This is a genomic window from Halomonas sp. PBN3 (assembly GCF_000475415.1).
GTDB classification, from domain to species: Bacteria; Pseudomonadota; Gammaproteobacteria; order Pseudomonadales; family Halomonadaceae; genus Halomonas; species Halomonas shengliensis.
The window spans coordinates 170,006-219,326 of record NZ_AXCA01000157.1 but is presented as its reverse complement, the minus strand read 5'-3'; the positions used below and the strand labels follow the sequence as shown (position 1 = coordinate 219,326).

The following is a 49,321-nucleotide window of genomic DNA, read 5'->3' as shown; positions in this document are numbered from 1 at the left end:
CCATGCCTGGCGCACAAGCAAACCGCCCCCGTGGCATGACCACGGGGGCGGCTCTCTTACAGCTTAGCTTATGGCTTACAGCTCCCGGCGCAGCCGGGGTCAGGCCATGGCGGGGGCGGCGTAGGAGATCGGGGCGGCCTGACCCTCGTCCTCGAAGGTGACCACCTCGAAGGCATCGGGCTGCGCCATCAGCGCACGGCAGAGCTGGTTGTTGAGGGCATGCCCGGACTTCACGCCGTGGAACTCGCCGATCAGGCTGTGGCCCAGCTGGTAGAGGTCGCCGATGGCGTCCAGCACCTTGTGCTTGACGAATTCGTCGTCGTAGCGCAGGCCGCCCTCGTTGACGATGCGGTAGTCGTCCACGACGATGGCGTTGTCGAGGCTGCCGCCCAGCGCCAGATTGTGGGAGCGCAGGTACTCCAGGTCACGCATGAAGCCGAAGGTACGCGCCCGCGAGACCTCCTTAACGAAGGAGGTGGTGGAGAAGTCCACCATGGCGGTCTGGGTTTGATCCTCGAACACCGGATGGTCGAAGTCGATGGAGAAACCCACCTTGAAGCCGCGATGCGGGCGGAAGGTGGCCTCCTTGTCGCCGTCGCGTACTGTGACCTCGCGCCGGATGCGAATGAACTTCTTGGCGGCGTTCTGTTCGCTGATGCCGGCGGACTGGATCAGGAACACGAAGGGCCCGGCGCTGCCATCCATGATCGGCACCTCGGCGGCGCTGAGGTCGACGTAGGCATTGTCGATCCCCAGGCCCGCCAGGGCGGACATCAGGTGCTCAACGGTGGCGACCTTGGCACCCTGATGGGTCAGGGCGGTGCACAGGGTGGTGTCGGTGACCAGCTCGGCCCGCGCCGGGATCTGCACCTCGGGATCGAGGTCGGTCCTCACGAAGACGATACCGGTGTCCACGGGCGCCGGCCGCAGGGTCATGTAGACCTTCTTGCCGGAGTGCAGGCCGACGCCGGTGGCGCGGATGACGTTCTTCAGGGTGCGTTGTCTGATCATGGGCTGTGGCCAGGCGGTTCTCGGATTATCAAACACCGTTCACTATAACACCGAACGAGCGTTTCAACAAAGAAAGCTCGTCCGGCACGGCCGATGACCCCGATAGTCGACCTCAATCGGCCTGGCGGCGCAGGAACGCCGGGATGTCGAGGTAGTCGTCGAGCTCCTGGGAGCGCCGCTTCTCGGCGCGGGGCTTGGGCGCCTCCTCGGGCTCGGGGCTGCGCGCCACGGCCGCGGAGGATTGGCGTGCCGCCACCCCGGACTGGGCGGAGCGGCGATAGTCGCCGCCCTCGCTGCGCTTGACGCTCTCGCGGCTCGCCGCCGCCCGCTGCTGCTGCCCCTCCAGGCCGGCGGCCACCACGGTGACCCGCAGCTCGTCGCTCATCTCCATGTCGATGGAGGTACCCACCACGATGGTGGCGTCCTGGGAGGCGAACTCCTGGACGGTGGCACCGACGTCGTTAAACTCGCCGATGGAGAGGTCGGGGCCGGCGGTGATGTTGACCAGGATGCCGCGGGCGCCGTGGAGGTCGATGTCCTCGAGCAGCGGGCTGCGGATCGCCTTCTCGGCAGCCTCGCGGGCACGGTTCTCGCCCACCGCCCCGCCGGTGCCCATCATCGCCATGCCCATCTCGGACATCACGGTGCGCACGTCGGCGAAGTCGACGTTGATGATGCCGGGGCTGGTGATCAGCTCGGCGATGCCCTGCACCGCGCCCAGCAGCACGTCGTTGGCGGCACTGAAGGCGGTGAGCAGGCTGGCGCTCTTGCCCAGCACCGAGAGCAACTTCTCGTTGGGAATGGTGATCAGCGAGTCGACGTGCTCGGAGAGCTCCTTCATGCCCTCCTCGGCGGCACGCATGCGCTTGGGCCCCTCGAAGGGGAAGGGACGGGTCACCACGGCCACGGTGAGGATGCCCAGCTCCTTGGCCACCTGGGCCACCACCGGGGCACCGCCGGTGCCGGTGCCGCCGCCCATGCCGGCGGTGATGAACACCATGTCGGCACCCTCGAGCAGCTCGGCGATGCGCTCGCGATCCTCCATGGCCGCCTGGCGGCCGACGTCGGGGTTGGCCCCGGCACCGAGGCCCTTGGTGATCTCGTTGCCGAGCTGGAGCACGGTCTTGGCCGCCACGCGCTTGAGCGCCTGGGCATCGGTGTTGGCGCAGATGAACTCCACGCCCTCGATGTTGCTCTCGACCATGTGGTTGACGGCGTTGCCACCGCCGCCACCCACGCCGATCACCTTGATGACCGCGCTGCTTGAGGGTGCACTATCTACCAGTTCGAACATTTGCCCCGTCTCCTGAACCGCCGCTGGCGATCCTGTCAGAAATTTCCTTTCAACCAGCCCTTCAGCCTCGCCAGCGCGGAGGATCCTTCCCTGTCGCCGCGTCGGGCGGCGTCCTCGCGCCGGGGCTGTGCGGACATCATGCTGCCCTGTGCCTGTCGACCGTGCCCCTGCCGTGTCTCCTGCAAAGCGTAATGTAACAAACCGACTCCGGTCGAATAAATCGGATTGCGTACCACATCGGCCAGGCCGCGCACGTTCTGCGGACAGGCGATGCGCACCGGCATATGGAAGATCTCCTCGGCCAGCTCCACCACCCCTTCCATGCGGGCGGTGCCGCCGGTCAGCACCACACCCGCGGCCACCAGGTCCTCGTAGCCGCTGCGGCGCAGCTCGTCGCGCACCAGGGTGAAGAGCTCCTCGTAGCGCGGCTCTACCACCTCGGCAAGCGCCTGGCGGGAGAGGTCGCGGGCGGGGCGGTCGCCCACGCTGGGCACCTTGATCATTTCGTCGCTGGCGGCGAGCTGGGTCAGGGCGCAGGCATACTTGACCTTGATCTCCTCGGCGTGCTGGGTCGGCGTGCGCAGCGCCATGGCGATGTCGTTGGTGACCTGGTCGCCGGCGATGGGGATCACCGCGGTGTAGCGGATGGCTCCCTCGGTGAACACCGCGATGTCGGTGGTGCCGCCACCGATGTCGACCATGCAGACCCCGAGCTCGCGCTCGTCCTCGGTGAGCACCGCCATGCTGGAAGCGAGCTGTTCGAGGATGATGCCGTCGACCTCCAGGCCGCAGCGGCGCACGCACTTCTCGATGTTCTGCACCGCATTGAGGGCCGCGGTGACCAGGTGGACCCGCACCTCCAGGCGCACGCCGGACATGCCCAGCGGCTCGCGGATACCGCCCTGGGCATCGATGGCGAACTCCTGGGGCAGCACGTGCAATACCCGCTGCCCCTCCGAGATGGCACGGGCGCGGGCGGAGTCGATGACGCGGTCGATGTCGGAGGGAGTGACCTCGCGCTCCTTGATGGCCACCACCCCGTCGGAATTCATGGAGCTGATATGGCTGCCGGCGACGCCCACGTAGACGGAGTGGATGTCGCAGCCGGCCATGAGCTCGGCCTCCTCCACGGCGCGCTGGATGGACTGCACCGTGGACTCGATGTTGATCACCACGCCCTTCTTCATTCCGCGGGAGGGGTGCGAGCCGATACCGGCGATCTCGATGCCACCGTCATCGGTGGGCTGCCCCACGATCGCCACCACCTTGGACGTTCCGATATCCAGCCCGACTACCATATTGGACACGTTGGATGGACCTGCCATGAGTCGGGAACTCTCCTCGATCCTGGCCCGTTTTCGAGCCTGCAACATGAAAATGAACCTGGGGCCAATTATAGGAACAACGGGGCGAGTTCCTCCACCCCGCAACCAAAAAGCCCCTCCACGATACGGCGATTTTGCTCCGAAAGAAACAGGCGAATGCCCTTCGACATGCGTGTTTCACAGAAAAAAGGCGATCACCCCTCGCGCCCGTCGTCGACCTCGAGGGGTTCGGTTTCACCATGCCAGGCCACCGCGACCCCGTTGGGGTATCGCAGGTCGATGTAGCGGATATGCGACGCCTGGCGCGCCAGCTGGCGCTGCCAGGCGGCGACCAGGCGCGCCAGGCGTCCCTCGCGGTCGCTGCGGCCGAGCATCACCCACACCCCCTCGTCGAGCTGGAAGCGCCAGGCGCCCCGCGGCTCCAGGCGCAGCTGGGTGAGCGGCAGGTCCAGTTCGGCGAAGCGCGTGGCGAGGCGCTCGTGGTAGGCGAGCACCTCGGCCCCGCTGCCCGGCGGCCCGGCGAGATCCGGCAGGTCGCCGGGCGGCGACACCGGCCCGATGGCGAAGGGCTCGCCCTGGGGGTTGAGCAGCTGGTCATCGTTCCAGCGCGCCACCGGCACCTCCTCCACCAGCTCGAAGGTCAGGGCGTTGGGCCACTCGCGGCTGACCCGCGCCTCGGCGATCCAGTCGATGGCGAGTGCCTCCTGGCGCAGTTCGGCGACGTCCACCGACAGCCAGGTGCGCCCGCGCAGCAAGGGCGTCAGCTCAGCACGCAGGTAGTCGGCGTTCACATGGGTCAGGTCACCGCCGATGGAGACCCGCTCAAGGGGCCGGTCGAGCCACAGCCACAGCGCCCGCCCGCCGGCACCGAACACCAGCAGCAGCAGCACGACCCCGAGCCATCCACCGCGCCGACTCATGCCGACCGGGGCGCCAGGGTGGTGGCCAGGATGCGCAGCACCAGTGTCTCGAAGTCGATGCCCACATGCGCCGCCGCCTGGGGCACCAGGCTGTGGTCGGTCATGCCCGGGGAGGTATTGACCTCGATCAGCCAGAAGCGCCCCTCGGCGTCGCGCATCACATCGACCCGTCCCCAGCCCTCGCCGCCCACCGCGGCGAAGGCCTGGCGACAGAGCTCACCAAGCTCGGCCTCCTCCGCCGCCGACAGGCCGCACGGGAGGTGGTAGCGGGTCTCGTCGGAGAGGTACTTGGCCTCGTAGTCGTAGAAGCCCCCGGCGGCCTCGACGCGAATCGCCGGCAGCACCTCATCGCCGAGCAGCGACACCGTGTACTCCTCCCCGGCGATGAAGCCCTCGGCCATCACCCTGGCGTCGTAGCGGGCCGCCGCATGGTAGGCCTCGGCCAGCGCCTCGGCGCTTCTCACCACGCTGATGCCCAGCGTCGAGCCCTCGTGCACCGGCTTGACGATCAGCGGCAGCCCCAGGCGCTCCACCACCGCCCGCCAGTCGGCGTCCGCGCCGAGCATCTCCGCCGCCGGGGTCGGCAAGTCGAGGGCCTGCCACACCAGCTTGGTGCGCTGCTTGTCCATGCCCAGCGCCGAGGCGAGCACGCCGCTGCCGGTATAGGGGATGCCGAGCAGCTCCAGCGCCCCCTGCAGGGTACCGTCCTCGCCGCCACGTCCGTGCAGGGCGATGAAGACGCGATCGGGGGCCAGCGCCTCGAGCCCCACCAGGCCGCCGTCGGCGGAGTCATAGCCGACCGCATCGACCCCGGCGCGCTTGAGCGCGGCGAGCACCGCCCGGCCGCTCTTCAGCGACACCTCGCGTTCGGCGGAGCTGCCGCCGAACAGCACCGCCACCCGCCCCAGTTCGCTCACCCGCTTCATAGGCTCACCTCGTCGAGCTCAAGGGCCGCCTCGGCCAGGGCCAGGGAGATGCCGCCGATGTCCCCTGCCCCCTGGGTGATCAGGATGTCGCCGGGACGCAGCACGCGCCCCAGCAGCGCGGGCAGCTCGGCCTTGTCCTGGACGAAGATCGGGTCGATGGCGCCACGCTGTCGGATCGAGCCCGCCAGGGTGCGACCCTCGGCGCCGGGGATCGGCGCCTCGCCGGCGCCGTAGACGTCGAGCAGCAGCAGGGTGTCGACACCGGAGAGCACCCGCACGAAGTCCTCGAAGAGATCCCGGGTGCGCGAGTAGCGGTGGGGCTGGTAGAGCATCACCAGGCGGCGCTCGGGCCAGCCGGCGCGCACCGCCCGGATCACCATCTCCACCTCGCGGGGATGGTGGCCGTAGTCGTCCACCAGCATCACCTCGCCCTCGCCACCCGGCGCCGGGAAGCGGCCATGCACCTGGAAGCGCCGCCCTACCCCCTGGAAGCCTGCCAGGCCGCGCAGGATGGCGGCATCCTCGACGCCGGCGTCGGTGGCCACGGCGATGGCGGCCAGGGCGTTCAGGGCGTTGTGGCGCCCGGGCATAGCCAGGCGCACCGGCAGGGGCGCCAGTCCACCGGGGCGCAGCGCGGTGAAGCGCACCTCGCCCTCGGCCTGGACGAAGTCCTCGATGCGGTAGTCGGCGTCCTCGCTGAAGCCGTAGGTGACGAACTGGCGGCTGACGGCGTCGAGCAGGCCGCGCACATGCTCGTCGTCGATGCACAGGACCGCCAGGCCATAGAAGGGCAGGTTGTGCAGGAACTCGACGAAGGTGCCCTTGAGGCGCTCGAAGTCGCCGCCGTAGGTGCTCATGTGGTCGGCATCGATGTTGGTGACGATGGACACCATGGGCTGCAGGTGGAGGAAGGAGGCGTCCGACTCGTCGGCCTCGGCCACCAGGTAGTCGCCCTCCCCCAGCCGTGCGTTCTTGCCGGCACTGGTCAGCCGGCCGCCGATCACGAAGGTGGGATCGAGGCCGCCCTCGCCGAGCAGCGTCGCGGTCAGGCTGGTGGTGGTGGTCTTGCCGTGGGTGCCGGCCACCGCGATGCCGTGGCGGAAGCGCATCAGCTCGGCAAGCATCTCGGCGCGGCGCACCACCGGCACGCGGTGGTCGTGGGCCCACTCGATCTCGGGATTGCCCTCGTCCACCGCGGTGGAGACCACCACCACGTCGGCGCCCGCCACGTGCTCGGCGGCGTGGCCGATCGCCACGCGGATGCCGGCATCGCGCAGCGAGGCGACCACCGCCGATTCGCGCAGGTCGGACCCGGTGACCCGGTACCCCTGGTTGGCGAGCACCTCGGCGATGCCGCACATGCCGGCGCCGCCGATGCCCACGAAGTGGATGGTGCGGATGCGGCGCATGCCGAGCCCGCGGCCATGACGCGCCGTCACGGGCGCCTCTGCGGTTATGCTATCGCTCAAAGCCTGTCTCCATGCAGCCGGCCACCAGGCGCTCGACGGCGTCAAGATGGGCGCAGGCACGGGCCCGCGACGCCATGGTGGCAAGAGTGTCGGGGTCGAGCAGCGCCGCCAGCCGCTCGGCCAGCGTCGCCGCGGAAAGTCGGGACTGGGGCAGCAGTTCCGCCGCGCCCTCCTCCACCAGCGCCCTGGCGTTGGCGGTCTGGTGGTCGTCCACGGCGTGGGGAAAGGGCACGAACAGCGCCGGCTTGGCGGCGGCGGCCAGCTCCGCCACCGTCAGGGCACCGGCGCGGCACACCACCAGGTCGGCCCAGGCGTAGGCCTCGGCCATGTCGTCGATAAAGGGCGACACCTCGGCGGCCACGCCATGCTCGGCGTAGGCGTCGCGGGTGGCGGCCTCCTTGTCGCGCCCGGCCTGGTGGCGCACCTCCGGCCGCCGCGCCGCGGGCAGGCGCGCCAGCGCCTCGGGCAGCCCCTGGTTGAGCGCCTGGGCACCCAGTGAACCGCCCACCACCAGCAGGCGCAGCGGGCGACCGGCCATCCCGGCGCTGTCGCGGGGGGTCTCCCCCAGGGCCGCGATCTCGGCGCGCACCGGGTTGCCGACCACCTCGGCGCGGCCGGGGAAGGCCTGCGGAAAGGCCGCATAGACCCGCCGCGCCAGGCGCGCCAGGGCCCGGTTGGTCAGCCCGGCCACGGCGTTCTGCTCGTGGATCACCAGCGGACGCCGCGAGAGCCAGGCGGCGAGACCACCGGGGCCGCTGGCGAAGCCACCCAGCCCCACCACCAGCTGGGGGTCGAACGCGCGGATCACCCGCCAGGCCTGCCAGACGGCACGGGTGAGGTGGATCGGCGCCAGCAACCAGCCGGCCAGGCCGTTGCCGCGCAGCCCGGCCACGCGAATGCGGTGCAGCACGATGTCCGCCTCGGGCACCAGACGATTCTCGATGCCACGCGGGCTGCCCAGCCAGGCCACCGCCACGCCCCGGGCCTGCAGGGCACGGGCCAGGGAGAGCGCGGGAATCACGTGGCCGCCGGTGCCGCCGGCCATGATCAGGACCCGGCGGCGTGGGGTGGTGTCGTTCATGGCGTCCCTCCTTGACCGAGCGGGACCTGTCGGGGCGCCGCCGACTGCCGGCGCCGCCAGGCCCGGCGGGTCTCGATGTCCACCCGCAGCAGCAGCGCCACCATGGCGGCGCTGACCACCAGGCTCGAGCCGCCGTAACTGAGCAGCGGCAGGGTGAGTCCCTTGGTGGGCAGCATGCCGCTGCTCACCGCGATATTGATGAAGGCCTGGGCACCCAGCACCAGGGCGATGCCGTAGCTGAGGTAGGCGGCGAAGGCCAGCCCGGCGAGCTCCGCGCGCCGCCCCACCGCCATGGCCCGCCATACCAGCAGGGCGAAGAGGCCGATGACGCCGACCGCGCCCAGAAGCCCCAGCTCCTCGGCGAGCACCGCGAAGACGAAGTCGGTGTGGGCCTCGGGCAGGTAGAAGAGTTTCTGCACGCTGTTGCCCAGCCCCATGCCCAGCCAGCCACCGCGGCCGAAGGCGATCAGCGCCTGGGTGAGCTGGTAGCCGCTGGCGAACTGGTCGGCCCAGGGGTCGATGAAGCTGGTCAGGCGTGCCATGCGGTAGGGCTCGGCGACGGCCAGGGCGGCACCGCCCGCCGCCACCAGCAGCGCCAGCAGCAGGAAGCGCCCCCAGGGGGCGCCGGCCATCAGCAGCATCCCCATCACGCAGCCGGTCATCACCACCACGGCACCGTAGTCCGGCTCGAGGATCAACAGCACGCCGAACACGCCGAGCACCACCAGCGGGCGCAGGAAGGCGCCCCAGTCGCGGCGCACCTGGGGCAGGAAGCGCTCCAGGTAGCCCGCCAGGTAGACGATCAGGAACAGCTTGGCGAGCTCCGAGGCCTGGAGGTTGAAGGGCACACCGGGCACCGAGAGCCAGCGCCGGCTGCCGTTGACCTCACGCCCCACCAGCAGCACCAGCACCAGCAGCAGGATGCCTACCAGCAGCAGCAGCGGCCCGTTGGCCTTCCACCAGCCCAGCGGTACCCGCAGCACCAGCGTGGCGATGACCAGGGCACCGACCAGGAAGGTCCCGTGGCGCAGCCCGAAGTACCAGGGGTTGCCGGTGAGGCTCGCCGCCACCCCGGTGGAGGCGGAGGTGACCATGACCAGCCCCACCAGCAGCAGCGACAGGGCCGCCACCAGCAGCCAGCCGTCGAAGGGGTGATCGCGGGTGGAGAGCGCCTCGCGCAGGCGTGCCAGCCGGCTCATGGGGAGACCTCCGCCAGGTGCCGCTCGACCCAGGCGCGGAAGGCGTCGCCGCGGGCCGCGTAGTTGGCGAACTGGTCGAGGCTGGCGCAGGCCGGCGACAGCAGCACGGCGTCGCCCGGCGCGGCGATCGTCGCCGCACGCGCCAGGGCGCTCGCGAGGTCCGCCACCCGGGTCACGTCCAGGTGCCCCGCGAGGGCCGCCTCGAGGCGCCCGGCATCGGCGCCGAACAGGATCGCCTCGCGGCCGAAGCGCGCCAACGGCTCGGCCAGGGGGGTGAAGTCGGCGCCCTTGCCTACCCCGCCGGCCAGCAGGATCAGGCGCCCGTCGAGGGTCGGCCCGAGGCCGGCGATGGCGGCCAGGGTGGCGCCCACGTTGGTGCCCTTGGAGTCGTTGATCCAGCGCACGCCGCCGGCCTGTGCCACCAGCTCGCTGCGGTGGGGCAGCCCCGGGAAGCGCGTCAGCACCGCGCGCATGGCGGCGAGCGGAAGGCCCAGGCGATGGCCCATGGCCAGCGCCGCCAGGGCGTTGGCCTGGTGGTGGCGCCCCGCCAGGCGCATGGCCGCCACCGGCATCAGCGGCGCCTCGCCATGCATCAGCCACTCGGCGCCCCGGTGGTGGCCGATGCCCCACTCCCCCGCCGCCGGGGCGCGGGTGGTGAAGCGCTCGAGGGCCGGCACCTCGGTTTCCGGCCAGGTGGCGGGGTCCTCGGCGTTGACCACGGCGTGGCGCGCGCCGCGGAAGACCCCCAGCTTGGCGGCCCGGTAGCCGGCCATGTCGCCGTGGCGGTCGAGGTGGTCCTCGGAGAGGTTGAGGAAGGCCGCGGTCTCGGCGCCGAGGCAGGGCGTGGTCTCGAGCTGGAAGCTGGAGAGCTCCAACACGAAGAGCTGGGCGTCGGGGCGCTCCGCCAGCAGGTCCAGGGCCGGGGTGCCCAGGTTGCCGCCCACCGCCACCCGCACCCCGGCCTCGCGGGCCATCTCGCCGACCAGGGTGGTCACGGTGGACTTGGCATTGGAGCCGGTGATGGCGGCGATGGGCGCACGCGCCTCGCGCACGAAGAGCGCGATCTCGCCGACCAGGCACGGCTCGCCGGTGGCGGGACGGATGCGCCCGGCCAAGGCCTCGAGCCCGGGGGCCTGGGGGTCGATACCGGGGCTCAGCACCACCTCCTCGGCCGCCTCGAGATCCAGAGCGTCGAGGGGGCCCAAGTGCACGGCGACCCCGGGGTGGGCGGCACGGAAGTCCTCGAGCCCCGGTGGCGCCTCGCGGGTGTCGGCCACCATGAAGGGCACGCCCCGGCGCGACAGGTGGCGGCAGATGGCGCGCCCCGAGAGCCCCAGCCCCACCACCAGGGTGGTACCCGGGGGGACCCGGCCGACGGCGGCATCACGGGCGATCTCGCTCATCAGCGCACCTTGAGGGTGGCCAGGCCGATCAGCACCAGCACCACGGTGATGATCCAGAAGCGCACGATCACCCGGGGCTCGGGCCAGCCCTTGAGCTCGTAGTGGTGGTGCAGCGGGGCCATGCGGAAGATGCGCCGCCCGGTGAGCTTGTAGGAGCCCACCTGCAGGATCACCGACACCGTCTCCATAACGAAGATGCCCCCCATGATGAACAGCACGATCTCCTGGCGCACGATCACCGCCACCACCCCTAGCGCCGCGCCCAGCGCCAGCGCCCCCACGTCACCCATGAAGACCTGGGCGGGGTAGGTGTTGAACCACAGGAAGCCGAGGCCGGCGCCGGCGATGGTGGCGCAGAACACCGCCAGCTCGCCGGCGCCGGGGATGGAGGGGATCTGCAGGTAGTCGGCGAACACCGCGTTGCCGCTGGCGTAGGCGAAGATCCCCAGCCCCATGGCCACCAGCACGGTGGGCATGATCGCCAAGCCATCGAGCCCGTCGGTGAGGTTGACCGCGTTGGAGCTGCCGACGATCACCAGGTAGGTGAGCACCACGTAGAAGAGCCCCAGGGGCAGCACGAACTCCTTGAAGAGCGGCACGATCAGGCTGGTCTCCACCGGCGAGGCGGCGGTGACATAGAGCAGCACCGCCGCCGCCAGGCCGATCACCGACTGCCAGAGGTACTTCCAGCGCGCCGGCAGGCCACGGGGGTTCTTCTCCACCACCTTGCGGTAGTCGTCGACCCAGCCGATGGCACCGAAGCCCAGGGTCACCGCCAGCACGATCCACACGTAGTGGTTGGTCAGATCGCCCCACAGCAGGGTGCTCACGGCGATGGCCATCAGGATCATGGCGCCGCCCATGGTAGGGGTGCCGGCCTTGGAGAGGTGCGACTGGGGGCCATCGTCACGCACCGCCTGGCCGATCTGCCCCTCGACCAGGCGGCGGATCACCACCGGCCCCAGCCACAGGCAGAGCACCAGCGCGGTGAGGGTGCCGAGGATCATCCGCAGCGTGAGGTAGTTGAACACATGGAAGGCGCTGAAGTACTGCGCCAGGAAATCGGCAAGATGCAGAAGCATGAATCGCGTTTACCCTGTGGTGTCATCGCGCAGCGCCGCCACCACGCGCTCCATGGCGGCACTGCGCGACCCCTTGACCAGCACGCTGGCCCCGGGGGGAAGATGGTCGAGCACGTGGCGTGTGAGCGCCTCGCGGTCGTCGAAATGGCACCCGGCGTCGCCGAAGGCGCGGCTGGCGGGACGCGCCGCCTCGCCGAGGGTGCCCAGGAAGTCGATCCCCAGTTCCCGCGCGTGGCGCCCGACTTCGGCATGCAGCCGTTCGGACGCCTCTCCCAACTCTCCCATGGCGCCCAGCAGGCACCAGCGCGGGGCGGGCAGCGCCGCCAGCAGCGCCAGCGCCGCCTTCACCGCCCCGGGGTTGGCGTTATAGGTATCGTCGATGAGGCGCGAGCCGCGCACCCCGGCCACCACCGCCTGGCGACCGGCCATGGGCGCCACCGCGCCGAGCCCCGCCACCACCGCCTCGCCCGCCAGGCCCATGGCCAGGGCGGCGGCGGCCGCCGCCAGGGCGTTGGCCACGTTGTGGCGCCCCATCAGCCGCAGGGCGACCCGGCCGAGCGGGCGGCCGTCGACGACAAGCGTGAAAGCATAGCGCCCGAGGGCGTCCGCGGCCAGGTCCCGGGCGGTGACCCGGGCGCCCTCCCCCAGCCCGAAGTCGAGCACCTCGCGGGGCGCGGCGAGGCGCGCCCAGGTGGCGAAGTAGGCATCGTCGCGGTTGAGCACCGCCACCCCGTCGGCGGGCAGGCCGGCGAGGATCTCCGCCTTGGCCTGGGCGATCCGGCCCATGCCGCCGAACTCGCCGACGTGGGCACCGGTGACGTTGGTGATCACCGCCACCCGGGGCCGTGCCAGGCCCACCGTCCAGGCGATCTCGCCCAGGTGGTTGGCGCCCAGTTCCACCACCGCCTGGCGGTGGGCCGGGGTGAGTGCCAGCAGGGTCAGCGGCGCGCCGATGTCGTTGTTGAGGTTGCCGCGGGTGGCCAGGGTCTCGCCGCGACGGCCGAGCAGCGCGGCGAGCAGCTCCTTGACGGTGGTCTTGCCGCTGTTGCCGGTCACCGCCACCAGCGGCCCGCCCCAGGCCTCTCGCCGCGCGCGACCCAGCAGGCCCAGGGCCAGGCGGCTGTCGGCCACCACCAGCTGCGGCAGGGGATCGTCCACCGCGCGCTCCACCACGGCGGCCGCGGCACCGGCCTCGCGGGCCCGGGCCAGGAAGTCGTGGGCATCGAAGCGCTCGCCGCGCAGGGCGACGAAGAGGTCCCCGGGGGCGAGCCGGCGCGTGTCGGTCTCGATGGCTCGCAGTGGCAGGTCATGCGCCGGGGCGGCAAGCCCCAGCGCGCGGGCCACCTCGGCCAGGCTGGCGAGTCCACAGCGGCTCATCGGCCCGCCTCCCCGCCGCGCGCGGCCAGCGCCTGGCGGGCGACCTCGCGGTCGTCGAAGGGGTGGCGCACCCCCGCCACCTCCTGGTAGGTCTCGTGCCCCTTGCCGGCGATCAGCACCACGTCCTCGGGGGCCGCCTCGGCCAGCGCCGCGGCGATGGCCGCGCCGCGCCCGGCGACCACCCGGGCGCGCTCGCGTCCGGCCGGGGTGAGCCCGGCCAGCACCTGCTCGCGGATCGCCGCGGGGTCCTCGCCACGCGGGTTGTCATCGGTGATCACCAGCCGCTCGGCGTGGCGTTCGGCGGCGGCGGCCATGGGAGCGCGCTTGCCGGGGTCGCGATCGCCGCCGCAGCCGAACAGGCACCACAGGCGCCCCTGCCCCGGCAGGTGGTCGCGCAGCGCCCCCAGGGCGTTGTCCAGGGCGTCGGGGGTATGGGCGTAGTCGACCACCACGGTGGGCGCGCCGGGCTGGGTCAGCACCTCCATGCGCCCGGGCACCGGGGTCAATCGGCGGGCCGCCTCGAACAGCGCCGCGAGGGGGTGGCCCAGGCCGTGCAGGGTAGCAATGGCCAGTAGCACGTTGTCGAGGTTGAAGCGTCCCACCAGTGGCAGGTCGAGCTCGCGCTCCCCCTCGGGGGTCGCCACCAGGGCACGCTGGCCGCCGGCATGGGGGAAGCGCTCCAGCACCCGCAGGGTCACCGCCTCGTCGCCGCCGGTGGCCAGCACCCGGACAGGCCCCTCCCGGCCCCCCGGCAGCCCGGCCAGCATCAGCCGCGCCAGGGGGTCGTCGCCGTTGACCACCGCCAGCCGCAGCTCCGGGCGACGGAAGAGCCGCGCCTTGGCGGCGGCATAGGCGGCCATGCTGCCGTGGTAGTCGAGGTGGTCGCGGCTGAGGTTGGTGAAGACCGCGGCGCTCACCCGGCAGCCGTCGAGGCGGCCCTGCTCCAGGGCATGGGAAGAGACCTCCATGGCCACCCGGCCGATGCCGTCGGCGGCGAGCCCCGCCAGGGTCGCCTGCAGGGACAGCGGCCCGGGCGTGGTCAGGCCACTCTCGACTAGCGCCCCGGGGCGGCCGCTGCCCAGGGTGCCGATGACCGCGGCCTCGACGCCCGTGGCCTGGCTCAGCTCGGCGAGGTAGTGGGTGACCGAGCTCTTGCCGTTGGTGCCGGTGACGGCGATCAGCTCCAGCGTCTCGGGCACCCTGTAGAGCTCGCGGCTAAGCTCACCCAGCCGCTCGCGCAGCCCCACCAGGGGCACCACGCGCACCTGCTCCGGGCAAGGCCGCCCATCGCCGGCGTGACACAGGACTGCGGCCGCCCCGGCGGCCAGCGTCGCGGCGATGAAGTCGCGGCCGTCGCCGGCCACCCCGGGCACCGCCACGAAGACGTCCCCCGGCGCCAGGCGACGGCTGTCGGTCTGCAGCCGGGTCATGTCGTCGCCGGCCAGCCCCGCGTCGCTACCGGGCCAGAGGCGCGCCAGGGTCTCGCCGAGGCGGGTCAAAGATACGGTCATGGGGTCGTGTGTCATGGGGAGGCCTCGACGTCGGTCTGGTCGGGGGGAACATCGAGCAGGCGCAGGGCGCTGCCGGCCAGGCGGGAGAACACCGGCGCGGCCACCGCACCGCCATAGTAGGAGTCGCCACGCGGGTGGTCGATCATCACCACCACCACGATGCGCGGGTCGGAGACCGGCGCGATGCCCACGAAGAAGCCGCGATAGGCGTCCTCCTGATAGCCACCGGTGCCGGTCTTGCGCACCGTACCCGTCTTGCCGGCGACCCGGTACCCCGGCACCTCGGCGCGCCGCGCCCCGGTGCCGGGCTCGACGACCTCATCCATCATGTCCAGCACCTGGCGGGCGACCTCGGGCGAGATCACCTGCTCCCCCTGGACGGGCGCGTCTTGGCGCAACAGGGAGGGCGGCAACAGGCGCCCCTGGTTGGCGATGGCGGTGAAGGCGCTGGCCAGCTGCAGCGGCGTGACCGAGAGGCCGTAGCCGTAGGAGAGCGCCGCCCACTGGCTGCTCGACCAGCGCACCGGCGCCGGCACCTCGCCAGTGGCCTCGCCGGGGAAGCCGGTGCCCGGGGCCTGGCCGAAGCCCAGGCGACGGTAGAGCTGGGGGACCACCGGCTCATCGAAGCGCAGCACCAGCTTGGACATGCCGATGTTGGAGGACTTCTCGAGGATCCCGGCCAGGTCCAGTTCGCCGTAGTTGCGCACGTCGCGGATGGTGAAGCGATCGATGCGCATCCAGCCCGGGGAGGTATCCACCCGGGTCTCGGGGGAGAGACCACCGGCATCGAGCATCGCCGCCATGGCCAGCGGCTTGACCACCGAGCCGGGCTCGTAGGCGTCGACGATGGCGCGGTTGCGCAGCCCCTGGGGGTCGAGGCCGGTGCGGTCGTTGGGGTTGTAGGAGGGCTGGTTGGCCATCGCCAGCACCTCGCCACTACGCGCGTCGAGCATCACCACCACGCCACCGTCGGCGTCGTGCTCGGCGACGCCCGCCTTGAGCTCGCGGTAGGCCATGTACTGCAGGCGCTGGTCGATGGAAAGCGTCAGCTCGCCGCCAGGCTTGGCCTCGCGTAGCACCTCGAGATCGCGCACCAGCCGGCCGCGGCGGTCCTTGAGCACGCGACGCAGTCCCGGGGTGCCCGAGAGCCAGGACTGGTAGGCGAGCTCCAGCCCCTCCTGGCCCACGTCGTCGACGTTGGTCACCCCCAGCAGCTGGGCGGCGACCTCGCCGGCCGGGTAGTAACGCTTGTACTCGTCCTGGCGGTAGACCCCGGGCACGCGCAGCGCCAGCACCCGCTGCGCCGCCTCGGGGGTCATTCGGCGCTGCAGGTACATGAACTCGCGGTCGGCATAGCGCGCCAGGCGCTCGTCGAGCGCCGAGGGCGCCATGCCCAGCGCCGTGGCGAGCCGGGCCCGCTGGATGGGATCCTCGGGCACATCCTGGGGGTTGGCCCACAGGGTCACCACCGGCGTGGAGATGGCCAGCGGCTCGCCATGGCGATCGGCGATCATGCCGCGGTGGGCGGGCAGCGGGTCGGTGCGCAGGGTGCGGGCATCCCCCTGCCCCTGCAGGAAGGGGCGGTCGACCACATGCAGGATCCCCACGCGTCCCACCAGCAGCGCCAGGCCCAGCAGGACCAGCGCCAGCATCACGCGGTAGCGCCAGTGCCCCATGGGGGCGGTGGGCGGGGGGCGGCGCGGCGAGACGCCGCTTCTGACCTCGCTGCTCATGGGCGGATCACCTCCACCTCGTCGACGCCGGGCAGCCGCATCTCCAGGCGCTCCACGGCCAGGCGCTCGATGCGCGCCGGCGACGACCAGGCGCTCTCCTCCAGCAGCAGCTGGCCCCACTCGGTCTGCAGCTGCTGCTGCTCGCGCTCGAGGCGCTGCAACTGCGCATACTGCTCACGGGTGAGGTGGCTGACGCCGATCACCGCGAGGGCGCTGCCCAGGCAGGCCAGCAGCAGCGCCAGCACCACCAGCGCCGACAGGTTCAGGCGCAGCGCCGAGGGCCAGGCGAGGCGAGCGGTGAACGACCTTCCCTGCGTCATGCCGTCTCCTTCTAGTCGCTAGTAGCGCTTGCGGGCCGCCCGCATCACGGCACTGCGGGCGCGGGGGTTCTCCCTGACCTCCACCTCCCCCGGGCGCCGCGCCTTGCCCAGCGCCTCCAGGCGCCGCTCGAGCTGCTCGTCGCGGATCGGCACGCCCCGGGGCAGATGGGTATCGCCGCGCACGTGGTGGCGAATGAAGCGCTTGACGCGGCGATCCTCCAGCGAGTGGAAGCTGATCACCACCAGGTGGCCGCCCGGGGCCAGCGCCTCCAGCGCCGCCTCGAGGGCCGCATCGAGCTGCTCGAGCTCGCCGTTGACCTGGATGCGCAGGGCCTGGAACACCCGGGTGGCGGGATGCTTGTGCTTCTCCCAGGCGGGGTGCGCGACCTTGACCACCTCGGCCAGGTCGGCGGTGCGCTCGAAGGGATGCTCGCCGCGTCGCGCCACGATCGCCCTGGCCAGGCGCCGCGCGTAGCGCTCCTCGCCGTACTCCTTGAACACCCGCGCAAGCTCCCCCTCGTCGGCGCGGGCGATGAAGGCCGCCGCGCTCTCGCCGCGGGTGGGGTCCATGCGCATGTCCAGCGGGCCGTCGCGCAGGAAGCTGAAGCCGCGCTCGGGGTCGTCGAGCTGGGGGGAGGAGACGCCGATATCGAGCAGGATGCCGGACAGGCGGCCATGCAGGCCGTGGGCGCGGGCGATCTCGCCGAGCCGGGCGAACTCGCCCTGCTCGATGGTGAACCGCGGGTCCTCGAGGCTTTCCGCCTCGGCGATGGCCTGGGGGTCACGGTCGATGGCCAGCAGGCGTCCCTGGGGCGTCAGGCGCTCGAGGATCGCCCGGGAGTGGCCGCCACGTCCGAAGGTGCCATCCAGGTAGGCACCGGCGGGGTCATGCACCAGGGCATCGACGGCACCATCGAGGAGCACGCTGGCATGACGGAAACCGCGCGGGGAAGATTCAGGGGCGGATGGCATGCGCTTCTCGATCCAGGGCGGGGGTGGCGGGAGTGACGCCACCGCAATGAAAACGGGGGAGCCGGCCGATAAGCCGGGTTCTGTCGTGGACAGTCATTCATCTAGGGGGCGCGTCACCGCGCCCCTCGAGCAACCTACCCGAACCCGGCGCGGGCCACGCCAGCGGGTTCCTATTTGGTCTTGCTCCGAGTGGGGTTTACCGTGCCACGCACTGTTACCAGGCGCGCGGTGCGCTCTTACCGCACCCTTTCACCCTTGCCGGCCTCCCGAGGGAGACGTAGGCGGTCTACTCTCTGCTGCACTTTCCGTCGGCTCGCGCCGCCCAGGGGTTACCTGGCACTCTGCCCTGTGGAGCCCGGACTTTCCTCCCCCGGATCGCTCCGGCGGCGACTGTCTGGCCGACTCCCGCGGCAAGGATACCAGCGCCCCGCACGCCCCTCAATGTCGAGCGGCGTCAGGTCGCCTCCTTGAGCGCCTGGGCACGGGCGTACCAGGCCTTCCGGGCGCCACCCAGCAGCCGGGCGGCGACCGAGGCGGCCTGCTTGACCCCGACGCCCTCGGCGAGCAGCGCGGCCAGCAGCGCCTCGCCCTCCACCTCGGCGCTGGTCTCCGCGGCACGCGGCGCGGCGCCGGCCAGCATCACCACGAACTCGCCGCGCGCCTGGTTGGGGTCGGCCTCGAGCTGCGCCAGCAGCTCGCCGGCGCTGCCGGCAAGGAAGGTCTCGAAGGCCTTGGTCAGCTCCCGGGCCAGCACCACGCGGCGCTCGCCGAGGGCCGCCCCGATATCCGCCAGGGTGTCTCGGATGCGGTGGGGCGACTCGTAGAAGACCAGGGTCTCCTCGCGCCCCGCCAGCGCCTCCAGCCGCGCACGCCGTGCGCCCCCCTTGGCCGGCAGGAAGCCCTGGAAGGCGAAGCGGTCGGTGGGCAGGCCCGCCGCGCTGAGCGCCGCCACCAGCGCACAGGCCCCCGGGATCGGCACCACGCGCCGCCCGCGGGCGCGCAGTTCGCGCACCAGCACGAAGCCGGGATCGCTGATCAGCGGCGTGCCGGCATCAGAGACCAGGGCGATGGACTCCCCCGCCGCCAGACGCGCGTCCAGCTGCTCCACGCGCGCCGCCTCGTTGTGCTCGTGCAGGGAGAGCATGGGCACCGAGAGGCCCAGGTGACGCATCAGCCGCGCGGTGTGGCGGGTATCCTCGGCGGCGACCAGCGCCACCTCCCCCAGCACCGCCGCGGCACGGGGGCTCAGGTCGGCCAGATTCCCAATCGGCGTGGCGACCACGTACAATGCAGCGGAGTTCGGTTCAGACACGTCGCCTCCTCGGCGGGCTCCCGATAGGACGGAAAAAGGAAGGATTCATGGGCAACCTGACACGCGGCCTCGTGGCCTACGCACTGCTCGCGCTGCTGCTGGCCGGCTGTGCCACCCGGCCGGGCATCGTCGAGCGCGTCATCGACGAAGACCCCGATCGCCTGTTGGCCCAGGCCGAGCAGCAGGCACCGGACCAGGCGGCCCGCACCCGGCTCGAGGCGGCCACCATCCTAGCACGCCAGGGCGACCGCACCCAGGCACTGGAGATCGCCATGGCGCTCGCGGACGACCGCCTCCCGGCCGAGCCACGTACCCGCTGGGCGCTGCTGCTGGCCGACCTCGGCGAGAGCGAGGGCAACCCCGCCGCGGTGATCCGCGCCACCGAGAACCTCGACGCCCTGGCGCTGAACCGGGAGCAGGCCCTGACCCTGCGCGAGCAGCGGGGGCTGGCCCTGCTCGAGGAGGAGCAGCCCGCGGCGGCGGCCGAGGCGCTGCTGCGAGTACAGGCCGTGACCGACGACGAGGCGCTCAATGACGCCATCTGGCGCGCCCTCGCGGGGCTCGATGGCCGTCGCCTGAGCCGTCTCGGCGAGAGCCGCGACGACGCCCTGACCCAGGGCTGGGTGACGCTGGCCGAGACGGTGCGCAGCGGTGGCGGGGACATCGAGCGCCTGTTCCGGCGCCTGGATGACTGGCGGGAGCGTCACCCTCGCCACCCGGCGGCCCGCCGGCTGCCCGCCGACCTCCTCGCCCTGCGTGAGCTGAGCGGCCAGGAGGTGCGCCACATCGCGGTGCTGCTGCCGGAGTCCGGCCCGCTCTCGCGCATCGCCGGCGCCATCGCCGCGGGCATCCGCACCCGCCATCGCCTGGCGCAGGATGCCGACGTACGCCTGAGCTTCCTCGACAGCGCCGCCGCCCCCCTCGAGGCGCTCTACCGCGAGGCCGAGAACCGCGGCGCCCAGGTGGTGCTCGGCCCCCTGGACAAGGGTAGCGTCAGCGCCCTGGAGCGCGGCGAACGGGTGCCCCTGCCCACCCTGGCGCTCAACTATGGCGAGGGCGAGCGCAACCGGGCCAATGGCCTCTTCCAGTACGGCCTCTCCGCCGAGGACGAGGCGCGCCAGGTGGCCCGGCGCGCCTGGGGCGACGGCCATCGCCGCGCCGCCCTGCTGGTGCCCGACAACGACTGGGGCCGCCGCGTCGGCGAGGCGTTCTGGGACGAGTGGCAGGCCCAGGGCGGCGAGGTGACCAACGCGGTGCGCTACAACCCCGAGGCCGCCGCCACCGAGAGCACCCGCCGCGCCATCGCCAACGCCAGGCCCGACCTGCTGTTCCTGCTCGCCCTGCCCGACTATGCCCGCCAGGTGCCGCCCACCCTGGACTACTATGGCGCCCCGGAGCTGCCGGTCTATGCCACCTCCCACCTTTTCAGCGGCCAGCTTGAGCCGCGCCTCGACGCCGACCTCGACGACGTGCTGTTCCTCGACATCCCCTGGCAGATCCCCGACGCCGCGGTGGGGGGCGAGGAGGCCCTGCCCTACGCCGAGAGCTACCGCCGCCTGCGCGAGGAGTCCGACCCCAACCTCTTCCGGCTGCACGCCATGGGCGTCGATGCCTTCGAGCTGGCCCGGCGCCTGCCGCAGCTCCAGGCGGTCGCGGGCAGCGAGCTGCATGGCGCCACCGGCACCCTGCGGCCGCGGCCCGACGGTCGGGTCGAGCGCCTGCTGCCCTGGGCTCGCTTCGTCAACGGTGTACCCCAGCCTGTGCTGATCCCGGGCCTGTTCGGCGATGACCGGGCCCCGTGACGCCCGCGCCCGCGGCGCGGCCATCGAGCGCCGTGTCGCGGCCTGGCTGGAAGCGCGCGGCCTGACCGCGGTGGCCGCCAACCAGCACGCCAAGGGTGGCGAGCTGGACCTGGTGATGCGCGACGGTGAGACCCTGGTGTTCGTCGAGGTGCGCCACCGCGCCGACAGCCGTCACGGCCATCCGCTGGAGACCGTGACCGCCACCAAGCAGCGCCGCCTGGTCCGGGCGGCGCGTTTTTATCTCCAGCGCAACCGGCTATCATGTCCCTGCCGGTTCGACGTGGTGGCGGTGACCGGCCTGCCGCCCGAACTCGACATCCAGTGGGTGGTCAACGCCTTCGAGGCCACCTGACTCCGCCAGAGGAACCCGACCCCGCATGGATTTCCAGCAGCGCATACTCGGCCACTTCAACGCCAGCATCGACACCAAGACCTACGCCAGCGAGGTGCTGCCGCCCTTCATCGAGGTGGCCAGCCAGATGATGGTCCAGTGCCTGGTCAACGAGGGCAAAATCCTGGCCTGCGGCAACGGCGGCAGCGCCGGCGACAGCCAGCACTTCTCCTCGGAACTGCTCAACCGCTTCGAGCGCGAACGGCCCAGCCTGCCCGCCATGGCGCTGACCACCGACACCTCGACACTCACCTCCATCGCCAACGACTACAGCTACAACGAGGTCTTCTCCAAGCAGGTGCGCGCCCTGGGCCAGCCCGGCGACATCCTGCTGGCCATCTCCACCAGCGGCAACTCGGCCAACGTCATCCAGGCGATCCAGGCCGCCCATGACCGCGACATGACGGTGGTGGCGCTGACCGGCCGCGACGGCGGCAACATGGCCTCGCTGCTGGGCCAGGACGACTGCGAGATCCGCGTCCCCGCCACCTCCACCGCGCGCATCCAGGAGGTTCACCTGCTGGTGATCCACTGCCTGTGCGACCTGATCGACGAACAGCTCTTCGGAACCAGCGAGTGATCCCCATGACCCGCATCCCCCTGCTCACCTCCCTCCTCCTGGCCACCCTGCTGGGACTGGCCGGCTGTACCACCGTCACCAGCGTGACCCACCAGGGCACCATCGACGAGAACTACGGCAAGCGCACCGCCGGCACCCAGGTCGAGGACCACAGCATCGAGACCAAGATCGGCCACAACCTCGGCCGCACCGATGCCCGCCTCGGCGACGCCCGCATCAACGTCGACAGCTACAACGGCGTGGTGCTGCTCACCGGCCAGGTGCCCAGCGAGGAGCTCAAGGCCAAGGCCAGCGAGGTGGCGCGCCAGGTGCGCAACGTGCGCACGGTGCACAACGAGCTCACCGTCGCCGGCAACCTGCCCGCCACCCAGAAGATCGCGGACACCTGGCTCAGCACCCGCATCCGTACCCACCTGGCGGCCAACGAGAGCATCGACACTAGCCGCATCCGGGTCATCACCGAGAACGCCAGCGTCTATCTGATGGGCATCGTGACCCGCGCCGAGGGCGAGCGCATCGCCTCTGCCGTCGCCGAGCTGGGCGGCATGCAGCGCATCGTCAAGGTGTTCGACTACCTCGACTGACCGGAACAGACATGATCGGGGGGCAGGTCCCACCGATCACCCTGTCTGAAACGCGAAACGGCAGGCCCGAGGGCCTGCCGTTTCGCGTTGTGGACTCGCCTGACGCGGGCTACTTGATCACCCGCAGCGACGGCTTGCCCCGGCGGGGGCGCGGCTCGTCGTCGCCCGTCTGCTCGTCCTCCGCGGAGGCCGGGGCATCGTCGCGCTCCACCTCGGTGAGGCTCGGCGCCGGACCCTCGGCCTCCTCGTCGACCGGCTCGGGCATCACCGGCTCATGGCCGAACACCATGCCGACACCGTTCTCGCGACCGTAGATCGCCACCAGGGCCGCGCTCGGCACCATCACCCGCATGGGCTGGCCGCCGAAGCGTGCCCCGAAGCTGATCGCCTCGTTCTCCATGGCGAGGTCCTTGACCGCCGTCGGCGAGAGGTTGAGCACGATCTGGCCGTTCTGGACGAACTGCCGCGGCACCTCCACCTCGGGATGTTCCGCATCCACCACGATATGGGGGGTGAGGTCATTGTCCAGCAGCCACTGGTACAGGGCCCTGGCCAGATAGGGACGACTGGAACGCATCGTCTGGCCCTCCTGGTTGGAGGCCGCCCGCTCGGGCGGCCGGGAATGGTTCAGCTACGCATCTCGCGCTCGCGCTCGCTCAGCGAGGCCTTGAAGCCGTCGCGCTCGAACACCCGCTCCATGTAGCCGATCAGCGGCGCCACCTGCTTTTCGGGCAGCTCGATGTTGAGTGCCGGCAGGCGCCACAGGATCGGGGCCAGGCAGCAGTCCACCAGGGTGAACTCCTCGCTCATGAAGAACGGCATGTCCTCGAAGATCGGCGAGATACCCACCAGGCTCTCGCGCAGCTCCTTGCGCGCCTTGTCCGCCTCCTTCTTCGGCCCCTGCTCGATCTGCGCCACCAGCGGGCACCACTCGCGCTCGATGCGATGCATCCACAGGCGGCTCTGGGCACGCGCCACGGGGTAGACCGGCAGCAGCGGCGGATGCGGGAAGCGCTCGTCCAGATACTCCATCATCACCTTGGACTCGTAGAGCACCAGGTCGCGGTCGAGCAGGGTCGGCACGCTGTTGTAGGGATTGAGGTCGGCGAGCTCCTCGGGACGCTGGTCATCGCTGACCTCGACGATGTCCACCGCCACGCCCTTCTCGGCGAGCACGATACGCACCCGATGGCTGAAGTGATCGGCACCACCGGAGTAGAAGATCATCGACGACCGCTTGGCCACTACACCCATGAAACAATCCTCGCATCAAATCGAACGGCCATGATAACACGGCAGGCAAGGGGGCTGCGGGCCTCGCCGCGCGCAAAGGCGCAAGCCCTGCCGGAAAGGCCCGCCCTGCCGGTAACGAAAGGGGGGCGCATGGCCCAAGGCCCTGCGCCCCCTCACCTCCACCCGCGGGTGGGTCAGTGGATGTCGCGCCAGTACTCGCGCTTCAGCAGGTAGGCGATCACGCCGAAGATGAAGATGAAGATCAGCACCTTGGGTGCGATGGCCTGGGCCTGGAGCTTGGAGGGCTCGCCGACGTAGGCGAGGAAGTTGGTCAGGTCATAGACCGCCGCCTCGAACTCCTCGGGCTCCAGCTGCCCCGGCTGGGTCACCTGCAGGGTCTCGCAGGACTGGTACTTGCCGGTCAGCGGATCCAGCTCGGCGCCCTCCACCGGGCGGTCGGTCTCGGCACAGACCATCTCCTGAACCCCCTGCAGCGGCTCCAGCACGTTGGGCATGGCCACCAGCGGGAAGACGGTGTTGTTCACCCCGGTGCCGGTGCTCGTGTCCTTGTAGAAGGAGAGCAGGTAGGAGTAGATCCAGTCGGTGCCGCGCAGGCGCGCCTCCAGGGTCAGGTCGGGCGGCGGTGCGCCGAACCAGGCCTCGGCATCACCACGGTCCATGGCGATGTGCATCTGGTCGTTGAAGGCCAGGTCGGAGGAGAAGATCAGGTTCTCCTCGACCAGATCCTGGGGCATGTTCAGGTCCTCGGCGGCCCGCGCATAGCGCTGGTGCTCGAGGGAGTGGCAGCCCATGCAGTAGTTGGTGAAGAGCTGCATGCCCCGCTGCAGCGACGCCTTGTCCTCGAGGTCCGGCGTCATGTGGTACGGGACGCTCGCGCCTCCTGCGGCCATCGCCGTGAGGGGCACCAGCGCGAAGAGCAGTGCGAACAGTTGCTTTTTCATTAGCCAGTCACCCTCTCCGGAACGGGTTTGGTCTTCTCCAGCCGGGTGTAGATCGGCATCAGCAGGAAGAAGGCGAAGTAGACGGCGGTGCAGATCTGGGCCAGCACGGTACGGCCGTCGGTGGCCGGCAGCACGCCCAGCACCCCGAGGATGATGAAGCTCACCACGAACAGCGCCAGCATCACCTTGGACATCCAGCCCTTGTAGCGGATCGAGCGCACCGGGCTGCGGTCGAGCCAGGGCAGCACGAAGAGCACCGCGATGGCCGCGCCCATGAAGATCACGCCGAGGAACTTGGCGTCGAGGCCGAACAGCGAGAAGGTGATGGCCCGCAGGATCGCGTAGAAGGGCGTGAAGTACCACACCGGCGCGATATGGTCCGGGGTCTTGAGCGGGTTGGCCGGCTCGAAGTTGGGCTTCTCGAGGAAGTAGCCGCCGCCCTCGGGGAAGTAGAAGATCACTACCGCGAAGACGAACAGGAACACCGCCACGCCGACGATATCCTTCACCGTGTAGTAGGGGTGGAAGGGGATGCCGTCGAGCGGCTTGCCGGTCTCGTCCTTCTTCTTCTTGATGTCGATGCCGTCGGGGTTGTTGGAGCCGACCTCGTGCAGGGCGATGATGTGCAGCACCACCAGTGCCAGGATCACGATGGGCAGCGCCACCACGTGCAGGGCGAAGAAGCGATTGAGGGTGATGCCGGAGATCAGGAAGTCACCGCGGATCCACTGGGTCAGGTCGGGACCGATGACCGGGATGGCGGAGAACAGCGAGATGATCACCTGGGCACCCCAGTAGGACATCTGGCCCCAGGGCAGCAAGTAGCCCATGAAGGCCTCGGCCATCAGCGCCAGGTAGATCGCCATGCCGAAGATCCACACCAGCTCGCGGGGCGCCTTGTAGGAGCCGTAGAGCAGGCCGCGGAACATGTGCAGGTAGACCACCACGAAGAAGGCCGTGGCCCCGGTGGAGTGCATGTAGCGGATCAACCAGCCCCACTCGACATCACGCATGATGTACTCGACCGAGGCGAAGGCGCCCTCGGCGGTGGGATTGTAGCTCATGGTCAGCCAGATGCCGGTGAGGATCTGGTTGACCAGCACCAGCAGCGCCAGGGAGCCGAAGAAGTACCAGAAGTTGAAGTTCTTGGGGGCGTAGTACTTGGACAGGTGTTCCTGCCACATCTGCGTCGCGGGAAAGCGCTCGTCGACCCAGCGCATGAAGCCCTTTTCCGCCATCGCCTTGTTCGGGTTACCCATCAGGCAGTCTCCTCATCTTCGCCGACGACGATGATCTCGTCGGTCTCGAAGCGGTACGGCGGCACCTCCAGGTTGGTGGGGGCCGGCACGTTGCGGAACACCCGACCCGCCAGGTCGAAGCGCGAACCGTGGCAAGGACAGAAGTAGCCACCCGGCCAGTTGTCGGTGCCCACACCCTCGGCATCGGGCTCCGGCTTGAACAGGGGCGAGCAGCCCAGGTGGGTGCAGATACCGATGAGGACGCCGATCTCGGGGCGGATCGAACGCAGGGGCCCCTGGATGTAGGCCGGCTGCTGCGGGACCTCGGAATTGGGGTCTGCCAGCCGCTCGACATCGAAGGACTCGGTGCGCTCGACCATCTCCGGGGTGCGGTTGACGATCCAGACGGGCTTGCCGCGCCACTCCACGGTCATCTGCTGCCCCGGCTCAAGCTTCGATACGTCTGCCTGAACCGGCGCGCCCGCCGCTCTCGCCCTGGCACTCGGCTGCCAGGAAGCCACAAAGGGGACCGCAACCCCGACGGCACCAACCCCACCCACGACGGTGGTAGCACCCACGAGGAAACGGCGCCGACCCTTGTTCACGCCGTTATCTGCCATTTCAAGGTTTCTCCCATCAGCTTACCCGTTGATCCATCACGGGTAACATTTCCCGCGACCACGGACACCAAATGCGGTACATGTTAAGAAATCGCGCCGCCCCGCACAAGGAAAAGGACCTTGACCAAGGTGGCATGGCGAACCCAAATCGTTGACCCAGAACAAGAAACGCCCGGGTTGAGTAACCCGGGCGTCGCGGCATCCAAGACGGCGTGGTATCAGCGCTTGGAGAACTGCGGACGGCGGCGCGCCTTGCGCAGGCCGACCTTCTTGCGCTCCACCTGGCGCGCGTCACGGGTCACGTAGCCCGCCTCGCGCAGCTGGCTGCGGAAGTCCTCGTTGTACTCCATCAGGGCGCGGGTGATGCCGTGACGGATGGCACCGGCCTGGGCCGAGCCGCCGCCGCCCTTGACGGTGACGTAGACATCGAACTGGCTGAGGGTGTCGGTCAGCTCGAGGGGCTGGCGCACCACCATGCGACCAGTGACGCGACCGAAGTAGTCGTTGAGATCACGGCTGTTGACGGTGATCTTGCCGGTGCCCGGCTTCAGGAAGACGCGGGCGGTAGAGGTCTTGCGGCGCCCGGTACCGTAATACTGCTGTGTCATGGCGAAGACTCCCTCAGATGTTCAGTTCTTGCGGCTGCTGGGCGGCGTGCGGGTGCTCGGCGCCGGCGTAGACCTTGAGCTTGGCGTACATGGCGCGGCCCAGGGGACCCTTGGGCAGCATGCCCTTGACGGCAGTCTCGATGATGCGCTCGGGTGCGTGCTCGACCAGCTTGTCGAAGCTCATGGAGCGCAGGCCACCCGGATAGCCGGTGTGACGGTAGTAGGTCTTGGCCTTGGCCTTGTTGCCGGTCACCTTCACCTTCTCGGCGTTGATCACGACGATGTAGTCGCCGGTATCCACGTGGGGGGTGAACTCGGGCTTGTGCTTGCCACGCAGGCGGCGAGCGATCTCGGTGGCCAGACGGCCGAGCGTCTTGTCCGCGGCGTCGACGACGTACCAGTCGCGCTGGACGGTCTGCGGTTTGGCAGTGAACGTCTTCATGGAATCTCACCAATCAAGTGTGTTGGGTTCTGCCACCGGTGGGTCCGGCGGGAACCATCCCTATTCTTCTTGGTTGCCCCCGACGGGCGGGGACAACGAGTAGAGCGCGCGAAGTCTACACGAGGGCGCCGGCCAGGGCAATGCCGCTCAGGGCTTGTGGGCCTGGGCCAGGTACTCGTGGGACTGCATCTCCTGCAGCCGCGACAGGGTGCGCTTGAACTCGAACTCGAGACGCCCGTCGGCGTAGAGCGCCTCGGCCGGCACCTCGGCGGACATCAGCAGCTTGACGCCGCGGTCGTAGAACTCGTCGACCATGTTGATGAAGCGCCGGGCCTGGTCGTCGGTGCGGCCATCCATGCGCGTCACGTTGGAGACCAGCACCGAGTGGAACTCCCGGGCCAGCTCGATGTAGTCGTTCTGGCTGCGCGGGCCGTCGCACAGCTCACGGAACTCGAACCACACCACGTCGTCGTGCAGACGACGGGCGCGCAGCATGCGGTGGTTGATCTCCAGGCCGACGTCGGCCTCGCCCTCGTGGCCGGCGATCTCGCGGAAGCTGCGGGCCAGCTCCACCTCGGCGGCCTCGTCCAGCGGCGAGTGGAAGATCTCGGCGCGCTTCAGGGCGCGCAGTCGATAATCGATGCCGGAGTCGACGTTGACCACCTCGCAGTGGCGGTTGAGCAGGTCGATGGCCGGCAGGAAGCGCGCACGCTGCAGGCCATCCTTGTAGAGGTCGTCGGGCACGATGTTGGAGGTCGCCACCAGCACCACGCCGCGCTCGAACAGTGCCTCGAGCAGGTTGGCGAGGATCATGGCGTCGGTGATGTCCTTGACGAAGAACTCGTCGAAGCAGATCACCCGTGCCTCGGCGGCGAACTTGGCGGCGATCAGGCGCAGCGGATTCTTCTCCCCCTTGTAGTGCTCGAGCTCGTTGTGCACCCGCTGCATGAAACGGTGGAAATGGGTGCGCATCTTCTCGGGGAAGGGCAGCGACTCGTAGAAGGCGTCCACCAGGTAGGTCTTGCCGCGCCCCACCCCGCCCCACAGGTAGAGGCCACGGACCTCGGGCAGCACCGGCTCCACCGGTTGGCTGCGGGCGCGCTTGCCGAACAGCCCCGCCACCTTCGAAGCCAGGCCGCCACCGGCCTGGGCCGGAGAGCGGGGCGCGGGTGGCGCGGCCAGCAGGTCGTCGTGGAGGCGCTGCAGATGCGCCACGGCATGTTCCTGGGCGGCGTCGTACTGAAAGTCGTCGCGCTCCAGGTCGGCCCGGTAGCGGGCCATGGGACTCGGGCGAACGTCTCGATTGGCGGCACTCATGGGGCGTTTGGGGCCTGTGGCGGCTTCGACAGGCTGCATATTATACGCGCCTGAAAGACGAATCGCACCGCCGGGGCCGTCGCCCTCACCCACCGCGTTGACCGTCCGCCTCGGCTCGGCCCTATAATGGGCCGCATCCTGAACCGCCCGGGGCCGACCATGCCAAGGGCACTCCACCGCCGCAGGGAGATCGACGTGGAAGCAAGCAGCATCAACTGGATTCTGGCCATCGCCTGCCTGCTGGCCGGGATCGGCCTCGGGGCACTGGGCTACCACCTGCTCAACGCCGGCGCCGCCGGCGTGCAGCGTCTGCGCCAGCGCCTCGCCGAACGCGACCGCGAGCTGGCGGCCCTGCGCGACGGCATGCAGGACCACTTCGCCGAGGCGACTCGCCTGACCGAGACCCTGCGTCGCGACGCCGAGGCCCTGGCACGCCGCCTGGGCGAGGATGCTCAGGCGCTGGGCGGCCAGGGCACGCCCCGCCACGGCCTGGCCGTGGCGGCACCCGCCGCCCCGAGCGAGGAGGCCGAGGTGGCCGGCGAGTCGGCACCGCCGGCACCGCGTGACTATGCCGATGGCTCGGGCGGCACCCTCTCCGAGGACTTCGGCCTGCGTGATACCGACGAGGCCCGCGAGCCCCAGGCTCCGCGCTACTAGCCCCGCCCCCATGCACCGCCAGGCCGCCCCAGGGCGGTCGGTGTCGAGCGCCCCGGCCAGCGGCCGGGGCGCCTGCGTAGGGGCCTGCGTCAGGCGGGGTTGTCGATATCCACGAAGCGATGTTCGACGCCGAACTCGGCGGCGAGCCACTCGCCCAAGGCGCGCACGCCATCGCGCTCGGTGGCGTGATGGCCGGCACACAGGTAGTGGATGCCCAGCTCCCGCGCCAGGTGGGTGGTGCGTTCGGAGATCTCGCCGGAGATGAAGGCGTCGGCGCCCGCCTCCCAAGCCGCGGTGATCATGTCCTGGGCGCCGCCGGTGCACCAGGCCACCCGCTCGACGGCGCCCTTCCCCGGGGCCTCCACCAGCAGCGCCTCGCGGCCCAGCCGCGCGCTCACGTGGCGCGCCAGCCCGCTGGCGTCGAGGTCCCCGGGCGGGGTTCCCAGCCACAGCAGCCCCTCGCCGAGCTCGCCGTCGGCGCAGCCGGTCACCGCGAAGCCGAGCCGACGCCCCAGCTCGGCGTTGTTGCCGAGCTCGGCATGGGCATCCAGCGGCAGGTGGTAGGCGAGCAGGCTGATGTCGTGGGCGAGCAGCGTCTGCAGCCGGCGCCGCTTCATGCCAGTGATCGCCACCGGTTCGTTCTTCCAGAAGTAGCCGTGGTGCACCAGCACCAGGTCGGCCTGCCAGGCGAGCGCCTCGTCGAGCAGCGCCTGGCTGGCGGTGACCCCACTGAGCACCCGGCGTACCTCGCCGCGCCCCTCCACCTGCAGGCCGTTGACGGTGTAGTCCTTGAAGCGGTCGGCCGCCAGCAGGCGGTCGCAGGCCGCCACCAGCGCATCGCGTTCAGCCATCGTCTCCTCCGCACGTCAGGGGAATGAAGGTGTTACCATCGGGCGATTGTAACCGTCGCCCGCCACCGCCGGCGACCGTGGTCGCCCGCAACCGAAGAGGACGCCGCCCGCGTATGCCGAGCCCGACGCCCCGCCACCGCCTCCGCCCGCTCCTGCCCTACCTGCTGCCGGTGCTGATCGGGGTACTCCTGGCGGTGGTGCTGCTCAACGCCTTTCCCCGCCTGGCGGGGCGCGGCCCCGCCGCCCCCGAGGCCCCCCCGGCCCCTGCCCCCTCGACCCCGCTGGCGGTGGAGGCGCCGCTCGACGAGGCCGAGCGCCCTGCCCCCGAGCTTCGCCAGGCGCCCCCGCTGAGTCGCGAGCAGGGGCCGGTCAGCTACGCCGAGGCGGTGGAGCGGGCCGCCCCCGCGGTGGTCAACATCTACTCCTCGCGGGTGGTGGAGCGCGAGCAGCATCCGCTGATGTCCGATCCCTTCTTCCGCCAGTTCTTCGGCGACGACATGCCCGCCCGCCAGCGCATGCTGTCGAGCCTCGGTTCGGGGGTGATCGTCAGCGAGGAGGGCTACGTGCTCACCAACCACCATGTGATCGGCGGCGCCGACCAGATCCAGGTGGCGCTGCGCGACGGCCGCGAGACCCTCGCCCGGGTGGTCGGCACGGACCCGGAGAGCGACCTCGCCGTGCTGCGTATCGACCTCGACGCGCTGCCGGTGATCGAGCTCGCCGACTCCACCCAGGTCGCCATCGGCGACGTGGCGCTGGCCATCGGCAACCCCTTCGGGGTCGGCCAGACCGTGACCATGGGCATCATCAGCGCCACCGGCCGCAGCCACCTGGGGCTCAACGCCTACGAGGACTTCATCCAGACCGACGCCGCCATCAACCCGGGCAACTCCGGCGGCGCCCTGATCAGCGCCGAGGGCGCCATGGTCGGCATCAACACCGCCATCTTCTCGCGCTCCGGCGGCTCCCAGGGAATCGGCTTCGCGATCCCCGCCAACCTGGCCCGCAACATCCTCGAGGAGCTGGTCACCCATGGCCGGGTGATCCGCGGCTGGCTCGGGGTCGAGGCCCAGGAGCTCAACGCCGCCCTGGCCAACTCCTTCGGCCTGCAGGTGCCCCGCGGGGTGATCATCGCCGACGTGGTGCCCGGAGGCCCCGCCGACCAGGCCGGCCTCAGACCCGGCGATGTGCTGCTCTCCATCGATGGCCGCCCCATCCTCGATGCGCGGGAGACCATGAGCGACATTGCGGCGGTGGAACCCGGCCAGACCCTGCCGCTGACGGTGGTGCGCGGCGGCGAGCAGCTCGCCCTGAGCGTGGAGGTGGGCGAGCGTCCGCCCCCCGAGACCCGCCCCAGCGAGTAACCCCACAACGCCGCGGGCCCCGCCGAATGGCGGGGCCCGCGGCGTTGCCGGGTCGATCGCGCGCTCAGTCCCGGATGCGGTACTCGGCGCTTCGGGCGTGGGCGGTCAGCGACTCGCCCCGGGCCAGTACCGAGGCGATGCGCCCCAGCGCGGAGGCCCCCTCGGCGGAGCAGTGGATGAGCGAGGAGCGCTTCTGGAAGTCGTAGACCCCCAGCGGCGAGGAGAAGCGCGCGGTGCCGGAGGTGGGCAGCACATGGTTGGGGCCGGCGCAGTAGTCGCCCAGTGCCTCGGCGGTGTGGCGGCCCATGAAGATGGCGCCGGCGTGGCGCACCTCGGGCAGCCACCCCTCGGGGTTGGCCACCGAGAGCTCCAGGTGCTCGGGGGCGATGCGGTTGATCAGGCTCACCGCCTCGGCACGGTCGCGGCAGGCGATCAGCGCCCCGCGCCTGGCCAGGGACTCGCGCACGATCGCCGCGCGCTCCAGCGTCGGCAGCAGGCGCTCGATGGCGGCCTCGACGGCCGCCAGGTGCTCGGCGTCCCAGCTCACCAGGATCGCCTGGGCATCCTCGTCATGCTCGGCCTGGGAGAAGAGGTCCATGGCCAGCCACTCGGGATCGGTGCCGCCGTCGGAGACCACCAGGATCTCGGAGGGGCCCGCGATCATGTCGATGCCCACCTGGCCGAACACCGCCCGCTTGGCCGTGGCCACGTAGATGTTGCCCGGCCCCACGATCTTGTCGACCCGCGGCACGCTCTCGGTGCCGTAGGCCAGCGCCGCCACCGCCTGGGCGCCGCCGATGGTGAACACCCGGTCGACCCCGGCCAGGTGGGCCGCGGCCAGTACCAGCTCGTTGAGGATGCCGTCCGGGGTGGGCACCACCATGATGATCTCGCGCACCCCGGCCACATGGGCGGGGATGGCGTTCATCAGCACCGAGGAGGGGTAGGCGGCCTTGCCGCCGGGCACGTAGATGCCGGCCCGATCCAGCGGCGCCACCTGCTGGCCCAGCACGGTGCCGTCGGCCTCGGTGTAGTGCCAGGACTCAGGCTTCTGGCGCTCGTGGTAGAGGCGGATGCGCTCGGCGGCCTGGGCCAGCGCCTCGCGCTGGGCCTCGGGCAGGCCGTCATAGGCCTGGCGCAGGCGCGGGGCGGTGAGGATCAGCTCCTGCATGCCGCTCGCCGCCAGGCGGTCGAAGCGGTTGGTCGCCTCCACCACGGCGGCGTCGCCGCGCGCCTTCACCGCCGCCAGGATCTCGGCGACCCGCGCCTGGACCTCGGCGTCGGAGACCCCCTCCCAGGCCAGCAGGTGGTCGAGCCGCTCGGCGAAGTCGGCGTCGGCGGTGGCGAGGCGGGCGATCCCGGAGGTGACAGTGGTCTCGTTCATGGCAGCATCCATAGCGAATCGGGTCGGAGGAAGGGGCGTCAGCCGGCGACGCCCTCGCGGCGGCGGGCCACCGCCTGGGCGAGGCGCTCGAGCAGCGGCTTGATGCGCGCATGCTTCATGGTCATCGCCGCCTTGTTGACCACCAGGCGGGTGGAGACCGGCGCGATCAGCTCGCGGGGCTCCATGCCGTTGGCGCGCAGGGTGTTGCCGGTATCGACGATATCGACGATCTCGTCGGCCAGGTTCATCAACGGCGCCAGCTCCATGGCGCCATAGAGCTTGATCACCTCGGCCTGGATGCCCTGCTCGGCGTACCAGCGTCGCGCCACGTTGACGAACTTGGTGGCCACGCGGCGCCGGGCATGGGCCGGCTCGGCCCCGGTGATGCCGGCGGTCATCAGCTTGCAGCGGGCGATCTCCAGGTCGAGGGGCTCGAAGAGCCCCGCGGCACCATGCTCGAGCAGCACGTCCTTGCCCGCCACGCCCAGGTCGGCGGCGCCCAGCTGCACGTAGGTGGGCACGTCGGTGGCGCGGATCACCACCAGCTTGACGTCGGGCAGGTTGGTGTCGAACAGCAGCTTGCGGCTCTTGCCCAGGTCCTCGGCGGGCTCGATGCCGGCGTCGGCCAGCAGCGGCAGGGTCTCGTCGAGGATGCGGCCCTTGGAGAGGGCCAGGATCAGTTGTTTGCTCATGCTCTCGCCTTGGTCGGAATGCGGGCTAGCCCGGCACGCGCCGGATGCGCGCACCGAGCAGCTGCAGCTTCTCCTCGATGCACTCGTAGCCGCGGTCGATATGGTAGATGCGGTCCACCAGGGTCTCGCCCTCGGCCATCATCGCCGCGATCACCAGCGACGCCGAGGCGCGTAGGTCGGTGGCCATCACCGGGGCGCCGGAGAGCCGCTCGACCCCCTCGATCACCGCGGTGTTGCCCTCCAGGGCGATGCGGGCGCCCATGCGGTTGAGCTCCTGGACGTGCATGAAGCGGTTCTCGAAGATGGTCTCCACCACCCGGGAGGTGCCCTCGGCCACCGCGTTCATGGCCACGAACTGGGCCTGCATGTCGGTGGGGAAGGCCGGATAGGGGGCGGTGCGGATGTTGACCGCCTTCGGGCGCCGACCGTGCATGTCGAGGGCGATCCAGTCGTCGCCGGTGGTGATCTCCGCGCCGGCCTCCTCGAGCTTGGCCAGCACCGCCTCGAGGATGTCGGCGCGGGTGCGACGCACCCTGACGCGTCCCCGGGAGAGGGCCGCGGCCACCAGGAAGGTGCCGGTCTCGATGCGGTCGGGCATCACGTCGTGGTAGGCACCGTGGAGCCGCGCCACCCCCTCGATGGTGATGGTATCGCTGCCGTGGCCGCTGATCCGCGCGCCCATCTTGATCAACAGCTCGGCCAGGTCGACCACCTCCGGCTCGCGGGCGGCGTTCTCGAGCACCGTGGTGCCCTCGGCCAGCGCCGCCGCCATCAGCAGGTTCTCGGTGCCGGTGACGGTGACGGTGTCGAAGAAGATGGTGGCCCCCTTGAGGCGCCCCTCGACCCGCGCGCGGATGTAGCCGCCCTCGACGCGGATCTCCGCGCCCATGGCCTCGAGGCCACGCAGGTGCAGGTCCACCGGCCGCGAGCCGATGGCGCAGCCGCCCGGCAGCGAAACGTCGGCATGGCCGAAGTGGGCCAGCAGTGGCCCCAGCACCAGGATCGAGGCGCGCATCTTCTTGACCAGCTCATAGGGCGCATCGCAGTGCTTCACCTGGGCGCCATCCAGCTGGATCGACATTTTCTCGCCCATCACCGGCTCGACGCCGAGATGGCCGAGCAGCTCCAGGGTGGTGGTGATGTCCTGCAGGTGCGGCAGGTTGCCGATGGTCACCGGCTCGTCGGCCAGCAGGGTGGCGCAGAGGATGGGCAGGGCGGCATTCTTGGCGCCGCTGACCCACACCTCGCCGTCGACCGGCCCGCTGCCGGTGATGATCAACTTGTCCATGGGGCTTCGCGTCTCAGGCGCCGGCGTTCTCCGGCGCGCCGTCCCACTGCGCCGGGGTATAGGTCTTGATGCTCACCGCGTGCAGGGCACCCGAGGCGATCTCCTCGGAGAGGGCGCCGTAGATCAGCTGCTGGCGCTTGACCGGCGACAGGCCGGCGAAGACCTCGCCCACGGCCACGACCTGGAAGTTGCAGCCCTCACCCTGGATATGGAACTCGCAGCCCTCGACGCGCGACTCGAGCAGCTCCTTGACCTCGCTGGGTTGCATGGTGCGGCACTCCTATGATGCAAAAGACGGTGAGGCCACCGGACGCGGCGCGACCGGTGGCACGAAACGGGGATGGCCCATGGTAATGAAAAGCATCGCGCTTGGCGATCACCGCTCAGGCGTCGCCCGGCACCACGGGCAGCAGGCGGTCGAGGCCGGCCAGCTCGGTGAGGCGCAGCAACGGGGCCGGCAGGCGCACCCCCTCGAGGGTCAACCCGGCCCGCCGCGCGGCCCGCGCCCACTCCAGCAGCACCGAGAGCGCGGCGCTGCTGACGCCGGCGACGCCGGTGAGGTCGAAGCCCACGCCCTCCCCGGCCGCACGGCCGGCGAGCCAGCGGCTGCCGGCCTCGGCCAGGGCGGCGGCATGCTCGAAGCCCACCTCGCCGACCACCACCAGGCAGGCATCGCCCGCCTCGAGGCGCAGGCCATCCAGGGCGAGCAGGTCGCTCACGCCCCCTGCTCCAGCTCCTCGACCCCTACCTCGGGGGACCAGCCGTCGATCACGGCGTCGTAGTCGCGCCCGTTGTCGCGCATCGCCTGGTCGAACTGGTTGCGGAAGGTCAGGCCCAGGTTGATGCCGTTGACGATCACGTTGACCACCCTCCACTGGCCATCGGAGAGGCGCAGCGTGTAACTCACCGGGTAGACGCTGCCATCCTCGGCGACCACCTCCATGTCGACGCTGGCCTGATCCTCGTAGCGGCGCGACTGCTGGTTGTCCAGCACGCGCAGCTCGCGGTAGTCGAAGGTGACCAGCCCCTTGGCGTAGGTGTCGATCAGGGTCTGGCGGAAGGTCTCGACGAAGCGCGAGCGCTGCTGCGGGGTGGCGTTGGCGAAGTAGCGCCCCATCACGCTGGCGCCGATGTAGCGGAAGTCGGCGATCTGCTCCAGGCTGTCGTCCACCAGCGCCTTGAGCTCGTCGAGGTTGTCGGCGAAGTAATCGCGACGCCCCTCGATCTGGCCGGTGAGCTCGTCGATGCTGTCGCGGATCATCTGCTCCGGGGAGCGCTCGGCGCTGGCCTGGGCGGCGACGCCGGCCATCAGGGTCAGCAGCAGGATCGCGAGGAGTCGGGGAAGGCGGGTCATGGGCAACGTCTCCATGTCGGGGCCGGGAAAGGATTCGGGGGCGGCGACGGCCCGGGGCTAGTCGCTGACCATGTTGGACACGAACTGCTGGATGAGTTCTTCGAGCACCACCGCCGACTGGGTGTCGCGGATCGCATCGCCGTCGGAAAGGGTCTCGGGGTCACCCCCCACGCTGAGGCCGACGTACTGCTCGCCGAGCAGCCCCGCGGTGAGGATCGCCGCGGTGGTGTCGCGGGAGAGCTGACCCTCGAGGCTCTCGTCGAGCTCCAGCACCACCCGGGCGTCGTACCACTCGCGATCGAGCTCGATGGCCGCCACCCGGCCGACGGTGACGCCGGCCATGGTCACCCGGGCGCGCGGCTTGAGGCCGCCGATGTTGGCGAAGCTCGCCTCCAGGCGGAAGGTGTCGCTGGGTGCCTGCAGGGTCAGGCCACTGACCCGCAGGCCGAGGAACACCAGGCCGAGGATGCCGGCGAGCATGAACAGCCCCACCCCGAGCTCCATGGTTTTACTGCGTTTCATCACGTATCTCCGAACATCTGGGCAGAGGGTCGCCGATCAGGCGAGGCCGCCGAACATCACGGCGGTGAGCACGAAATCGAGGCCGAGCACGGCCAGCGAGGAGTAGACCACGGTACGGGTGGTGGCCCGGGAGATGCCCTCCGAGGTGGGCACCAGGTCGTAGCCCTGGAACACCGCGATCCAGGTCACCACCAGCGCGAACACCAGGCTCTTGATCATGCCGTTGCCGATATCGTCGAGGAAGTCGACGCTGGCCTGCATGTTGCTCCAGTAGGAGCCCTCGAAGACGCCCAGCCAGTCGACGCCGACCAGGTAGCCGCCATAGATGCCCACCACGCTGAAGCCCACCGTCAGCAGCGGCAGGGCCACGAAGCCGGCCCACAGGCGCGGGGCCACCACCCGGCGCAGGGGGTCCACGCCGATCATCTCCATGCTGGTCAACTGCTCGGTGGCCTTCATCAGGCCGATCTCCGCGGTCAGCGCCGAGCCGGCGCGGCCGGCGAACAGCAGCGCGGCCACCACCGGGGCCAGTTCGCGCAGCAGCGACAGCGCCACCATCTGCCCGAGCGCCTCCTCGGCGCCGAAGTCCACCAGGATGGTGTAGCCTTGCAGCGCCAGCACCATGCCGATGAAGAGCCCCGAGACCAGCACGATGGCCAGCGACAGCACGCCGACGAAATGCATCTGGCGCAGCCACAGGTGCCATCCCTCGCGGCTCGGCAGCCCTACCCCGGCCTGGGCCAGAAAGACGCCGGCGCGCCCCAGCGACTCCAGCAGATCACAGCCGGCACGGCCCAGGCGGCGGATTCGCTGGATCATCGTGCCCCTCCCGCGTCGAGGATGTCGGCGGCGAAGTCCGTCGCCGGGTAGTGGAAGGGCACCGGGCCGTCGGGCTCGCCGTGGACGAACTGGCTGACCCGCGGGTCCTGGTCCACGTCGAGCCCCGCCGGGGTGCCGTGGGCCATCACCTCGCCGTCGGCGATCACATAGACGTAGTCGGCGATGGTCAGGGTCTCCTTGATGTCGTGGGAGACCACGATGGAGGTGAGCCCCAGCGCCTGGTTGAGGCGCTTGATCAGCTGCACCAGCACGCCCATGGAGATCGGGTCCTGGCCGACGAAGGGCTCGTCGTAGAGGATCAGCTCGGGGTCCAGGGCGATGGCCCGGGCCAGCGCCACACGCCGCGCCATGCCGCCGGAGAGCTCCGCCGGCATCAGCGCGCGGGCGCCGCGCAGCCCCACCGCCTCGAGCTTCATCAGCACCAGGTCACGGATCATCGCCTCGGGCAGGTCGGTGTGCACCCGCAGCGGGAAGGCCACGTTCTCGAACACGCTCAGGTCGGAGAACAGCGCCCCGCTCTGGAACAACATGCCCATGCGCCGGCGCATGGCGAACAGCGCACGGCGCGACTGGCGATGCACGTCCTGGCCGTCGATCAGCACGCGCCCGGCGTCCGGGGTGAGCTGCCCGCCGATCAGCTTGAGCAGGGTGGTCTTGCCGGTGCCGCTGGGGCCCATGATGGCGGTGATGGCGCCCCGCGGGATCGTCATCTCGACGCCGCGGAAGATCACGCTGTCGCCACGCGCGAAATGCAGCCCCTCCACCGCCACGAAGGGAGTGTCACTCATCGGATCCATCGTCCCAGGGAAAGATTATCGAACATCGTATCCTAACCGCCCCCGGGGGCGCCAGCCCGGGCCCCTCGCCGGCTTGCATGACGGCGGGGCAGCGCGTTTAATGGCGCCCCTTCCCGCCGCCGACCGAGGAGTCGAGACTCGCCATGCTGCTGCCGCTGATCGCCGTCGCCCTGGGCCTGGTGGCCCTGCTGTGGAGCGCCGACCACTTCGTCGGCGCGGCGGCCGCCACCGCCCGCCGTGCCGGCATGAGCACGATGCTGGTAGGCATGACCATCGTCGCCCTGGGCACCTCGGCCCCCGAGATCGTGGTCTCGCTGATGGCCTCGCTGGACGGCATCCCCGACCTCGCCACCGGTAACGCCCTAGGCTCCAACATCGCCAACATCGGGCTGGTGCTGGGGGTCACCGCCCTGGTGGTGCCGATCCCGGTGCGCTTCTCCATCGTGCGCCGCGAGCTGCCGCTGCTGCTGGGCGCCACGGGCCTGGCCGGCTACGCCCTGGCCAACGGCCACCTGGGACGCCTGGATGCGCTGCTGCTGGTCGCCCTGCTGGTGTTCAGCCTGTGGTGGCTGTTCCGCGCCGACACCCCCGACGCCGAGGAGGAGGTGGCCGGCGAGATCCCCGACCTGCCGCTGGGTCGCGCCCTGGGCATGCTGACCCTCACCCTGGCGGTGATGGTGGCCGGCTCCCGTGGCCTGGTATGGGGCGCCAGCGAGCTGGCCCGCGCCGCCGGGATCAGCGAGCTGGTGATCGGCCTGACCATCGTCGCCATCGGCACCAGCCTGCCGGAACTGGTGGCCTGCGTGGCCAGCGCCCTCAAGCGCCACCACGACCTGGCCATCGGCAACATCATCGGCTCCAACCTCTTCAACCTGCTGGCGGTGCTGCCGGTGCCGGGCCTGCTGGCCCCTGGGGTCGCCGACGCCGCGGCCGGCGAGCGCGACTACCCGGTGATGCTGGGGCTGACCCTGGCGCTGGGTGCGCTGCTGCTCTGGCATCGCCGCAACCACCTGGGGCGCCTGCCCGGCGCGGCGCTGGCCGGCACCTATGTGGCCTACCTGGCCTGGCTCGGCATCGACAGCCTCGGCGTCGGTGCTTGAGTGAACCTCGTTAACAGGCAACAATCATCGCCATGACTTCCGATACCCCCGAGGCCCGCTCGGCCCTGCGCGACAGCGCCCGTCGCACCCTGCGTCTCGAGCAGCAGGCCATCGCCGCCCTCGTCGAGCGCCTCGACGCTGGCTTCGACCGCGCCTGCGAGCTGATCCTGGCCTGCCAGGGTCGCGTGGTGGTCACCGGCATGGGCAAGTCCGGCCATGTCGCCGGCAAGATCGCCGCCACCCTGGCCAGCACCGGCACCCCGGCCTTCTTCGTCCACCCCGGCGAGGCGAGCCACGGCGACCTCGGCATGATCACCCCGGGCGACGTGGTGCTGGCGCTCTCCAACTCCGGCGAGACCGCCGAGGTGACCGCCCTGCTGCCGCTGCTCAAGCGCATGAAGGTGCCGCTGATCAGCATGACCGGCCGCCCCACCTCGACCCTGGCCCACCATGCCGAGGTGCACCTGGATGCCGGGGTGGCGCGCGAGGCCTGTCCGCTGGACCTGGCCCCCACCGCCTCCACCACCGCCGCGCTGGCGCTGGGCGATGCCCTGGCGGTGGCACTGCTGGAGTCGCGCGGCTTCACCGCCGAGGACTTCGCCCTCTCCCACCCCGGCGGCAGCCTGGGCAAGCGGCTGCTGCTGCGCGTCGGCGACCTGATGCACTCGGGCGAGCGGCTACCCTGGGTGCCGCTGGGCAGCCCGCTGCGCGACGCCCTGCTGGAGATCACCCGCCAGGGGCTGGGCTTCACCTGCGTGGTGGCGCCCGACGGCACCCTCGCCGGCGTCTACACCGACGGCGACCTGCGCCGCACCCTCGACCAGCACAGCGACCTCTCCGGCCTGAGCGTGGACGCGGTGATGACCCGCCCCGGCAAGCGCGTGTCGCCGGAGACCCTGGCCGCCGAGGCGGTGCGCCTGATGGAGGACCACCGCATCTCCGCCCTGGCCGTGGTCGACGAGGCAGGTCGCCCGGTGGGCGCCCTGCACATGCACGACCTGCTCGCCAGCGGCGTGATCTGACGCCCGGCGTGACCCGAACCCACCCCACGGAGCCCGACATGCCCCTCACCTCGCCCCTGCAGGACCCCGAGCTCACCGACCGCCTGCGCCGCATCCGCCTGCTGGCGCTGGACGTCGACGGCGTACTCACCGACGGCCAGCTCTACTTCCAGGCCGACGACATCGAGATCAAGGCCTTCAGCGTCCAGGACGGCCACGGCCTCAAGCTGCTCAAGCGCGCCGGCCTCCAGGTCGCGCTGATCACCGGCCGCGACTCCCCCACCGTCAGCCGCCGCGCCGCGGCGCTGGGCATCCAGCACGTCTTCCAGGGCGTCGAGCGGAAGCTGCCGGTGCTGCGCGAGCTGGTCGGCCGGCTGGGGCTGGAGTTCGACCAGGTCGCCTACTGCGGCGATGACATGCCCGACGTCGGCGCCATCCGCCGCGCCGGGGTGGGCATCAGCGTGCCCAACGCCCCCGACTACATCCAGCGCCATGCCGACTGGGTCACCGAGCGCGCCGGCGGCCACGGCGCGGCCCGCGAGATCGCCGACACCCTGCTGCGCGCCCAGGGCCACTGGGACGCGGTCCTCGACACCTACCTCCACGGGGCCGGCTGAGCCCATGGCCCTGCCGCGCCCGGGCTTTCGCACCGGCCTGGTGCTGCTGCTGCTGGCGCTGGGCGGCGGCCTGGCGCTGCTCGACCTGCGCGGGCCCGGTTCCGGCGGTCGGGTGCCCCGGGATGCCGCCGGCGAGCCGGACTTCTACCTCGAGAACGCCCGGCTCACCCGCTTCGACGCCCAGGGCCGGCCCCACCAGCGCGTCACCACCCCGCGCCTGGTGCACACCCCCGAGGACGACGTCACCCGGCTGGACGCGCCCCGCTCGCGCCTGGTCGATCGCGAGGGTCGCCTGTGGCTGGCCGAGGCCGAGCACGGCGAGCTCGGCCCCGGCGGCAACCCGCTGCGCCTCGACGGCGACGCCCGCCTCGAGGCCCCCGCGGAGCGCTGGGTGCTGACCACCGAGACCCTGCACTACGATGCCGACACCGGCCACGCCTGGAGCACCACCCCGGCCACGCTGCGCCAGCCCCCCCAGCGCATGAGCGGCGAACGCTTCGACGCCTGGCTCGATGACAACCGCGCCCGGCTGACCGACAATGTGCGCGGCCACCACCCGCCCGAGACCGCCGAGGAGTCCCCGTGATGAAGCGACCGTCCCTAGCCCCCCTCGCCTGCGCCCTGCTGCTCACTTTCGGCGCCGTCCCGGTCGTCCAGGCCCAGGGCGATGCCGAGGCCCCCATCCTGGTGGAGGCGGACCGCCTGGACCTCGACGACCGCGCCGGCACCGCCGTCTACACCGGCAACGTGGACATCCGCCAGGGCAGCATGCGCCTCACCGGCGATCGCGTGGAGATCCGCCGCAACGACGCCGGCGAACTCTCCCTGGCTACCGCCACCGGCGAGCGGGCCTACCTGGAGCAGCAGCCTGACCCCGCCGAGCCGGTGGTCAAGGGCTGGGGGCGCACGGTGGTCTACCATGTCGCCGAGCGCCGCGTGGAGCTGATCGACCGCGCCGAGCTGCACCAGGGCGGCGACATCTTCCAGGGCGGCTACCTCGAGTACTTCCTCGACCGCCGCGTGGTCCAGGCGCGTGCCGATGCCGAGGGCGTCGAGGGCAGCCAGCGCATCCGCATGACGCTCCAGCCGGAACAGCAGTAAGGGAGTCCATGAAGACCCTTCACGCCCGCCACCTCGCCAAGAGCTACAAGCGCCGCCGCGTGGTCCAGGACATCGGCCTGTCGATCCGCCAGGGCAGCATCGTCGGCCTGCTGGGCCCCAACGGCGCCGGCAAGACCACCTCCTTCTACATGATCGTCGGCCTGGTGCGCGCCGACGCCGGGACGGTGGCCATCGACGACCAGGACCTCTCCCGCGCGGCCATGCACGAGCGCGCCCGGGCCGGCATCGGCTACCTGCCCCAGGAGGCCTCGATCTTCCGCAAGCTGTCGGTGGCCGACAACATCCTGGCGATCCTCGAGACCCGCCGCGACCTTGACCGCGCCGCCCGCCACGCCCGCCTGGAGGAGCTCCTCGAGGAGTTCCACGTCAACCACATCCGCGACAACCTCGGCATGAGCCTCTCCGGCGGCGAGCGCCGGCGGGTCGAGATCGCCCGCGCCCTGGCGACCGAACCCGCCTTCATCCTGCTCGACGAGCCCTTCGCCGGGGTCGACCCCATCTCGGTGGGCGAGATCAAGGGGATCATCCGCCAGCTTAAGGCCCGCGGCATCGGGGTGCTGATTACCGACCACAACGTCCGCGAGACCCTCGACATCTGCGACACCGCCTACATCGTCGGCGACGGCAAGATCATCGCCGAGGGGGACGCCGCGGCGATCCTCGCCAACCAGCGGGTTCGCGAGGTCTACCTGGGGCAGGACTTCCGGCTCTGAAGCGGACATGCGCGCCAAGCCGCTGACCACCATATCGTTATTCGCTTGTGGCACGCCTCGCGCGTCTGGCACGGAAGTTGCTTTAGCCACGCTTGCGCGCGTCGTCGCCAGGCGCTAGGGTGAGGCTTTCCGACACGCCAGGAGGACGCCTCCCATGGCCATGAAGGCTTCCCTGCAGCTGCGGGTCGGCACCCAGCTGACCATGACGCCCCAGCTGCAGCAGGCCATCGCCCTGCTGCAGCTCTCCACCCTGGACCTGCGCCAGGAGATCCAGCAGGCGATGGAGTCCAACCCCCTGCTGGAGCTCGACGAGGAGTTCGGCGAGCAGGCCAGCGTGGAAACGCCCGAGGAGGAGTGGGCAAGCGAGATCCCCGCGGAGCTGAGCACCGACAGCGAGTGGTCCGACACCTACACGGACCTAGCCGCCCCGGCGGGCGGCGAGGGGCCCGACTTCGAACGCCAGGCCGAGGGCCAGAGCCTGCGCGGCCACCTCGCCTGGCAGCTGGCGATGAGCGACCTGGCCCCGCGCGAGCGCCAGATCGCCGAGAGCCTGATCGATGCCGTGGACGACGCCGGCTACCTGTCCAGTCCCCTCGACGAGCTGTGCGAGGGGCTCAGGGCGCAGGGGCTGGCCGGGCTGCGCAGCCGCGAGGTGGAGGCGGTGCTGCTGCGCCTGCAGCAGTTCGAACCCACCGGGGTCTTCGCCCGGGACCTGCGCGAGTGTCTGGCGCTGCAGCTCGCCGCCCTCCCCGACGACACCCCCTGCCTGCCCCAGGCGCGGCGCCTGGTGCGCCAGTTCCTGGAGGCGCTGGCCGGCGACGACCGCCGCCTGCTCAAGCGCCGCCTGGGGCTCGACGACGCCGCCCTGGAAGCCACCATCGCCCTGGTGCGCGCCCTGGACCCACGCCCCGGCAGCGCCTTCGCCGGGGTCACCGACGACTACGTGGTTCCCGACCTGGTCGCCTACCACGACCGTCATGGCTGGCGGGTCGAGCTCAACCCCGAGGCGCTGCCGCGGCTGCGCATCCAGCCCGACTACGCGGCGCTGATCCGTCGCGCCGACACCAGCGACGACAACCGCTTCCTCAAGGACCACCTGCAGGAGGCGCGCTGGCTGATGAAGAGCCTGGCCAGCCGCAACGACACCCTGCTGCGGGTCGGGCGTGAGATCCTGGCACGCCAGCTCGACTTCCTGGAGCAGGGCGAGGAGGCGATGAAGCCGCTGATCCTGGCCGACATCGCCGAGGCGGTGGAGATGCACGAGTCGACCATCTCCCGGGTCACCACCCAGAAGTTCATCCATACCCCTCGCGGGGTCTTCGAGCTCAAGTACTTCTTCTCCAGCCAGGTGGGTGGCGAGGGGGACGGCGACGCCCACTCCAGCACCGCCATCCGTGCCCGCCTCCGCAAGCTGATCCAGGAGGAGCCGCCGCGCAAGCCGCTCTCCGACAGCAAGCTGGTCGCCCTGCTGGACGAGGCCGGCATCAAGGTGGCACGCCGCACCGTAGCCAAGTACCGCGAGGCGATGGGCATCCCCTCCTCCAGCGAGCGCAAGCGGCTCCGCTGACCCGCGTCAAGGCGCCGTCCCACGCGCCTGGCGCGGGGGGTATGCAAGGCAGGAAAAAGGGTTACAATCGAATCACAACCAACGAGCAAGGAGCGTGTCATGCAAGTCAATATCACCGGCCATCATGTGGAACTGACCGATGCCCTGCGTGACTATGTGAACGAGAAGCTGACTCGCGTGGAGCGCCACTACGACAACATCACCACCGTGCAGGTGACCCTGTCCGTGGAGAAGGAGCGCCAGTCCGCCGCCTGCACCCTGCATGCCGCCGGTGCCGACCTGCACGCCGAGGCGCAGGAGAATGACATGTATGCCGCCATCGACGCCCTGGCCGACAAGCTGGACCGTCAGCTGGTGAAGCACAAGGAGAAGGCCCAGGCCCGCGCCCAGGGCGCCGGCGCCCGCTGAACCCACGATGTCACTGGACGCCATCCTGCCCCCCGAGCGCACCCTGTTCGATGTGCCCGGGGGGAGCAAGAAACGGGTGCTTGAGTTCTTCAGCACCTTCATCGCCCAGAACACTCCCAGCCTCGACAGCCAGGAGGTCTTCGCGCGCCTGATCGCCCGTGAACGCCTGGGCAGCACGGGGATCGGCAACGGCGTGGCGATCCCGCATGCCAGAAGCCCCCACTGCAAGAGGCCCGTCGCCGCCTTCCTCAGGCTCGCCGAGCCGGTGGACTTCGACGCCATCGACGGCGAACCGGTGGACCTAGTGTTCGTGCTGCTGGTGCCCGAGGAGGCCGACGCCGCCCACCTGGCGCTGCTGGCCGAGGTCGCCGGCATCATGAACGATGCCGAGACCCGCTCACGGCTTCGCGGCAGCCAGAGCCAGCGCGACCTCCACGAGCGCCTGATCGAGGCGATCCGACGACAGGGCTGAGGCCCCCCCGACCAGGAGACCCCCATGCAGCTCGTGATCATCAGCGGCCGTTCCGGTTCGGGGAAGTCGATCGCGCTGCAGGCCCTGGAGGACCTCGGCTACTACGCCATCGACAACCTGCCGGCGATGCTGCTGGGCTCGCTGGTGGACGAGCTGGGGGACCCTGCCTCGCCGCGCTCCTCCATCGCGGTGAGCATCGATGCCCGCAACCTGCCCCAGGCGCTCCAGCGCTTCCCCAGCCTGCTCGCGGAGGTGCGCGGACGCGGCATCGACTGCCAGGTGATCTACCTGACCACCGATGCTCGCATCCTGATCGAGCGCTACTCCGCCACCCGCCGCCGCCACCCGCTGACCCGGGGCAGCGAGATGACCCTCGCCGAGGCGATCGACTCCGAGGAGCGCGCGCTGGCGGAGATCCGTGACCTGGCCGACCTGGTGATCGACACCTCGCGCCTCACGGTGCACGAGCTGCGCGGGCGCATCGGCGACCAGGTCGCCGGCCACCGCCCCGAGCAGCTGACCCTCACCGTGGAGTCCTTCGGCTTCAAGCGCGGGGTACCGCTGGACGCCGACCTGGTGTTCGACGCGCGCTGCCTGCCCAACCCCTACTGGGACCCTCGCCTGCGTCCCTACAACGGCCGCGACGAGGCGATCGTGACCTTCCTCGAGGGCTACCCGATGGTGGCCGAGATGCTCGACGACATCGAGGCCTGGCTGGCGCGCTGGCTACCCGCCTACCGCGCCAGCCATCGCAGCTACCTGACCGTGGCCATCGGCTGTACCGGCGGCCAGCACCGCTCGGTCTACCTCGCCGAACGCCTGGCCAGGCGACTGGCGGCGGCCCATCCCCATGTCAGGCTGCGCCACCGCGAACTGGGCCTGCAGGACACCCTCGCCGCCCCCGCCGATCAAGGACGATAAGCGTGCCTCAACGCCAGCTGACCCTCACCAACAAGCGCGGGCTGCACGCCCGCGCCGCCACGCGGCTGGTACAGTGCTGCCAGCCCTTCACCGCCCGCGTCAGCGTGGCCAACGGCGCCCTGGCGGGCGATGCCGACAACATCATGTCGCTGTTGATGCTGGCCGCCCCCTGCGGCACCACGCTCACGGTAAGCGCCGAGGGCGAGGACGCCGAGGCGGCGCTGGACGCCGTGGAGGCGCTGTTCGCGGCCAACTTCGACGAGGAAGCCTAGCTCCCGGCGACGGTCATCTCGTCGATCAGCCAGCTGCCGGTATGGATGCTGCCGCGGGTGTCGGTGTCGCTGCCGATGCCGGCGAGGCCCCGGAACATCGCCTCCAGGTTACCGGCGATGGTGAACTCCTCCACCGGGTACTGGATCTCGCCGTCCTCCACCCAGAAGCCGGCGGCGCCGCGGGAGTAGTCCCCGGTCACGGCGTTGACCCCCTGCCCCATCAGCTCGGTCACCACCACCCCGCGGCCCATGCGCGACAAGAGCTCGTCGCGCGGCGTGAGCGGGGCGTCGATGCGCAGGTTGCGCGCCCCGCCGGCGTTGGCGGTGGTCTGCATGCCGAGCCGCCGGGCGCTGTAAGCGGAGAGCATATAGCTGGCCAGACGCCCCTGGTCGATGAAGACGTTGTCGCGGGTCTGCACGCCGTCGTTGTCGAAGGGGGAGCTGGCCATGGCGCCGACCTCCATGGGGCGCTCGCTGAGGCCGAACCACTCGGGGAAGAGCGCATCGCCCAGGCGGTCACAGAGGAAGGAGGCCTGGCGGAAGAGCGCCCCGCCGGCGATGCCGCCCATCAGCGAGCCCACCAGCCCGGCGGCGAGGTTGGGGTCGAAGAGCACCGGCAGGCGCCCGGTGGCCGGACGACGGGCGCCCAGGCGACGCAGGGTGCGCTCGGCGGCGCTCTCGCCGACCCGTTCGGGGGCGAGCAGCTGCCGGGGGTCGCGGGCGGTGGTGAAGTCGTAGTCGCGCTGCATGCCAGCGGCGTCCTCGGCGATCAGCATGCAGGAGAGCGAGTGGCGGCTGCCGCGCTGGCTGCCCAGGAAGCCGTGGCTGTTGGCGTAGACCCGAACCCCCTCGCCGCTGGAGAGCGAGGCGCCGTCGGAGCTCTTGATGCCCGGCCGGGCGCGCCCGGCGGCCTCGCAGGCCTGGGCCAGCGCGATCGCCTCCTCGGTGGAGAGCGGCCAGGGGTGGTGGACCTCGAGGTCCGGCAGCCGGGTGGCCATGAGCTCGGCATCGGCGAGCCCCGCGGCGGGATCCTCGCCGGTGTAGCGGGCGATGGCGATGGCCTTCTCCACCACCGAGCGGATCGAGGCCTCGCCGGCGTCACTGGAGGAGGCGCTGCCCTTGCGGCGCCCCACGTAGACGGTCACCGCGATGCCCTGATCCCGGGAGAGCTCCACGGTCTCCACCTCGCCCTCGCGGACGCTGACCCCGACCCCCTGGTCGACGCTGGCGCCCACCTCGCAGGCATCGGCACCCAGTTTCCCGGCCAGCTCCACGGCCTGCCGGGCCCGGCTCTCCAGCAGCGCCTGCTGGGCTTCGGCATCGAACGCCTGTGTCATCTCGTTCCTCCTTTGCCGGGCGCCAGGCGGCGCCCGCGATCTTGGTTCCCGGCCCCGGTGGGCGGGCTGGTATACTGCGGGACATCCCAGCCCCAACCGATGGAAGCGGCATGTCCCAGGAATCTCCCCGCGAGCTGCTCGACCAGCTCCTGGCCCAGGCGGACGACGACGAGCGTCCCAGCAAGTCCCAGCTCAAGCGCGAGATGCATGCGCTGCAGACGCTGGGCGAGCAGATCATCGCCATGACCCCCGCCGAGCGGGCCCGCTTCCCGCTCTCCGACGACATGCTGGCCGCCGTCGAGGAGACCGCACGCATCCGCTCCCACGAGGGGCGCCGGCGCCACATGCAGTACGTCGGCAAGCTGATGCGCCGCGAGGACCTGGCGGCGATCCGCGCCGTCCACGACGAGATCGAGCAGGAGAAGCTCCGCCGCGACCACGCCTTCCATCGCCTGGAGCGCTGGCGTGACCGCCTCGTCGAGGAGGGCGACCCCGCCGTCGAGGCCTTCGTCGCCGACTATCCCGACGCCGACCGCCAGGCGCTGCGCCAGCTGATCCGCAATGCCCGCCGCGAGCGTGATCACCACAAGCCCCCGGCCAGCGCCCGCAAGCTGTTCAGGCTGATCCGCGATACCGCGGGGCTGTAGACCTCCTCCCTCGCGGAACGTCGCCGAGCGAAGGCCAGACAAGGCGGCGCTCGGCGAGACAGCGGAGTTTAGGGGCCCTAAATGAGCATGGCGAGCCGAACGCCAACGCCGTATGGGCGAGCGCAGGCACGTTCCTTCACGAGGCCGTGCCGCCGACGGTCAGCTCGTCCAGTTTGAGCGTCGGCTGGCCGACGCCCACCGGCACGCCTTGCCCCTCCTTGCCGCAGACGCCGATGCCGGTATCGAGTTCCATGTCGTGGCCGATCATCGACACCCGCCCCATCGCCTCGGGGCCGTTGCCGATCAGGGTTGCGCCCTTCACCGGCGCGGTGATCCGCCCGTCCTCGATCAGGTAGGCCTCGCTGGCCGAGAACACGAACTTGCCCGAGGTGATGTCCACCTGGCCACCGCCGAAGCTCACCGCGAAGAGGCCTCGGCGCACGCTCCTGATGATGTCGGTGGGGTCGTCCTGGCCGGCCAGCATCAGGGTGTTGGTCATGCGCGGCATGGGCAGGTGGGCGAAGGACTCGCGACGGGCGTTGCCGGTGGGCGCCATGCCCATCAACCGGGCGTTGAGCTTGTCCTGCATGTAGCCGGTGAGGATGCCGTCCTCGATCAGCGTGGTGGCCTGGCCCGGGGTGCCCTCGTCGTCCACGGAGAGCGAGCCACGCCGGTCGGCGAGG

General features: G+C 70.8%; 54 protein-coding genes and 1 other RNA gene (1 of these 55 only partly in view). 18 read left to right on the top strand and 37 right to left on the bottom strand.

What is annotated here, in order from left to right:
* Positions 1–99: 99 nt before the first annotated feature.
* The 17 genes from lpxC to rsmI all read right to left on the bottom strand — a co-directional run bounded on the left by lpxC (position 100) and on the right by rsmI (position 18,935).
* Entirely contained in the window at positions 100–1,011 is a 912-nt protein-coding gene (gene lpxC, locus Q673_RS27715) for a UDP-3-O-acyl-N-acetylglucosamine deacetylase (RefSeq protein ID WP_023005963.1), read from the bottom strand.
* A 112-nt stretch (positions 1,012–1,123) separates the two neighbouring features.
* The gene (gene ftsZ, locus Q673_RS27710) at positions 1,124–2,305 is read right to left on the bottom strand and encodes a cell division protein FtsZ (RefSeq protein ID WP_023005962.1); all 1,182 of its coding nucleotides are present in this window, start codon (positions 2,303–2,305) and stop codon (positions 1,124–1,126) included.
* A gap of 35 nt (positions 2,306–2,340) precedes the next feature.
* Positions 2,341–3,630: a cell division protein FtsA gene (gene ftsA, locus Q673_RS27705; protein WP_031218116.1), complete on the bottom strand. Its 1,290-nt coding sequence runs from the start codon at positions 3,628–3,630 to the stop codon at positions 2,341–2,343.
* 194 nt (positions 3,631–3,824) lie between these two features.
* The gene (locus tag Q673_RS27700; RefSeq protein ID WP_031218115.1) at positions 3,825–4,550 is read right to left on the bottom strand and encodes a cell division protein FtsQ/DivIB; all 726 of its coding nucleotides are present in this window, start codon (positions 4,548–4,550) and stop codon (positions 3,825–3,827) included.
* A complete protein-coding gene (locus tag Q673_RS27695; RefSeq protein WP_023005959.1) occupies positions 4,547–5,476 on the bottom strand; it encodes a D-alanine--D-alanine ligase in 930 nt (309 codons plus the stop codon). The genes Q673_RS27700 and Q673_RS27695 overlap by 4 nt, the downstream gene beginning before the upstream one ends.
* On the bottom strand, positions 5,473–6,885 hold the full coding sequence (gene murC / locus Q673_RS27690) for a UDP-N-acetylmuramate--L-alanine ligase (RefSeq protein WP_052004226.1): 1,413 nt from the start codon (positions 6,883–6,885) through the stop codon (positions 5,473–5,475). Before murC ends, Q673_RS27695 begins: the two co-directional genes overlap by 4 nt.
* A gap of 49 nt (positions 6,886–6,934) precedes the next feature.
* A complete protein-coding gene (murG, locus tag Q673_RS27685) occupies positions 6,935–8,026 on the bottom strand; it encodes an undecaprenyldiphospho-muramoylpentapeptide beta-N-acetylglucosaminyltransferase (protein WP_023005957.1) in 1,092 nt (363 codons plus the stop codon).
* The gene (gene ftsW, locus Q673_RS27680) at positions 8,023–9,225 is read right to left on the bottom strand and encodes a putative lipid II flippase FtsW (protein ID WP_023005956.1); all 1,203 of its coding nucleotides are present in this window, start codon (positions 9,223–9,225) and stop codon (positions 8,023–8,025) included. Before ftsW ends, murG begins: the two co-directional genes overlap by 4 nt.
* Positions 9,222–10,628, bottom strand: a complete 1,407-nt coding sequence (gene murD, locus Q673_RS27675; RefSeq protein WP_023005955.1) for a UDP-N-acetylmuramoyl-L-alanine--D-glutamate ligase — start codon at positions 10,626–10,628, stop codon at positions 9,222–9,224. The genes ftsW and murD overlap by 4 nt, the downstream gene beginning before the upstream one ends.
* Positions 10,628–11,710, bottom strand: coding sequence for a phospho-N-acetylmuramoyl-pentapeptide-transferase (gene mraY / locus Q673_RS27670; protein ID WP_023005954.1), 1,083 nt, complete (start codon positions 11,708–11,710; stop codon positions 10,628–10,630). The genes murD and mraY overlap by 1 nt, the downstream gene beginning before the upstream one ends.
* 9 nt (positions 11,711–11,719) lie before the next feature.
* On the bottom strand, positions 11,720–13,087 hold the full coding sequence (locus tag Q673_RS27665) for a UDP-N-acetylmuramoyl-tripeptide--D-alanyl-D-alanine ligase (protein WP_023005953.1): 1,368 nt from the start codon (positions 13,085–13,087) through the stop codon (positions 11,720–11,722).
* Complete coding sequence (locus Q673_RS27660) at positions 13,084–14,598, bottom strand: UDP-N-acetylmuramoyl-L-alanyl-D-glutamate--2,6-diaminopimelate ligase (RefSeq protein WP_031218114.1); 1,515 nt, start codon at positions 14,596–14,598, stop codon at positions 13,084–13,086. Before Q673_RS27660 ends, Q673_RS27665 begins: the two co-directional genes overlap by 4 nt.
* Before the next feature lie 11 nt (positions 14,599–14,609).
* Entirely contained in the window at positions 14,610–16,331 is a 1,722-nt protein-coding gene (locus Q673_RS27655; RefSeq protein WP_023005951.1) for a peptidoglycan D,D-transpeptidase FtsI family protein, read from the bottom strand.
* Complete coding sequence (gene ftsL / locus Q673_RS27650) at positions 16,328–16,651, bottom strand: cell division protein FtsL (RefSeq protein ID WP_023005950.1); 324 nt, start codon at positions 16,649–16,651, stop codon at positions 16,328–16,330. The genes Q673_RS27655 and ftsL overlap by 4 nt, the downstream gene beginning before the upstream one ends.
* 18 nt (positions 16,652–16,669) lie before the next feature.
* On the bottom strand, positions 16,670–17,623 hold the full coding sequence (rsmH, locus tag Q673_RS27645; RefSeq protein ID WP_023005949.1) for a 16S rRNA (cytosine(1402)-N(4))-methyltransferase RsmH: 954 nt from the start codon (positions 17,621–17,623) through the stop codon (positions 16,670–16,672).
* 53 nt (positions 17,624–17,676) lie between these two features.
* Positions 17,677–18,029, bottom strand: an RNA gene (rnpB, locus tag Q673_RS35560) — RNase P RNA component class A.
* Between the two features lie 48 nt (positions 18,030–18,077).
* On the bottom strand, positions 18,078–18,935 hold the full coding sequence (gene rsmI, locus Q673_RS27640; RefSeq protein WP_031218112.1) for a 16S rRNA (cytidine(1402)-2'-O)-methyltransferase: 858 nt from the start codon (positions 18,933–18,935) through the stop codon (positions 18,078–18,080).
* Between the two features lie 47 nt (positions 18,936–18,982).
* Here rsmI and Q673_RS27635 point away from each other — a divergent pair, with 47 nt between their 5' ends.
* The 4 genes from Q673_RS27635 to Q673_RS27620 are packed head-to-tail and all read left to right on the top strand — an operon-like array spanning position 18,983 to position 22,292.
* Entirely contained in the window at positions 18,983–20,737 is a 1,755-nt protein-coding gene (locus tag Q673_RS27635; protein ID WP_023005947.1) for a penicillin-binding protein activator, read from the top strand.
* Positions 20,721–21,089 carry a YraN family protein gene (locus tag Q673_RS27630; protein WP_023005946.1) on the top strand — a complete coding sequence of 123 codons (369 nt, stop codon included), beginning with the start codon at positions 20,721–20,723 and terminating at the stop codon, positions 21,087–21,089. Before Q673_RS27635 ends, Q673_RS27630 begins: the two co-directional genes overlap by 17 nt.
* Positions 21,090–21,114: 25 nt before the next feature.
* Positions 21,115–21,708 (top strand): phosphoheptose isomerase, encoded by a 594-nt coding sequence (locus Q673_RS27625; protein ID WP_023005945.1) that lies wholly within the window; start codon positions 21,115–21,117, stop codon positions 21,706–21,708.
* Between the two features lie 5 nt (positions 21,709–21,713).
* Positions 21,714–22,292: a BON domain-containing protein gene (locus tag Q673_RS27620; RefSeq protein WP_023005944.1), complete on the top strand. Its 579-nt coding sequence runs from the start codon at positions 21,714–21,716 to the stop codon at positions 22,290–22,292.
* 109 nt (positions 22,293–22,401) lie between these two features.
* Here Q673_RS27620 and Q673_RS27615 read toward each other — a convergent pair whose 3' ends face one another.
* From Q673_RS27615 to zapE, 8 genes are all read right to left on the bottom strand, one after another.
* Complete coding sequence (locus Q673_RS27615) at positions 22,402–22,869, bottom strand: ClpXP protease specificity-enhancing factor (protein ID WP_023005943.1); 468 nt, start codon at positions 22,867–22,869, stop codon at positions 22,402–22,404.
* Positions 22,870–22,919: 50 nt separating this feature from the next.
* On the bottom strand, positions 22,920–23,546 hold the full coding sequence (gene sspA / locus Q673_RS27610; RefSeq protein ID WP_031218110.1) for a stringent starvation protein SspA: 627 nt from the start codon (positions 23,544–23,546) through the stop codon (positions 22,920–22,922).
* Between the two features lie 173 nt (positions 23,547–23,719).
* Positions 23,720–24,487 (bottom strand): cytochrome c1, encoded by a 768-nt coding sequence (locus Q673_RS27605; RefSeq protein ID WP_031218109.1) that lies wholly within the window; start codon positions 24,485–24,487, stop codon positions 23,720–23,722.
* On the bottom strand, positions 24,487–25,746 hold the full coding sequence (locus tag Q673_RS27600; RefSeq protein WP_023005940.1) for a cytochrome b: 1,260 nt from the start codon (positions 25,744–25,746) through the stop codon (positions 24,487–24,489). Before Q673_RS27600 ends, Q673_RS27605 begins: the two co-directional genes overlap by 1 nt.
* A complete protein-coding gene (gene petA / locus Q673_RS0118360; protein WP_031218108.1) occupies positions 25,746–26,345 on the bottom strand; it encodes a ubiquinol-cytochrome c reductase iron-sulfur subunit in 600 nt (199 codons plus the stop codon). Before petA ends, Q673_RS27600 begins: the two co-directional genes overlap by 1 nt.
* 218 nt (positions 26,346–26,563) lie before the next feature.
* A complete protein-coding gene (gene rpsI, locus Q673_RS27595; RefSeq protein WP_023005938.1) occupies positions 26,564–26,953 on the bottom strand; it encodes a 30S ribosomal protein S9 in 390 nt (129 codons plus the stop codon).
* Between the two features lie 13 nt (positions 26,954–26,966).
* Entirely contained in the window at positions 26,967–27,395 is a 429-nt protein-coding gene (rplM, locus tag Q673_RS27590; protein WP_023005937.1) for a 50S ribosomal protein L13, read from the bottom strand.
* 147 nt (positions 27,396–27,542) lie between these two features.
* Entirely contained in the window at positions 27,543–28,676 is a 1,134-nt protein-coding gene (zapE, locus tag Q673_RS27585; protein ID WP_023005936.1) for a cell division protein ZapE, read from the bottom strand.
* A 231-nt stretch (positions 28,677–28,907) separates the two neighbouring features.
* Here zapE and Q673_RS27580 point away from each other — a divergent pair, with 231 nt between their 5' ends.
* Positions 28,908–29,369: a YhcB family protein gene (locus tag Q673_RS27580; RefSeq protein WP_023005935.1), complete on the top strand. Its 462-nt coding sequence runs from the start codon at positions 28,908–28,910 to the stop codon at positions 29,367–29,369.
* 89 nt (positions 29,370–29,458) lie between these two features.
* On the opposite strand, the gene Q673_RS27575 is transcribed toward Q673_RS27580, so the two are convergent.
* A complete protein-coding gene (locus Q673_RS27575) occupies positions 29,459–30,220 on the bottom strand; it encodes a Nif3-like dinuclear metal center hexameric protein (RefSeq protein ID WP_023005934.1) in 762 nt (253 codons plus the stop codon).
* Between the two features lie 113 nt (positions 30,221–30,333).
* Between Q673_RS27575 and Q673_RS27570 the strand changes: the two genes are divergently transcribed.
* Positions 30,334–31,584: a Do family serine endopeptidase gene (locus Q673_RS27570; RefSeq protein WP_023005933.1), complete on the top strand. Its 1,251-nt coding sequence runs from the start codon at positions 30,334–30,336 to the stop codon at positions 31,582–31,584.
* Between the two features lie 64 nt (positions 31,585–31,648).
* On the opposite strand, the gene hisD is transcribed toward Q673_RS27570, so the two are convergent.
* The 9 genes from hisD to Q673_RS27525 all read right to left on the bottom strand — a co-directional run bounded on the left by hisD (position 31,649) and on the right by Q673_RS27525 (position 38,452).
* The gene (gene hisD / locus Q673_RS27565; RefSeq protein WP_023005932.1) at positions 31,649–32,968 is read right to left on the bottom strand and encodes a histidinol dehydrogenase; all 1,320 of its coding nucleotides are present in this window, start codon (positions 32,966–32,968) and stop codon (positions 31,649–31,651) included.
* 38 nt (positions 32,969–33,006) lie between these two features.
* On the bottom strand, positions 33,007–33,660 hold the full coding sequence (gene hisG, locus Q673_RS27560) for an ATP phosphoribosyltransferase (RefSeq protein ID WP_023005931.1): 654 nt from the start codon (positions 33,658–33,660) through the stop codon (positions 33,007–33,009).
* Positions 33,661–33,685: 25 nt separating this feature from the next.
* A complete protein-coding gene (gene murA / locus Q673_RS27555) occupies positions 33,686–34,948 on the bottom strand; it encodes a UDP-N-acetylglucosamine 1-carboxyvinyltransferase (protein ID WP_023005930.1) in 1,263 nt (420 codons plus the stop codon).
* Positions 34,949–34,961: 13 nt separating this feature from the next.
* On the bottom strand, positions 34,962–35,216 hold the full coding sequence (locus tag Q673_RS27550; RefSeq protein ID WP_023005929.1) for a BolA family protein: 255 nt from the start codon (positions 35,214–35,216) through the stop codon (positions 34,962–34,964).
* A 115-nt stretch (positions 35,217–35,331) separates the two neighbouring features.
* A complete protein-coding gene (locus Q673_RS27545) occupies positions 35,332–35,667 on the bottom strand; it encodes an STAS domain-containing protein (protein WP_023005928.1) in 336 nt (111 codons plus the stop codon).
* Entirely contained in the window at positions 35,664–36,302 is a 639-nt protein-coding gene (locus Q673_RS27540; protein ID WP_023005927.1) for an MlaC/ttg2D family ABC transporter substrate-binding protein, read from the bottom strand. The genes Q673_RS27545 and Q673_RS27540 overlap by 4 nt, the downstream gene beginning before the upstream one ends.
* Before the next feature lie 57 nt (positions 36,303–36,359).
* A complete protein-coding gene (gene mlaD, locus Q673_RS27535) occupies positions 36,360–36,824 on the bottom strand; it encodes an outer membrane lipid asymmetry maintenance protein MlaD (RefSeq protein WP_031218104.1) in 465 nt (154 codons plus the stop codon).
* Positions 36,825–36,860: 36 nt separating this feature from the next.
* Positions 36,861–37,643: a lipid asymmetry maintenance ABC transporter permease subunit MlaE gene (gene mlaE / locus Q673_RS27530; protein ID WP_023005925.1), complete on the bottom strand. Its 783-nt coding sequence runs from the start codon at positions 37,641–37,643 to the stop codon at positions 36,861–36,863.
* Positions 37,640–38,452, bottom strand: a complete 813-nt coding sequence (locus Q673_RS27525) for an ABC transporter ATP-binding protein (protein WP_023005924.1) — start codon at positions 38,450–38,452, stop codon at positions 37,640–37,642. The genes mlaE and Q673_RS27525 overlap by 4 nt, the downstream gene beginning before the upstream one ends.
* A gap of 152 nt (positions 38,453–38,604) precedes the next feature.
* On the opposite strand from Q673_RS27525, the gene Q673_RS27520 reads away from it, so the two are divergent.
* The 11 genes from Q673_RS27520 (at position 38,605) to Q673_RS27470 (ending at position 46,654) form a co-directional block, all read left to right on the top strand.
* Positions 38,605–39,561 (top strand): calcium/sodium antiporter, encoded by a 957-nt coding sequence (locus Q673_RS27520; protein ID WP_023005923.1) that lies wholly within the window; start codon positions 38,605–38,607, stop codon positions 39,559–39,561.
* Between the two features lie 32 nt (positions 39,562–39,593).
* A complete protein-coding gene (locus Q673_RS27515; protein WP_023005922.1) occupies positions 39,594–40,583 on the top strand; it encodes a KpsF/GutQ family sugar-phosphate isomerase in 990 nt (329 codons plus the stop codon).
* Positions 40,584–40,621: 38 nt separating this feature from the next.
* The gene (locus tag Q673_RS27510; protein ID WP_023005921.1) at positions 40,622–41,179 is read left to right on the top strand and encodes a KdsC family phosphatase; all 558 of its coding nucleotides are present in this window, start codon (positions 40,622–40,624) and stop codon (positions 41,177–41,179) included.
* 4 nt (positions 41,180–41,183) lie between these two features.
* Entirely contained in the window at positions 41,184–41,765 is a 582-nt protein-coding gene (gene lptC, locus Q673_RS27505; protein WP_023005920.1) for an LPS export ABC transporter periplasmic protein LptC, read from the top strand.
* The gene (gene lptA, locus Q673_RS27500) at positions 41,765–42,280 is read left to right on the top strand and encodes a lipopolysaccharide transport periplasmic protein LptA (protein WP_023005919.1); all 516 of its coding nucleotides are present in this window, start codon (positions 41,765–41,767) and stop codon (positions 42,278–42,280) included. The genes lptC and lptA overlap by 1 nt, the downstream gene beginning before the upstream one ends.
* An 8-nt stretch (positions 42,281–42,288) precedes the next feature.
* Positions 42,289–43,014, top strand: coding sequence for an LPS export ABC transporter ATP-binding protein (gene lptB / locus Q673_RS27495; RefSeq protein WP_023005918.1), 726 nt, complete (start codon positions 42,289–42,291; stop codon positions 43,012–43,014).
* A 154-nt stretch (positions 43,015–43,168) separates the two neighbouring features.
* Positions 43,169–44,581, top strand: coding sequence for an RNA polymerase factor sigma-54 (locus Q673_RS27490; protein ID WP_023005917.1), 1,413 nt, complete (start codon positions 43,169–43,171; stop codon positions 44,579–44,581).
* Positions 44,582–44,680: 99 nt separating this feature from the next.
* Entirely contained in the window at positions 44,681–44,989 is a 309-nt protein-coding gene (hpf, locus tag Q673_RS27485; protein WP_023005916.1) for a ribosome hibernation-promoting factor, HPF/YfiA family, read from the top strand.
* 7 nt (positions 44,990–44,996) lie between these two features.
* A complete protein-coding gene (ptsN, locus tag Q673_RS27480; protein ID WP_023005915.1) occupies positions 44,997–45,461 on the top strand; it encodes a PTS IIA-like nitrogen regulatory protein PtsN in 465 nt (154 codons plus the stop codon).
* A gap of 24 nt (positions 45,462–45,485) precedes the next feature.
* Positions 45,486–46,382, top strand: a complete 897-nt coding sequence (gene rapZ / locus Q673_RS27475; protein WP_023005914.1) for an RNase adapter RapZ — start codon at positions 45,486–45,488, stop codon at positions 46,380–46,382.
* A gap of 2 nt (positions 46,383–46,384) precedes the next feature.
* Positions 46,385–46,654 (top strand): HPr family phosphocarrier protein, encoded by a 270-nt coding sequence (locus tag Q673_RS27470; protein WP_023005913.1) that lies wholly within the window; start codon positions 46,385–46,387, stop codon positions 46,652–46,654.
* Here the strand turns inward: Q673_RS27470 and pmbA are convergent.
* Entirely contained in the window at positions 46,651–47,991 is a 1,341-nt protein-coding gene (gene pmbA, locus Q673_RS27465; protein ID WP_023005912.1) for a metalloprotease PmbA, read from the bottom strand. The two genes, Q673_RS27470 and pmbA, sit on opposite strands and share 4 nt — an antisense overlap.
* A 110-nt stretch (positions 47,992–48,101) precedes the next feature.
* Between pmbA and yjgA the strand changes: the two genes are divergently transcribed.
* The gene (yjgA, locus tag Q673_RS27460; protein ID WP_023005911.1) at positions 48,102–48,638 is read left to right on the top strand and encodes a ribosome biogenesis factor YjgA; all 537 of its coding nucleotides are present in this window, start codon (positions 48,102–48,104) and stop codon (positions 48,636–48,638) included.
* Positions 48,639–48,774: 136 nt separating this feature from the next.
* Here yjgA and tldD read toward each other — a convergent pair whose 3' ends face one another.
* Positions 48,775–49,321 carry the final stretch of a metalloprotease TldD gene (gene tldD / locus Q673_RS27455; RefSeq protein ID WP_023005910.1) on the bottom strand. Its footprint extends 902 nt past the window's final position, so only the last 547 of its 1,449 coding nucleotides appear in the window; the start codon falls outside the window, past its right edge; its stop codon occupies positions 48,775–48,777.

Excerpts from the sequence above, each read along its gene's own strand:
- lpxC (WP_023005963.1), bottom strand. The coding sequence starts at position 1,011 with ATGATCAGACAACGCACCCTGAAGAACGTCATCCGCGCCACCGGCGTC.
- ftsZ (WP_023005962.1), bottom strand. The coding sequence starts at position 2,305 with ATGTTCGAACTGGTAGATAGTGCACCCTCAAGCAGCGCGGTCATCAAG.
- ftsA (WP_031218116.1), bottom strand. The coding sequence starts at position 3,630 with ATGGCAGGTCCATCCAACGTGTCCAATATGGTAGTCGGGCTGGATATC.
- Q673_RS27700 (WP_031218115.1), bottom strand. The coding sequence starts at position 4,550 with ATGAGTCGGCGCGGTGGATGGCTCGGGGTCGTGCTGCTGCTGCTGGTG.
- Q673_RS27695 (WP_023005959.1), bottom strand. The coding sequence starts at position 5,476 with ATGAAGCGGGTGAGCGAACTGGGGCGGGTGGCGGTGCTGTTCGGCGGC.
- murC (WP_052004226.1), bottom strand. The coding sequence starts at position 6,885 with ATGCGCCGCATCCGCACCATCCACTTCGTGGGCATCGGCGGCGCCGGC.
- murG (WP_023005957.1), bottom strand. The coding sequence starts at position 8,026 with ATGAACGACACCACCCCACGCCGCCGGGTCCTGATCATGGCCGGCGGC.
- ftsW (WP_023005956.1), bottom strand. The coding sequence starts at position 9,225 with ATGAGCCGGCTGGCACGCCTGCGCGAGGCGCTCTCCACCCGCGATCAC.
- murD (WP_023005955.1), bottom strand. The coding sequence starts at position 10,628 with ATGAGCGAGATCGCCCGTGATGCCGCCGTCGGCCGGGTCCCCCCGGGT.
- mraY (WP_023005954.1), bottom strand. The coding sequence starts at position 11,710 with ATGCTTCTGCATCTTGCCGATTTCCTGGCGCAGTACTTCAGCGCCTTC.
- Q673_RS27665 (WP_023005953.1), bottom strand. The coding sequence starts at position 13,087 with ATGAGCCGCTGTGGACTCGCCAGCCTGGCCGAGGTGGCCCGCGCGCTG.
- Q673_RS27660 (WP_031218114.1), bottom strand. The coding sequence starts at position 14,598 with ATGACCGTATCTTTGACCCGCCTCGGCGAGACCCTGGCGCGCCTCTGG.
- Q673_RS27655 (WP_023005951.1), bottom strand. The coding sequence starts at position 16,331 with ATGAGCAGCGAGGTCAGAAGCGGCGTCTCGCCGCGCCGCCCCCCGCCC.
- ftsL (WP_023005950.1), bottom strand. The coding sequence starts at position 16,651 with ATGACGCAGGGAAGGTCGTTCACCGCTCGCCTCGCCTGGCCCTCGGCG.
- rsmH (WP_023005949.1), bottom strand. The coding sequence starts at position 17,623 with ATGCCATCCGCCCCTGAATCTTCCCCGCGCGGTTTCCGTCATGCCAGC.
- Q673_RS27635 (WP_023005947.1), top strand. The coding sequence starts at position 18,983 with ATGGGCAACCTGACACGCGGCCTCGTGGCCTACGCACTGCTCGCGCTG.
- Q673_RS27630 (WP_023005946.1), top strand. The coding sequence starts at position 20,721 with ATGACCGGGCCCCGTGACGCCCGCGCCCGCGGCGCGGCCATCGAGCGC.
- Q673_RS27625 (WP_023005945.1), top strand. The coding sequence starts at position 21,115 with ATGGATTTCCAGCAGCGCATACTCGGCCACTTCAACGCCAGCATCGAC.
- Q673_RS27620 (WP_023005944.1), top strand. The coding sequence starts at position 21,714 with ATGACCCGCATCCCCCTGCTCACCTCCCTCCTCCTGGCCACCCTGCTG.
- Q673_RS27615 (WP_023005943.1), bottom strand. The coding sequence starts at position 22,869 with ATGCGTTCCAGTCGTCCCTATCTGGCCAGGGCCCTGTACCAGTGGCTG.
- sspA (WP_031218110.1), bottom strand. The coding sequence starts at position 23,546 with ATGGGTGTAGTGGCCAAGCGGTCGTCGATGATCTTCTACTCCGGTGGT.
- Q673_RS27605 (WP_031218109.1), bottom strand. The coding sequence starts at position 24,487 with ATGAAAAAGCAACTGTTCGCACTGCTCTTCGCGCTGGTGCCCCTCACG.
- Q673_RS27600 (WP_023005940.1), bottom strand. The coding sequence starts at position 25,746 with ATGGGTAACCCGAACAAGGCGATGGCGGAAAAGGGCTTCATGCGCTGG.
- petA (WP_031218108.1), bottom strand. The coding sequence starts at position 26,345 with ATGGCAGATAACGGCGTGAACAAGGGTCGGCGCCGTTTCCTCGTGGGT.
- rpsI (WP_023005938.1), bottom strand. The coding sequence starts at position 26,953 with ATGACACAGCAGTATTACGGTACCGGGCGCCGCAAGACCTCTACCGCC.
- rplM (WP_023005937.1), bottom strand. The coding sequence starts at position 27,395 with ATGAAGACGTTCACTGCCAAACCGCAGACCGTCCAGCGCGACTGGTAC.
- zapE (WP_023005936.1), bottom strand. The coding sequence starts at position 28,676 with ATGGCCCGCTACCGGGCCGACCTGGAGCGCGACGACTTTCAGTACGAC.
- Q673_RS27575 (WP_023005934.1), bottom strand. The coding sequence starts at position 30,220 with ATGGCTGAACGCGATGCGCTGGTGGCGGCCTGCGACCGCCTGCTGGCG.
- Q673_RS27570 (WP_023005933.1), top strand. The coding sequence starts at position 30,334 with ATGCCGAGCCCGACGCCCCGCCACCGCCTCCGCCCGCTCCTGCCCTAC.
- hisD (WP_023005932.1), bottom strand. The coding sequence starts at position 32,968 with ATGAACGAGACCACTGTCACCTCCGGGATCGCCCGCCTCGCCACCGCC.
- hisG (WP_023005931.1), bottom strand. The coding sequence starts at position 33,660 with ATGAGCAAACAACTGATCCTGGCCCTCTCCAAGGGCCGCATCCTCGAC.
- murA (WP_023005930.1), bottom strand. The coding sequence starts at position 34,948 with ATGGACAAGTTGATCATCACCGGCAGCGGGCCGGTCGACGGCGAGGTG.
- Q673_RS27550 (WP_023005929.1), bottom strand. The coding sequence starts at position 35,216 with ATGCAACCCAGCGAGGTCAAGGAGCTGCTCGAGTCGCGCGTCGAGGGC.
- Q673_RS27540 (WP_023005927.1), bottom strand. The coding sequence starts at position 36,302 with ATGACCCGCCTTCCCCGACTCCTCGCGATCCTGCTGCTGACCCTGATG.
- mlaD (WP_031218104.1), bottom strand. The coding sequence starts at position 36,824 with ATGAAACGCAGTAAAACCATGGAGCTCGGGGTGGGGCTGTTCATGCTC.
- mlaE (WP_023005925.1), bottom strand. The coding sequence starts at position 37,643 with ATGATCCAGCGAATCCGCCGCCTGGGCCGTGCCGGCTGTGATCTGCTG.
- Q673_RS27525 (WP_023005924.1), bottom strand. The coding sequence starts at position 38,452 with ATGAGTGACACTCCCTTCGTGGCGGTGGAGGGGCTGCATTTCGCGCGT.
- Q673_RS27520 (WP_023005923.1), top strand. The coding sequence starts at position 38,605 with ATGCTGCTGCCGCTGATCGCCGTCGCCCTGGGCCTGGTGGCCCTGCTG.
- Q673_RS27515 (WP_023005922.1), top strand. The coding sequence starts at position 39,594 with ATGACTTCCGATACCCCCGAGGCCCGCTCGGCCCTGCGCGACAGCGCC.
- Q673_RS27510 (WP_023005921.1), top strand. The coding sequence starts at position 40,622 with ATGCCCCTCACCTCGCCCCTGCAGGACCCCGAGCTCACCGACCGCCTG.
- lptC (WP_023005920.1), top strand. The coding sequence starts at position 41,184 with ATGGCCCTGCCGCGCCCGGGCTTTCGCACCGGCCTGGTGCTGCTGCTG.
- lptA (WP_023005919.1), top strand. The coding sequence starts at position 41,765 with ATGAAGCGACCGTCCCTAGCCCCCCTCGCCTGCGCCCTGCTGCTCACT.
- lptB (WP_023005918.1), top strand. The coding sequence starts at position 42,289 with ATGAAGACCCTTCACGCCCGCCACCTCGCCAAGAGCTACAAGCGCCGC.
- Q673_RS27490 (WP_023005917.1), top strand. The coding sequence starts at position 43,169 with ATGGCCATGAAGGCTTCCCTGCAGCTGCGGGTCGGCACCCAGCTGACC.
- hpf (WP_023005916.1), top strand. The coding sequence starts at position 44,681 with ATGCAAGTCAATATCACCGGCCATCATGTGGAACTGACCGATGCCCTG.
- ptsN (WP_023005915.1), top strand. The coding sequence starts at position 44,997 with ATGTCACTGGACGCCATCCTGCCCCCCGAGCGCACCCTGTTCGATGTG.
- rapZ (WP_023005914.1), top strand. The coding sequence starts at position 45,486 with ATGCAGCTCGTGATCATCAGCGGCCGTTCCGGTTCGGGGAAGTCGATC.
- pmbA (WP_023005912.1), bottom strand. The coding sequence starts at position 47,991 with ATGACACAGGCGTTCGATGCCGAAGCCCAGCAGGCGCTGCTGGAGAGC.
- yjgA (WP_023005911.1), top strand. The coding sequence starts at position 48,102 with ATGTCCCAGGAATCTCCCCGCGAGCTGCTCGACCAGCTCCTGGCCCAG.